Source organism: Psychrobacter sp. 1Y4 (assembly GCF_051847555.1).
In genome coordinates, this window is the sequence record NZ_JBPYDE010000012.1 from 57672 (window position 1) to 111087 (window position 53416).

General features: G+C 42.8%; 43 protein-coding genes (1 of these 43 running past the window's edge). 25 read left to right on the forward strand and 18 right to left on the reverse strand.

Annotated elements, in window-relative coordinates; translation table 11 throughout:
• On the reverse strand, positions 1 to 1434 hold the 5' portion of the coding sequence (locus ACS8FC_RS10975; RefSeq protein WP_439296799.1) for a hypothetical protein. The gene continues 465 nt to the left of window position 1, outside the view; 1434 of the gene's 1899 nt are visible here — the first part of the coding sequence; it begins with the start codon at positions 1432 to 1434; the stop codon falls past the left edge of the window.
• Positions 1435 to 1842: 408 nt separating this feature from the next.
• Between ACS8FC_RS10975 and ggt the strand changes: the two genes are divergently transcribed.
• From ggt to ACS8FC_RS11035, 12 genes are all read left to right on the forward strand, one after another.
• On the forward strand, positions 1843 to 3714 hold the full coding sequence (gene ggt, locus ACS8FC_RS10980; protein ID WP_439296835.1) for a gamma-glutamyltransferase: 1872 nt from the start codon (positions 1843 to 1845) through the stop codon (positions 3712 to 3714).
• Positions 3715 to 3779: 65 nt separating this feature from the next.
• Positions 3780 to 5261, forward strand: coding sequence for an FAD-linked oxidase C-terminal domain-containing protein (locus ACS8FC_RS10985; RefSeq protein WP_439296800.1), 1482 nt, complete (start codon positions 3780 to 3782; stop codon positions 5259 to 5261).
• Positions 5258 to 6316 (forward strand): glycolate oxidase subunit GlcE, encoded by a 1059-nt coding sequence (glcE, locus tag ACS8FC_RS10990; protein ID WP_439296801.1) that lies wholly within the window; start codon positions 5258 to 5260, stop codon positions 6314 to 6316. The genes ACS8FC_RS10985 and glcE overlap by 4 nt, the downstream gene beginning before the upstream one ends.
• Before the next feature lie 12 nt (positions 6317 to 6328).
• Positions 6329 to 7540 carry a glycolate oxidase subunit GlcF gene (gene glcF / locus ACS8FC_RS10995; RefSeq protein ID WP_439296803.1) on the forward strand — a complete coding sequence of 404 codons (1212 nt, stop codon included), beginning with the start codon at positions 6329 to 6331 and terminating at the stop codon, positions 7538 to 7540.
• A 179-nt stretch (positions 7541 to 7719) separates the two neighbouring features.
• Positions 7720 to 8967 (forward strand): NAD(P)/FAD-dependent oxidoreductase, encoded by a 1248-nt coding sequence (locus tag ACS8FC_RS11000; protein ID WP_439296804.1) that lies wholly within the window; start codon positions 7720 to 7722, stop codon positions 8965 to 8967.
• Between the two features lie 456 nt (positions 8968 to 9423).
• Positions 9424 to 13137 (forward strand): DNA polymerase III subunit alpha, encoded by a 3714-nt coding sequence (dnaE, locus tag ACS8FC_RS11005; protein ID WP_439296805.1) that lies wholly within the window; start codon positions 9424 to 9426, stop codon positions 13135 to 13137.
• 49 nt (positions 13138 to 13186) lie between these two features.
• On the forward strand, positions 13187 to 13570 hold the full coding sequence (locus ACS8FC_RS11010) for an Hpt domain-containing protein (RefSeq protein ID WP_439296806.1): 384 nt from the start codon (positions 13187 to 13189) through the stop codon (positions 13568 to 13570).
• Positions 13571 to 13572: 2 nt separating this feature from the next.
• Positions 13573 to 14445, forward strand: coding sequence for an RNA methyltransferase (locus ACS8FC_RS11015; RefSeq protein WP_439261430.1), 873 nt, complete (start codon positions 13573 to 13575; stop codon positions 14443 to 14445).
• A 102-nt stretch (positions 14446 to 14547) separates the two neighbouring features.
• A complete protein-coding gene (locus ACS8FC_RS11020; protein WP_299220519.1) occupies positions 14548 to 14991 on the forward strand; it encodes a YtoQ family protein in 444 nt (147 codons plus the stop codon).
• A 156-nt stretch (positions 14992 to 15147) separates the two neighbouring features.
• A complete protein-coding gene (cysE, locus tag ACS8FC_RS11025; RefSeq protein ID WP_439261431.1) occupies positions 15148 to 16044 on the forward strand; it encodes a serine O-acetyltransferase in 897 nt (298 codons plus the stop codon).
• 110 nt (positions 16045 to 16154) lie between these two features.
• Positions 16155 to 16355: a chlorhexidine efflux transporter gene (locus tag ACS8FC_RS11030; protein WP_439296807.1), complete on the forward strand. Its 201-nt coding sequence runs from the start codon at positions 16155 to 16157 to the stop codon at positions 16353 to 16355.
• 30 nt (positions 16356 to 16385) lie between these two features.
• Complete coding sequence (locus ACS8FC_RS11035; RefSeq protein WP_439296837.1) at positions 16386 to 16601, forward strand: chlorhexidine efflux transporter; 216 nt, start codon at positions 16386 to 16388, stop codon at positions 16599 to 16601.
• Between the two features lie 70 nt (positions 16602 to 16671).
• Here ACS8FC_RS11035 and ACS8FC_RS11040 read toward each other — a convergent pair whose 3' ends face one another.
• The 6 genes from ACS8FC_RS11040 to pheA all read right to left on the reverse strand — a co-directional run bounded on the left by ACS8FC_RS11040 (position 16672) and on the right by pheA (position 23910).
• Positions 16672 to 17232 carry a 2-amino-4-hydroxy-6-hydroxymethyldihydropteridine diphosphokinase gene (locus ACS8FC_RS11040; protein ID WP_439261433.1) on the reverse strand — a complete coding sequence of 187 codons (561 nt, stop codon included), beginning with the start codon at positions 17230 to 17232 and terminating at the stop codon, positions 16672 to 16674.
• Positions 17225 to 17635: a dihydroneopterin aldolase gene (gene folB, locus ACS8FC_RS11045; protein ID WP_439296809.1), complete on the reverse strand. Its 411-nt coding sequence runs from the start codon at positions 17633 to 17635 to the stop codon at positions 17225 to 17227. The genes ACS8FC_RS11040 and folB overlap by 8 nt, the downstream gene beginning before the upstream one ends.
• A gap of 62 nt (positions 17636 to 17697) precedes the next feature.
• The gene (gene rarD / locus ACS8FC_RS11050; protein WP_299220505.1) at positions 17698 to 18660 is read right to left on the reverse strand and encodes an EamA family transporter RarD; all 963 of its coding nucleotides are present in this window, start codon (positions 18658 to 18660) and stop codon (positions 17698 to 17700) included.
• A gap of 254 nt (positions 18661 to 18914) precedes the next feature.
• Positions 18915 to 21281, reverse strand: a complete 2367-nt coding sequence (locus ACS8FC_RS11055; protein ID WP_439296810.1) for a bifunctional prephenate dehydrogenase/3-phosphoshikimate 1-carboxyvinyltransferase — start codon at positions 21279 to 21281, stop codon at positions 18915 to 18917.
• 178 nt (positions 21282 to 21459) lie between these two features.
• Positions 21460 to 22611: a histidinol-phosphate transaminase gene (hisC, locus tag ACS8FC_RS11060; protein WP_439296811.1), complete on the reverse strand. Its 1152-nt coding sequence runs from the start codon at positions 22609 to 22611 to the stop codon at positions 21460 to 21462.
• 117 nt (positions 22612 to 22728) lie between these two features.
• Positions 22729 to 23910: a prephenate dehydratase gene (pheA, locus tag ACS8FC_RS11065; RefSeq protein ID WP_439296812.1), complete on the reverse strand. Its 1182-nt coding sequence runs from the start codon at positions 23908 to 23910 to the stop codon at positions 22729 to 22731.
• 432 nt (positions 23911 to 24342) lie between these two features.
• On the opposite strand from pheA, the gene ACS8FC_RS11070 reads away from it, so the two are divergent.
• A complete protein-coding gene (locus ACS8FC_RS11070; protein ID WP_439261438.1) occupies positions 24343 to 25281 on the forward strand; it encodes a transaldolase in 939 nt (312 codons plus the stop codon).
• A 94-nt stretch (positions 25282 to 25375) separates the two neighbouring features.
• Here the strand turns inward: ACS8FC_RS11070 and ACS8FC_RS11075 are convergent, their stop codons facing one another.
• Positions 25376 to 25945, reverse strand: a complete 570-nt coding sequence (locus ACS8FC_RS11075; protein WP_299220490.1) for an adenine phosphoribosyltransferase — start codon at positions 25943 to 25945, stop codon at positions 25376 to 25378.
• Between the two features lie 281 nt (positions 25946 to 26226).
• Here ACS8FC_RS11075 and ACS8FC_RS11080 point away from each other — a divergent pair, with 281 nt between their 5' ends.
• Positions 26227 to 26391 (forward strand): rubredoxin, encoded by a 165-nt coding sequence (locus ACS8FC_RS11080; protein ID WP_058368698.1) that lies wholly within the window; start codon positions 26227 to 26229, stop codon positions 26389 to 26391.
• A 253-nt stretch (positions 26392 to 26644) separates the two neighbouring features.
• A complete protein-coding gene (locus tag ACS8FC_RS11085; protein WP_420884186.1) occupies positions 26645 to 27535 on the forward strand; it encodes an alpha/beta fold hydrolase in 891 nt (296 codons plus the stop codon).
• 116 nt (positions 27536 to 27651) lie between these two features.
• On the opposite strand, the gene ACS8FC_RS11090 is transcribed toward ACS8FC_RS11085, so the two are convergent.
• Positions 27652 to 28755 (reverse strand): WG repeat-containing protein, encoded by a 1104-nt coding sequence (locus ACS8FC_RS11090; protein WP_439261439.1) that lies wholly within the window; start codon positions 28753 to 28755, stop codon positions 27652 to 27654.
• A gap of 511 nt (positions 28756 to 29266) precedes the next feature.
• Here ACS8FC_RS11090 and ACS8FC_RS11095 point away from each other — a divergent pair.
• Positions 29267 to 30196, forward strand: coding sequence for a DMT family transporter (locus ACS8FC_RS11095; protein WP_075103167.1), 930 nt, complete (start codon positions 29267 to 29269; stop codon positions 30194 to 30196).
• 61 nt (positions 30197 to 30257) lie between these two features.
• Here the strand turns inward: ACS8FC_RS11095 and ACS8FC_RS11100 are convergent, their stop codons facing one another.
• Entirely contained in the window at positions 30258 to 31577 is a 1320-nt protein-coding gene (locus ACS8FC_RS11100; protein WP_439296838.1) for a solute carrier family 23 protein, read from the reverse strand.
• A 656-nt stretch (positions 31578 to 32233) separates the two neighbouring features.
• Between ACS8FC_RS11100 and ACS8FC_RS11105 the strand changes: the two genes are divergently transcribed.
• Entirely contained in the window at positions 32234 to 33670 is a 1437-nt protein-coding gene (locus ACS8FC_RS11105) for an L-serine ammonia-lyase (protein ID WP_439296840.1), read from the forward strand.
• Positions 33671 to 33780: 110 nt separating this feature from the next.
• Here the strand turns inward: ACS8FC_RS11105 and ACS8FC_RS11110 are convergent, their stop codons facing one another.
• The 3 genes from ACS8FC_RS11110 to xthA all read right to left on the reverse strand — a co-directional run bounded on the left by ACS8FC_RS11110 (position 33781) and on the right by xthA (position 36679).
• Positions 33781 to 34179: a DUF4377 domain-containing protein gene (locus tag ACS8FC_RS11110; RefSeq protein WP_439261442.1), complete on the reverse strand. Its 399-nt coding sequence runs from the start codon at positions 34177 to 34179 to the stop codon at positions 33781 to 33783.
• A 361-nt stretch (positions 34180 to 34540) separates the two neighbouring features.
• Positions 34541 to 35764 carry a bifunctional glutamate N-acetyltransferase/amino-acid acetyltransferase ArgJ gene (gene argJ / locus ACS8FC_RS11115; RefSeq protein ID WP_439296814.1) on the reverse strand — a complete coding sequence of 408 codons (1224 nt, stop codon included), beginning with the start codon at positions 35762 to 35764 and terminating at the stop codon, positions 34541 to 34543.
• Positions 35765 to 35854: 90 nt separating this feature from the next.
• Positions 35855 to 36679, reverse strand: coding sequence for an exodeoxyribonuclease III (gene xthA, locus ACS8FC_RS11120; protein ID WP_439296816.1), 825 nt, complete (start codon positions 36677 to 36679; stop codon positions 35855 to 35857).
• 286 nt (positions 36680 to 36965) lie between these two features.
• Here xthA and ACS8FC_RS11125 point away from each other — a divergent pair, with 286 nt between their 5' ends.
• Positions 36966 to 37523 (forward strand): thioesterase family protein, encoded by a 558-nt coding sequence (locus ACS8FC_RS11125; protein ID WP_439296818.1) that lies wholly within the window; start codon positions 36966 to 36968, stop codon positions 37521 to 37523.
• A gap of 601 nt (positions 37524 to 38124) precedes the next feature.
• Positions 38125 to 39816 (forward strand): AMP-binding protein, encoded by a 1692-nt coding sequence (locus ACS8FC_RS11130; RefSeq protein ID WP_439296819.1) that lies wholly within the window; start codon positions 38125 to 38127, stop codon positions 39814 to 39816.
• A gap of 292 nt (positions 39817 to 40108) precedes the next feature.
• Here ACS8FC_RS11130 and ACS8FC_RS11135 read toward each other — a convergent pair whose 3' ends face one another.
• The 5 genes from ACS8FC_RS11135 to sohB all read right to left on the reverse strand — a co-directional run bounded on the left by ACS8FC_RS11135 (position 40109) and on the right by sohB (position 45801).
• Positions 40109 to 40978: an SDR family oxidoreductase gene (locus tag ACS8FC_RS11135; protein WP_439296820.1), complete on the reverse strand. Its 870-nt coding sequence runs from the start codon at positions 40976 to 40978 to the stop codon at positions 40109 to 40111.
• A 127-nt stretch (positions 40979 to 41105) separates the two neighbouring features.
• Entirely contained in the window at positions 41106 to 41858 is a 753-nt protein-coding gene (locus ACS8FC_RS11140; RefSeq protein ID WP_439296821.1) for a histidine phosphatase family protein, read from the reverse strand.
• Positions 41859 to 41890: 32 nt separating this feature from the next.
• The gene (locus tag ACS8FC_RS11145; protein WP_439296822.1) at positions 41891 to 43156 is read right to left on the reverse strand and encodes a phosphotransferase family protein; all 1266 of its coding nucleotides are present in this window, start codon (positions 43154 to 43156) and stop codon (positions 41891 to 41893) included.
• Between the two features lie 180 nt (positions 43157 to 43336).
• Positions 43337 to 44572: an acyl-CoA dehydrogenase family protein gene (locus ACS8FC_RS11150; protein WP_439261634.1), complete on the reverse strand. Its 1236-nt coding sequence runs from the start codon at positions 44570 to 44572 to the stop codon at positions 43337 to 43339.
• Positions 44573 to 44832: 260 nt separating this feature from the next.
• Positions 44833 to 45801 carry a protease SohB gene (gene sohB, locus ACS8FC_RS11155; protein ID WP_439296823.1) on the reverse strand — a complete coding sequence of 323 codons (969 nt, stop codon included), beginning with the start codon at positions 45799 to 45801 and terminating at the stop codon, positions 44833 to 44835.
• A gap of 536 nt (positions 45802 to 46337) precedes the next feature.
• Here sohB and aspS point away from each other — a divergent pair.
• The 6 genes from aspS (at position 46338) to ACS8FC_RS11185 (ending at position 53294) form a co-directional block, all read left to right on the forward strand.
• Complete coding sequence (aspS, locus tag ACS8FC_RS11160; RefSeq protein ID WP_439296842.1) at positions 46338 to 48167, forward strand: aspartate--tRNA ligase; 1830 nt, start codon at positions 46338 to 46340, stop codon at positions 48165 to 48167.
• Between the two features lie 67 nt (positions 48168 to 48234).
• The gene (locus tag ACS8FC_RS11165; protein WP_439296825.1) at positions 48235 to 49173 is read left to right on the forward strand and encodes a lysophospholipid acyltransferase family protein; all 939 of its coding nucleotides are present in this window, start codon (positions 48235 to 48237) and stop codon (positions 49171 to 49173) included.
• Between the two features lie 180 nt (positions 49174 to 49353).
• Positions 49354 to 50070, forward strand: coding sequence for a glycosyltransferase (locus tag ACS8FC_RS11170; RefSeq protein WP_439296844.1), 717 nt, complete (start codon positions 49354 to 49356; stop codon positions 50068 to 50070).
• Positions 50071 to 50086: 16 nt separating this feature from the next.
• The gene (locus ACS8FC_RS11175) at positions 50087 to 51100 is read left to right on the forward strand and encodes a capsular polysaccharide biosynthesis protein (RefSeq protein WP_439296826.1); all 1014 of its coding nucleotides are present in this window, start codon (positions 50087 to 50089) and stop codon (positions 51098 to 51100) included.
• A 32-nt stretch (positions 51101 to 51132) separates the two neighbouring features.
• Positions 51133 to 52299: a nucleotide sugar dehydrogenase gene (locus ACS8FC_RS11180; RefSeq protein WP_439296828.1), complete on the forward strand. Its 1167-nt coding sequence runs from the start codon at positions 51133 to 51135 to the stop codon at positions 52297 to 52299.
• On the forward strand, positions 52299 to 53294 hold the full coding sequence (locus ACS8FC_RS11185; protein ID WP_439296829.1) for an NAD-dependent epimerase: 996 nt from the start codon (positions 52299 to 52301) through the stop codon (positions 53292 to 53294). The genes ACS8FC_RS11180 and ACS8FC_RS11185 overlap by 1 nt, the downstream gene beginning before the upstream one ends.
• The last annotated feature ends 122 nt before the right edge of the window (positions 53295 to 53416 follow it).

Consider the following 53416-nt stretch of genomic DNA (forward strand, 5'->3'; position numbering starts at 1 on the left):
CTGCAACTTAGCAAGCACCGCTTTTAGCATGGCACCATCAGGATATTTCTGCGGGTTGGCATCGACATGATCTTGTAGTGATTGGGTCATATATTTTAGGGTTTTTCCGATCATTTCACCGCTTTGCTTGCTGCCAAAATATACCTTTACCGCTCGACTCGCACCGACTTCTTTGGCAAATGTATCGTTTCGAATATCTACTGCACTGAAATACTCAGGCGCGAGCTCTGCCATGCTATTTTGTACAGCATCAATCGCCGCATCATAAAGGACTGACGGTGGCAACTGTGCTGTAATACTCTCTGGCAACCCAAAGCTTACGGTATGCGATGCCATCTCGTTAGGTAGTGGTGTTTTCTCAGGATTGACAAGCGCCATAATAGGCATGATTGCTGATGGATCTACCGAAATGCGACTGTTATTAAAATCGAATGCGAGCGGTATTTGTACGGATGAGCTAATCGTTGGTGTGATGTACTCGTAGCTATAAACACTTTGCAGCTGTCGTTGTTTGGGCTTGTATCGACTGACACTATTGAACGTTAAGTTTTGATATTGATAAGCATTCGATGCCGCTATCTGCTCAGGCGTACGATGAATCATACTTAGAACTTGGCCAATCATACCTTTTGACGACAAAGGATGGCTTTCGTCGTTCGTACTCTCTTTTTGCTGTTTTGCCTTTTGTACAGCCTCATAGCTCTTAGCTAGCTCTTTAGGGTTAAACTCTGCCATCTTTGATAGCACACCATTACTTACCTCATTGTCATCATCACTGTCTATACTTTCTCCATATCGATCATAGCCATACTCATCATAGCCGTCTTGATTGTAGCCATCATTATCGTAAGCTTCTTCTACAGCTTCGGCTTCAATATACTCGTCATAATCTGAATCGTAATCTGAGTCATAATCGTCTGAGGCTGTATTTTTGTAAGCATAAGCTTCTATAATTGTTTTAAGAAGACTACTAGAGCCTGCATCAATGCTATCTGGATCAATAAAAGGTGCCATATGATAATTGGCTTGTGCGACTGCTACATGCTCAGTGGCTAAATGCTTCCGAATGGCAACAAGTAAATGTGACTTGGCTTGATTCTCCGTATTTGGAAATTTGGGCTGATTGAATAATTGCTCGTAACGCTCAGATTTGGCATTTAAGCTGGTATTAAACGCTTGACCTTGTGATTGGATAAGTGCGTTGTCTGAGTTTTCAAAGTTAATAAGCGTTGCTGATGCAGTAGCAGACGTTGATACAGTTGGACTTGATTGACAACCTGAAAGCACAAAAGATGCACTGCCGAACAGCATACAACCTGTCATGGATAACAATCTAGGTAAATGATAGTTGCCTTGAGCATTATGAGATGAGTTATGTGGCACTGATTCAGATAGACACTGTCGATCGCCATTATTAGAGTGATTTGATGACATAAGAATCCTTTTATCCAGGGGACGATAGCAACGCCATTAAGAGCGTTATTATTTATAGCACAAAAGATTACAAATTAGTGACTTATGCGTAAAATAACAATTGGTATATTAAGATTGATTTTCCAAAAAGCTCAAATTCTTTGATGATTGAAGCAGCTAGTTCGCAGAAATTTTCTTAGCAATGTCATTTGCGACTAATTAGTAATATTAAAAACAAAAGCTAACATTTGGTTTGTGCTAGCTGCTATATTCATTATTATCTACTTATTTTTACTTCCGCCTAATTGCTCACCTACTCGTAAAAAGGACTTTGCGATGCCAAAATTATCTTTTCACTCTCACAACGATACCGCTTCTTCTCAAAACCGTCATAATAAAGCACTGGTAAAAACAACCCTAAAATCTGCGATGCTATTGGTTAGCAGTACACTATTACTGTCTGTATCTGCTCATGCGCTTGAACCCGTTGCACCAAATGATGGTAATACAATAAATAACACCTCAATCAATACCAGTGCAATCAATCTTGCCATCATGGCGGACAACCCAACGGTCGTACTTGAGACTCAGCGCATCACCCGAGCGAAAACCAATACGCTTACCTCAACGACTAGCAATGCCAAAGCCGATCAAGCCATCTACTCTGAAGATGCTATCCATCATCCGGTCTGGGCAAAGAACGGCATGGTAGCCACTCAAGAAGCATTGGCCTCTGACATTGGCTTAAAGATTTTGAAAGACGGTGGCAATGCCGTTGATGCTGGCGTCGCTGTTGGTTTTGCATTAGCCGTTACCTTACCGCGCGCTGGGAACATCGGCGGCGGCGGCTTTATGATGATTTATGATGCCGAGAAGGGCAAAACGGTGGCGCTCGATTACCGTGAAAAAGCACCGAGTAGTGCCTCGCGTGATATGTATCTCGATGAGGAAGGCAACGCTGTCAGTGATTTGTCTCGCTTTCATGGTTTAGCTATTGGTGTACCGGGGACAGTCGCAGGGCTTTTAAAAGCGTTAGAAGATCATGGCACGATGAGTCGCGGGCAAGTAATGGCGCCTGCCATTGCACTTGCTGAAGACGGTATAGAAGTCACTGCTGGCTTGTCGGAATCGCTAGAAGCCTTGAGCGATCGTTTGCAAAAATGGCCGAGTACTAAAAAGGTGTTTTTTAGAGCGGATGGCAGCGCGTATCAACCAGGTGAACGCTTAAAGCAGCCAGAACTTGCTCGCTCTCTGAAATTAATTGCCGCACAAGGTGCTGATGGTTTTTATAAAGGTGAGACAGCACGCAAAATCGTCAAAGCCATTAATGACGCTGGCGGCAGTATGAGCTTGCAGGATTTGGCTAATTACGAAGCCATCGCTCGCGAGCCAGTCAAAGGCGACTACCGAGGCTATGAGATCGTCTCGATGCCGCCGCCTTCTTCTGGTGGTATTCATATCGTGCAGATTTTAAACATATTAGAAGGCTATCCGCTTAAAGACTATGGACAAAATAGCGCACAAACCATTCATTTGATGGCGGAAGCGATGCAGTTGGCTTATGCCGATCGAGCTGAGTATTTAGGGGATTCGGACTTCATCGATGTCCCTGCCAGTGGTCTTACCTCTCAAGCGTATGCAGATAATCTCCGTACATCGATTAATCCAAATCAAGCTACGCCAGCAGCAACGATTAAAGCCAACAATCCACTACCCTACGAGAGCGATCAAACCACGCATTTCTCTATCGTTGATAAAGACGGCAATGCGATAGCAAATACCTATACGCTGAACTTCTCATACGGTACGGGCCTTGTCGCTGAAGGTACCGGCATATTACTTAACAACGAGATGGATGACTTTTCTGCTAAGCCAGGCACGCCTAATGGCTATGGCTTACTTGGTGGTGACGCCAACGCCGTTGAAGCCAATAAACGTCCGCTATCTTCTATGAGTCCAACCTTAGTATTTAAGGACAGTAAACCATATATCGTGACAGGCAGCCCCGGTGGTAGCCGTATCATTACTACCGTCACCCAAATCATCTCCAACGTCATCGATCACGATATGAATATCGCCGAAGCCACTCATGCACCGCGTATTCATGATCAATGGCTGCCTGATGAGATTCGCACTGAAAAGGCACTAAATATTGACACGGTTAAAAAACTTGAATCCATGGGCCATACGGTCAGTCCAAAAGCAGCTATGGGCTCAACACAATCAATTATGTTGACGCCAAATGGTGTCTATGGTTCTTCTGATCCGCGTATTGTCGATGCGGCAGTGGTAGGATATTAAATCGGGTAACAAATTGGGTGTTAAATGAGATAATAAAGTTCATTCATTTAGCTAAGGAAAGCCTTATGATTGAGAGCAAAAGACCTGATAAAACCACGTTAGCGACTATGTTTCGCGCTTTTATTGAGCCCGAATACGTAATCAGTGATGAGGAAACCCAAAAGCCTTTTGAGTGTGATGGTCTGTCTGTTTATTGTGATATGCCACTGTTAGTCGTCTTGCCAGATACGGTCGAGCAGATACAAGAAGTCATGCGTATTTGCCATCGTTATGAGATTCCAGTAGTAGCTCGCGGAGCAGGTACCGGACTTTGTGCCGGAGCCATGCCCAATCCCGATGGCGTGCTGTTAGTACTGTCGCGTTTTAAGCACATTCTTGATATAGACCCTTTGGCTCGCACAGCACGCTTACAACCCGGCGTACGTAACTTAGCCATCAGTGAGGCGGCCTCCGTACATGGCTTATATTATGGTCCAGATCCCTCCTCCCAAATTGCTTGTACGATAGGCGGCAACGTCGCTGAAAACTCTGGCGGTGTACATTGTTTAAAATACGGGCTGACGACTCACAACTTATTAAAAGTAGAAATGGTCACCGTTGAAGGCGATTTGATCAGCATTGGTAGTGAAGGACTTGACAGTAACGGCATTGATCTTATGGCCTTAATAACGGGCTCTGAGGGTTTGCTTGGTGTAGTTACCGAAGTGACAGTTAAATTATTACCTAGTCCCGAAAAGGCGCAGGTCGTTATGGCCTGTTTCGATAACGTACAGACGGCAGGTGATGCGGTAGGCGCTATTATTGCTAAAGGCATTATTCCAGCAGGGCTTGAAATGATGGACAGCTACGCCATCATAGCAGCTGAAGCCTTTGCTCAAGCAGGCTACCCTACCGATGCAAAGGCGCTGCTACTATGCGAATTAGATGGTACAGCGGCGGAAGTTCAAGAGCAAATCATCGAAGTTGAACAGCTCTTTAGCCAGCTAGGAGCTACCTCGACTCGAGTGTCTCAGAGCGAGGCGGAACGCGCTTTGTTATGGAAAGGACGTAAGTCTGCCTTCCCAGCGGTAGGCCGAATCTCACCCGACTACTATTGCATGGATGGCACTATTCCTCGTGGCCAACTGGCGCATGTATTGACTGAAATGCAAAAACTCTCAGAGCACTATAATTTGCGTGTGGCCAATGTCTTTCATGCCGGTGATGGTAACTTGCATCCACTGATATTATTCGATGCCAATATGCCGGGTCAGCTTGAAAAAACTGAGGAATTTGGCGCTAGTATCTTAGAGCTTTGTGTCAAGGTAGGCGGTTGTATCACTGGTGAGCATGGCGTCGGTATAGAAAAAATCCGCCAAATGCGTGTGCAATTTAATGAGCAGGAATTACGCCAATTTCATGCTATTAAATCCGCTTTCGACCCTGATGGTACACTTAATCCAGGTAAAGGCATTCCTGTCCTAAAAAATTGTCAGGAATATCGGGCGCTTGATAAGATAATGGACGATTCTGTGCGTCAGCCGCCACAACATGGAGTACCGACATGAAGGATATCAGTGCTGAGCTGATTGAGCGAATTAAACAGGCCAGTAGTGATGGTAGCAAATTACAAATAGTTGGCGGTGGCAGCAAGGAATTTATGGGTCGCACGCCCGAGGGCGTCCCGCTTAACATTGCTGAGCACAGTGGTATCGTTAGTTACGAGCCGATTGAGCTGGTATTGACTGCACGCGCTGGCACGCCGTTGACCGAGATTAATAACGCTTTGAGTGAACATAATCAGAGATTGGCGTTTGAGCCACCGCTATTTAATGGGCAGGCGACTTTAGGAGGCACGCTAGCATGTCATCTATCGGGACCCGGACGTCCTTGGAATGGCTCGGTCCGGGATCATGTCCTCGGTATTCGCCTGATTAATGGTCGAGGTGAAGCGCTGCGCTTTGGTGGTCAAGTGATGAAAAACGTAGCTGGCTACGATGTCTCAAGAATGCAAGCCGGAGCGATGGGGACTTTAGGTGTCATTAGCGAGGTCAGCCTAAAGGTCATGCCCAAACCTGCTACTACTATTACCCTCAAACGCGAGATGGATGCAAAGCAAGCTATCAAAGAGATGAATCGTTTAGCAGGACTGCCTAATCCTTTGACCGCTGCTTGTTGGTTTGAGAATCATCTTTATTTACGTCTAGGGGGCGCGCGTAGTGCAGTCGACAGCACGGTTAAGCAGTGGCAAGGGGTAACATTAGAAGACGGTGATAACCTATGGACACAGCTACGTGAGCAGCAGTTGGGTTACTTTTCAGGTCAAGCACCTTTATGGCGGTTCTCAGTCAATAGTAATGCTGAGCATGTATTGCCAGATAAAGAGTGGCTGCTAGATTGGGGTGGCAGTCAACGCTGGCTGCGCGGTGATTTCGATACTGAATCATTGGAAGCACTTGCCAAGAGTATGGGTGGTCAAGTGAGCCTTTACCGTGGTGGTAATCGGTTACAAGAGGTGTTTCATACTCAGCCTGAGGCACTGCGCGGACTCCATCAACGGCTCAAACAAGCTTTTGATCCAATGAGTATTTTTAATCCAGGTCGTCTCTATAGTTGGATGTAATAGGAAAACGTTATGCGTACCCAAATTAATGTGAAGTATATAGATCATCCAGAAATCGAAGAGGCCGACTCTATTTTACGTAGCTGCGTACACTGCGGGTTTTGTAATGCCACTTGCCCTACTTATCAGGAATTGGGCGACGAGAGAGATGGCCCACGTGGACGTATTTATTTAGTAAAACAGCTACTTGAGACCGGAGAAGTTAGCGAAAAATCACAAACGCATCTAGACCGTTGTCTAACCTGTCGTAGTTGCGAAACCACTTGTCCTTCTGGCGTAAAATATGGGCGCTTGGCTGAGATAGGCCGCGGCATCATGGAAGAGCAATTAGAGAGACCACTACAACAGAAAATGTTGCGCTGGTTGATACGCCAAATCTTGCCCTATCCGAAGCGCTTCGGGCTTTTATTACGCTTAGGACAACTGTTTCGATCCTTTTTACCTCATGACTTAAAGCAACAAGTACCCATCAAACAAATCAAGCGCGCTTTGCCGACCCAGCAGCATACACGCCGGATGTTGGTATTAGCAGGATGCGCGCAACCATCAGCAACTCCAAATACCAATATTGTGACCGCTCGCGTGCTCGACAAATTAGGTATTAGCTTATTTACTGCGCCCGAAGCCGGTTGCTGCGGTGCCGTCAGTTATCACATGCCAGCCCATGAAGAAGGATTGGCTTTCATGCGGCGCAATATCGATGCTTGGTGGCCTTATATTGAAGACGGCGTAGAAGCTATTGTTATTAGCGCCTCAGGCTGCGGCTCGATGGTCAAAGACTACGGCGAAAAACTACAGTATGACCCAGCTTATGCGGCCAAAGCGAAACGAGTAAGCGAGCTGACTCGTGATCTTGGAGAAATATTAGTTAAGGAAGATCTGAGTCAGCTGCAATTGCAAGATAAGGGGCGCAAAATAGCCGTACACTGTCCTTGCTCTTTGCAACATGCCCAGCAGCTTAGCGGCTCAGTTGAACGGATATTGCAGCAGGCAGGCGTTGAGCTCACGCCTACTAAAGACAAGCATTTATGCTGCGGCTCTGCTGGGACTTACTCAATACTGCAGCCTAAGCTGAGTCAACAATTACTAACCAACAAGCTTGCGGACTTGACGATTGGTTATCCAGAGCAGATAGTAACCGCTAATATAGGTTGCCAACTCCATTTAAGTAGCCGATCAAGCATACCAGTGAAGCACTGGATCGAACTGTTGGATCCGCAGTAGTTAGATTTACGATAATAGGTAATTAAGTTGAATCTCCTTATTTAAAAATGAAGATAAAGGTAGTTAAATTCTCTAGATATTTTCTGAACTTAGTATATGGGTTTTAGTCAGTTAATATTTACGACATCAACCAATCAGGCTTCTTTAAACTCAGCACATGAGCACTATCGAGAGTCCTTATGATTACTTCAAATTTCGACTTACACATTATTGGTGGCGGTATTATTGGGCTTGCGACTGCAGTGATATTACAAGCACGAGGTGTAAAGGTAGCATTGCTAGAGGCAAATAAAGTTGGACAAGGCGCGTCATTTGGCAATGCCGGACATATCGCGCCAGAGCATGTGTTTCCGATAGCTGATGCCAGCATGCTCCGTCATATTCCAGCCATGTTATTGAATCCAACAGGACCGCTACGCATAGACTGGCGTTACTTACCTCGTTTGATGCCTTGGGCCATTCAGTTACTACTGAATATGCGTCCTGAACCATTTGAGCGCATTCATCAAGCGTTATTAAGCTTAAATACTAACTGCCTTCAAGCATGGCTAGACTTTGCCAACCAGTGGCAACTAGACGATTGGATAGAGGTAAAAGGTTCGTTATTGACCACTGAAAAAACAAGTGGCATTGATCTGCTCATGACCCAAGGCAAGCGTCTTAACGATGTTGGCGTGACCAATGAACTACTGACCAAAGAGATGCTATTAGAACATGAACCCGCCTTACAAGATAATCAATTAGCGGCGTTGTTTTTCCCAAACACAGGACATATCACCAATTTAACAGCGGTAATCAATCAGCTTAGCAGTACTTTTAGACACCTTGGTGGTGAGATTATTGAACATTGCCGGGTCCTTGAAGCGCACACTGATGTAGACGGCATTCGCTTGAAGACCAATCAAGGTGATATCATCGCCTCCAAAGTGATGTTATCGGCAGGTGCTCATTCAAAAGCCTTGGCTAAACAATTAACGGGGGTCAATGTTCCTTTAGATACCGAACGTGGTTATCATTTGATGTTACCTCATGAAAGCAAACGCATACAGACTCCCGTAACCAGTCTAGATCGGCGCATTGTGATGACACCGATGCAGGAGGGTTTACGTTTGGCGGGCACAGTAGAATATGCAGGACTTGAAGCTCCTGCTAATATGCAACGAGCGCACATATTCTTACAGCATGCACAGCCCATGCTAAAGACTCCCTTAAATTCCAACGATAATGTGCCATGGATGGGCTTTCGTCCATCAACCTCTGACTCTCTCCCTGTTATAGATAAGATTGAGCGTGTGTTTTTAAACTTTGGCCATCAGCATTTAGGCTTAACACAAGCTGTTGTCAGTGCAAAAATGATTGCCGAATACTATTTTGATGAAAGTCATACTATCGACCCCAAACCTTATCAGCTTGCCCGGTTCAGATAAGTAGGTTGTCAAAACATTGTTAATTGGGCAAAGACTAGGGCGTGTTGAACATTCGATCATGGCACTAACAGAGACTATTTTTTAGGCGATTCAAAGATAAAAATAGTAAGTTTAGTCATTCTAAGCGTCTCTTTTTATCAAATGAGCAGCAAAAAATAGTCCTGTCCTCTCAGGCTGATGCTAAAAAACGCCTTTATATCAAGATTATATCAAAGATCTTTCGCAAATCTGGAAACCGATTTCATTCTTTCTCGTATAACACCTAGTAGCTGAATCAGTGGTTGTCTGTGCCAAATAATGCTATTATTAGCAGCTAAATTTAAAATGAATAAATTTGGCTATCGACGTCTTATTTACTCCTAATTACTTTTAAAAAATCCACTCAAAGCATTGATAATAATAAATTTATTTTCTTAGCAGCTCACCTCCTTTCGATTGTATTAGTAAGAGTCCTCTATGGCATTTGTACACCTTGGCATTCACAGCGAATATTCAATTACCGATTCTATCGTGCGCATCAAGCCGCTTATCAAAGCTGCTGCTGCCGATAATCAATGTGCGCTGGCGTTAACTGATTTATCCAACCTTTATGCTACGGTGAAGTTCTATCGTGCCTGCCTTGGTGCTGGTATCAAGCCGATTATCGGTAGCGAAGTCATCATGGATAATGAAGATACACGGCTAACCCTGCTAGCGATGGATAACGAGGGCTACCAAAACATCACCCGCATCGTATCGCTTGGCTTTACCGAAGGTCGCGCTGATCCTGATAATCACGGCGTACCCATCGTCAAGCGCAGTCATATCTTAGAGCACGCAGCGGGCGTTATCGTATTGCTTACGGAAAAGTCAGATGTCGGTCAAGCGCTGGTCGGATCTATGCCAGAAAAAGCCGATGAGCTGCTGACAGAATGGCAAGCGCAGTTTGATGATCGCTTATACTTTGCTATCAAGCGTACCAACCGTCCAGGGGAAGATGCTTTTATTAAAGCCGCTATCCACTCAGGCGCCAAACACAACATTCCTCTCATTGCGCATAACGATGTGCGCTTCTTAGAACAAGACGATTTTGATGCTCATGAAGCACGCGTCTGTATCGCAGGATCTTATGTACTAGCTGATCCAAATCGTCCAAGACTGTATTCAGATGAGCAATACCTTAAGACTCAAGAACAGATGGAGCAGTTGTTTGATGATATTCCACAGGTTATTAATAATACCTTACGTTTAGCAACCCGCTGTAATGTGACCTTGACCCTTGGTATTAACGTCCTGCCCGACTTTCCTGTGCCTGAAGGTGAGACGATTGAATCGTTTTTTCGCGCGGAGTCAATACGTGGCCTTAATAATCGATTGGACAAGCTATTTCCGATTGAGGAGCGCGATGATAGTTGGGACGACTTTCGCAAACAGTATGATGAGCGTCTAGAGTATGAACTTGAAGTTATCTTATCGATGGGTTTCCCCGGTTACTTCTTAATCGTCATGGACTTTATCCGCTGGGCGAAAGCCAATGGCGTACCGGTAGGACCAGGGCGTGGTTCTGGTGCTGGCTCACTAGTCGCTTATGCACTGAATATTACCGACCTTGACCCCATTCATTATGACCTATTATTCGAGCGTTTCTTAAACCCTGAACGTGTCTCCATGCCCGATTTCGATATTGACTTTTGTATTGAAGGTCGCGATAGAGTTATTGATTATGTCGCACAAACTTATGGGCGTGAAGCAGTCTCGCAGATTATTACCTTTGGTACCATGGCAGCTAAAGCGGTGGTGCGCGATGTGGCACGAGCACAAAGTAAATCTTACTTTCTTGCCAGCAAACTATCTAAACTTATTCCAAAAACCCCAGGCATCACGCTCAGCCAAGCGCTTGAGCAAGAGCCGCAGCTCAAAGACTTAATCTCCAACCCTGATAATATGGATTATGAAGATGCCATTGAGATTTGGGAGATGGCGATTAAGCTTGAAGGCGTATGCCGCAACGTTGGTAAACATGCCGGTGGCGTCCTAATTGCCCCGCATAGAATTACTGATTTTAGCGCCATTTACTGCGATGATGACGGACATCGTGTTAGCCAATTTGACAAAGATGATGTCGAAGATGTGGGCTTGGTAAAGTTTGACTTTTTGGGTCTGCGTAATTTAACCGTTATCAATGCTGCGGTAGAAAACATCAATCTACGCCGCGCAAAAGAAGGTCTCGATGCGCTAGTATTAGAAGACTTGCCACTAGATGACAAAAAAGCTTATAAGCTGTTACAAGATGCTAAGACCACGGCCGTCTTTCAGCTAGAAAGTATGGGCATGAAAAAATACTTAGCCAAGCTACAACCAACCAATATCGAAGACGTCATCGCTATGTGTGCGCTCTATCGTCCAGGACCACTCGATGCAGGTATGGTTGAGATGTATATCGACCGTAAACATGGCCGCGAGGAGGTCATCTATGACCATCCAAACCTTGAGCCGATCCTCGAGAACACCAACGGCGTTATTGTCTATCAAGAACAGGTCATGCAGATATCCCAAGTCATGGCAGGCTATAGCTTGGGCGGTGCGGATATGCTACGCCGAGCCATGGGTAAAAAGAAACCTGAAGAGATGGCCAAACAGCGCGATATCTTTGTCACTGGTGCGACCGCGCAAGGGATCGATGAAGCGACCTCAGGTGGCGTATTTGACTTGATGGAGAAGTTTGCCGGTTATGGCTTTAACCGCTCGCACTCCGCCGCTTACGGTGTGCTCGCTTATCAAACCGCTTATCTCAAGCAGTACTACCCTGCCGAATTTATGGCTGCGGTACTTACCTCTGATATGAACAACACTGACAACGTCGTGTTCTTTATTAATGATTGCCGCGAAAACTTTGGCCTCACGGTTGTCAATCCATCAGTGAACCGTAGCGAGTGGCACTTTGTTGCCGATACGCCGACCAACATTATCTACGGCTTAGGAGCGATCAAAGGCGTGGGTGAAGGTGCGGTTGAGTCTATCGTCGATGCGCGTCGCCGCGGAGGCCCTTTTAAAGACCTCTATGATTTTTGCCGCCGAGTAGATATCAAAAAAGTCAATAAGCGTACTTTAGAGGCCTTGGTAAGCGCCGGCTGTTTTGATGACTTTGCCGCGACGTTGCGACCAGACTTGCCAAGCGATGAAGCTTACGAGATTCGCGGTGCACTCATGAGTCAGTTGCCAAGCGCGGTACAAGCCGCTGAGCAAGACCGCCAAAACAACGAACTTGGCATGATGGATTTGTTTGGTGAAATGGACGGCGTGGTCGCAGCACCGCCTCTAAAAATGACGCCAGAGCTGATTTGGGGTGATAAACACCGCCTCAAAGCAGAAAAAAACACGCTAGGGCTATATCTTACCGGCCACCCTATTAATGAGTACTTAGATGAATTAAAGCGCTACACCTCCGGTGCTCGTCTCGATAAGCTCACAGACACAGGTTACAACGGCAGCTGCTACTTTGCAGGCCTTATTATCGATATCGCCAACTTCGGTAACCGAAATGTGATTACCTTAGATGACGGTACCTCACGATTAGAAGTCAGCTGCTATGCCGAGCGTTTTAATCGCGTTAAAGACCAGCTAAAGGTAGATGAAGTGGTCATTATTAAAGGCAGTATCCGTGAGCGTGATGGCCGTCTGTTTGCACGACTTGATAATGCCATGACCATGGTGGATGCACGCTTGCGTTGGCTCAAAAAAATTAGTATTAAAATACATGGTAGTGATATTCAATTACTCACGCGTTTGCAGCCACTGCTCAAATCAGCACAAGCTGACATCATCCCAGCACCGCGCTTGACTTATAATAATGATCAGGACGAACAAGACAGTAATAACACTGGTGTCTATGATCCTGTTATGGGTGGTAGCTTATATGATGAAGATGGTAACGACTTGTTGGCGCTAGAAAATGATATGAATCAAAATACACTTCAACAAAATGGCAGCAGCTATGCCAACAACGCTTTGAGCAATACCGACGACTCAATCAATGATAATTGCTTACCACTTGGCTTGAGCATCTATGAAAGTTATGGTATCGCTAATGTAGGGTTATCTGAGCATTGGCGCGTCTATCCTAATGACGACAATTTGCAGCAGTTAAAGAGCATGGTGACTGAAGACAACCTGCATTTTCATTATAGTTGATACTATAAATATAGAAGTTTAAAAATATTTTGACACTGGATAGGTATTAATGACCAAAGAACACTTCAAAAAAGACCATATAAACAAAAACTTAGATGATGGTATTATCAATCATGAACAATTCGAAGATTTGCGTGAGTTGTTTGAAGAAGATTTTGAAAAATTGATACGTGCTTACATAGTTGATAGCCAGCATCGTATCGAAACACTACGTGCAGCGCGAACAGCGAATGACAATGTCAACGGTTTCGAGATCGCCCATGCGCTAAAAGGCGCTAGTGCCAACCTAGGAGCAACTCAGTTGGTAGCGCTTAGTCACCAGCTACAAGAGCACTGCCGCGAACGTAAAATTAACCAGCAAGCAAGTCTGATAGAAGACATTGCATTAGCATTACAACATGTCGAACAAGAAATCAATAAAAGACTGAGTTAATAATGAGCACTTCTGACTTACCCGTATCTCCCAACGTTTCAACATTTACCGCTGCTGATTATCTGTCTTGCTTACAAGTTGTCATGGTCAATACCACTTTACCTGCCAACATTGGTTCAGCAGCGCGGGCCATGCATACTATGGGCCTGTCACGTCTGACAGTCGTCGATCCTAAGCTACCGATTGATGAAACCAGTATTTCTCATGCGGCAGGAGGCAGTGAGCTACTATCATCGGCTTTGATAACACCAACACTAGAGTCTGCAATAGAAGATTGTCAGTTGGTGTTTGCAGCCAGCAGTCGTAGTCGTCATTTACCGCGCCCTGTGGTCACACCCACACAAGCCGCCAAAATCATGTGTGATTTTATTGATACTCAATCTACTTTTGATATAACAAATAATAACGGCAACGCTTCTGGTACTGGTAAACCAAATATCGCTATCTTATTTGGCCGCGAAGATAGAGGTTTAACCAACGAGGAATTGGCTTATGCCGATTATCATATTCAGATTGATGCCAATCCTGCCTATCCCGTGCTTAACGTCGCATCAGCCGTCCAAGTGATTGCCAGCTTTATATTTGCTTATACGCGAGCGCATATAAAAGCTGATAACGATATGTTAGAGTTGACGGAACAAACGACGTTGAACACCTATGCACGTCAGCAATGGGACGAGCCAGCGATTACTCAGCAACAACTACAACAGCTTACTGAGCGTACCACTGCCTTGATGGTTCAACGCAAACTGGCTGATAGTGAAAACTTAAAATCATTGCCCTCACGTTTGTCTCGACTTGGCTCACGCATTCAGCTTGATCAAAAAGAGTATCAGTTGCTAAGCGCACTTATCGCTAAGCTTTTAAAAGATTAAACTCTGTGACGTACAAGGTTTAAGGTATTGATTTTTTGACATTATTCACGGTAGTGTTACTATCTACAAGCAATATAATTTAATCATAAAAAGGAATTTAAAATGAATTGGAACGTTTATTTGTCCGGAGAAATACATACCGACTGGCGACAGAAGATTATGCAAGGGGCAAAAGATTATGGTCTTGCTATCACCTTCACATCAGCAGTGACTGAGCACGAAGCCAGTGACGCAGCCGGTGATGTGCTTGGCAAAGAGGAAAATGGTTTTTGGCGCGATCATAAGTCGTCAAAGGTTAATGCGATTCGCACCAAAAATATGATTCAAAAATGCGACATTGCTATTATTCGCTTTGGCGACAAATATAAGCAATGGAACGCAGCATTCGATGCTGGCTACTGTGCTGCACTGGGTAAGCCTTATATCACCTTGCACGCTGAAGATATTATCCATCCATTAAAAGAGGTTGATGCTGCGGCCATGGCATGGGCACAAACGCCCGAACAAATTGTCGAGATATTAAAATACGTTATTAGTGACAGCTAAACGATAAAAGATTGCCTATAGACAAAGCGCCACTGGTTAGTGGTTGATAGGTTGTTTACTGGCAATCTGTTTTTACTTACGACTCATCGCTATGTTTTATGCTCTGAAAATGCTATAACTAAAGAGATTGTAATCAAAAATACGATAGGATGATTTATGTCATTGCCAACCGCCTTATTCAAATCAATTGCCAGCATCAAGCACGACCTAAAAGAAGATATTGATGCGGTATTTAATCGCGATCCGGCTGCTCGCAACAGCCTGGAAGTCATCCTAACCTACCCTGGCATTCATGCACTTATTTTGCATCGCGGGGCGCACTGCTTATGGCAAAACGAGCAAAAGCTTGCTGCCCGCGTGGTGTCTTATGGTTCACGTATTATGACTGGTATTGAAATTCATCCTGCAGCCAAAATCGGCAAGCGCTTTTTTATTGACCATGGTGTCGGTGTCGTTATCGGTGAGACGGCTGAGATTGGTAACGATGTTACTTTGTATCATGGCGTTACCTTGGGCGGCGTATCATGGAATAATGGTAAGCGCCATCCAACATTAGAAGATGGTGTCATCGTTGGTGCTGGGGCAAAAGTTTTGGGGCCATTCACCGTTGGCAAAAATGCTAAGATTGGCTCAAATGCAGTAGTTGTAAAGCCTGTGCCAGCGGGTGCAACGATGGTTGGTAGTGCAGCTCGCATGATTTCAGAACATCATGATGAAAAAGGCAACCCAATCATAGCCAAAGTCGACGATGCAAAACAGCAGGAAAAAGCAGCGCAGGCGGCTCAATCTAAGACCACTACACAAAGCACAGCACGCGCTACTGCCTTTCAAGCTTATGGTATTGACCCTACTTCACAAGACCCAGTCGCTGAAGCATTTGCCAAAATGCTCAATCATATCCAGCAGTCTGAAAAACGCTTAGATCAGCTGCAAAAAGCGATGTGTAAGATTGATCCAAATTTTTGCCAAAAAGAATACGACAAATTATGCCTAGAAGATCTAGATGTTATTGATAGAGAAGATATGAGTGAAACAGATGCTAAGCAACACTAGTTTAATTTATAGCTTGGCTATACAACTTATGTAACTAAAAATATGATAAGCCTATTATATACAGCATTCTATCAAATCTAAAAGCTTAAAAAAGCACACTGGAGTTTGCATTGATTACATTAAGCCCTATCAAACGCCGGGTGCTGTATGTCACCCTTTTTGAGATATTTGCTGTCATGTTGACCACATTTATCCTAGTGGTATTAAGTGGCAGTGATACAGAACAGTCGTTGAAACTTGCTGTTATCATAGCTATTACCGCTGTTATCTTGAACTTTGTTTATAGCACTTTCTTTGAGTACTGGGAATGACGCAATCAAATAAAAACCCGTACTTTTAAGATACGTAGTGTCCATGCAATATGCTTTGAAGGAGGACTTACGTTAGTGTGTTTGCCAGTTTATATGTTTTGGTATGGCGTTGGCATATGGACCGCTCTTACCATGGAAGTCTCTCTTACTATTAGCTTTGTAGTGTATATCTTTATTTTTACTTTACTTTTTGACAAAGTATTTACGCCTCCCTATCAAGCTGCTATGACCACAAAATCTCCATAGAGCCTACTAACGAAGATTAAGGTGCTATCAGCGCTAACCGTTCTCTACATCAAACAATACTTCAAGCGATTTATCCAACTTTAAAAATATCACTTGTAATTAACTCTTTAACCCCCGCTCTTTCATGTGCTCTAAATGGATAACGATCTGCCATTATTATCCATTCTTTCAACCATTTGTATTTTTTTTCTTGGCTTAGGCTATTCTTAACGAAGGATGGTTTGACCATCAATATATCGATGTCCATGGTGACTTTTTTTATCTGATTGGCCACTGTTGGCTCGGTTAAACGTTGTCTGTTACAGTCACGTTCAAACTGCTTAAAAGTCTGCTGCAGCTGCTGTAGAGTGAGTGCAGATCTGAGAGAAAGATAAACACATTGGTTGGTATAATCAGGCTTTGGTTGCGCTTTGGTCGATGTAAAATCAGGATTTTGAAATGCAGTAGACAACTGCATGTCTCCTAACACGGCTAGACTTTTTCGAACGCGCGGCAAATAGTACTCGGCTTGATAATTACTACCCAAAGCCAATAATACTGCTGTCACGGACTGCGCTTGCAACGCCTCAGGTGTACAAACCTCTAACGTTTCCAAATCAAAATCAGCCAGATCATTATGTACCTTATGCATCGTTGCCCTTGCTTACAACTGGCTTATCTTCAATGGCTTTTGCATAACGAGTGATTTGCACCCCAACTGCATCGGCCTGCTTAATAGCAGTTGGCTTGGCAACGCTTAAAGTGACTTTATGACAGTGATATTTTGTGAGCAGCTGATCTGCGATTTGGCTAGCCAGATACTCAAGCAATTGCGCCTTGATATCTTGACACCACTCTCTGACATCATCGCAGACCGCTTTATAATTTAGCGCATCATTCACATCATCAGAGAATGCGGCAGCGTTTATATCCGTCTCAAGCGCTATATCAATCAATAATGGCTGCGTAATGGCGCGCTCCCATTCATAAACCCCGATAACTGCCTCTACTGTTAAGCCTTTTACAAATACCACATCAGATTCGGTATGAAACATGATTTCATCCTTGTTTGCTAAGTTTTTGTTTAGGTGATCAATTCTTACTTTACATCCAGTTTTTATTTGGCTTGTTGCAAAGCTTCTTCACGTAGACGCTCAGCTTTTAGCGCTTTACTAGGGCGATGACGCCATAAGTCAATGCTAAATAATAACAGACCAAGCCAAATCAAGCCAAAGACCACTAGACGATGCAAATCAAAAGGTTCTTTATAATAAAATACGGCTAAAAAGAAAATAAAAGTCGGGGTCAAATAATTCATAAAGCTTAAAATGCTATAAGCGACCAGTTTTGTCGACCTATTGAATAGTAATAGCGGTATCAAAGTGATCGGACCTGCCAACATTAATAGCCAAATGTTTGACGTAAACCAAAAGCCAAGCTGGCTACTGACCACATCAGCTTGCCAAAACCACCAAATAAAGATGGGGACGAGCATGGTGGTCTCAACGAACATTGCATCGACAGGAGTCAAAGGCGTTTGGCGTTGAATAGTACCATAAGTACTAAAACTAAAGGCTAAAATGAGCGATAGCCATGGTAAGCTACCCAGCATCACCACCTGAATGACTACAGATAACAATGCAAAACCAATCGCTACCCATTGTAAGGATCGCAGGCGCTCTTTAAATAAAATCATCGATAAAGCAACGCCAACTAGCGGACCAATGAAATACCCCAAACTCGCCTCAAGAATACGATCATGATTGACTGCCCATACGTAGGTGAGCCAGTTGGTCGCAATAATAATACCTGATAAAAAAGTCAACGCTATCCATCTTGGATTTTGTTTTAAGGTATCTATCCACTGCCAACGCTTGGTCACAACTACGACGATTAACAAACAGGCAAACGTCCAAACGATGCGATGACCGATGATTTCTGTCGCATTATAAGCCGCTAGCTGTTTAAAATATAAAGGGAATGCGCCCCATATACAAAAAGCGATCAGCGCAGTGATGATGCCACTTCTCGTAGTTTTGATCGGGACTACTGGTTTTTTGACGACATTTTGGGTAGTCATAAGGCAAGACAACTTATCAGAGCAAAGCACGACCTTACCTATCTTTATAAACAATAAAAGTTTATTGGTAAGAGCGCAGGGTTACTACATATAGGATAAAAAGTAAAAAGCAATGCGTTATACCCATTTAGGTATCAACACATTGCTAACGATGACTGCATTTTCAAAATAAAATATAAGGGTTAGAAATCTCTCAAATTAACCCTCATTTTGGTTTACTCTTAACACGTTTACTCTCTTGGTGTTTTTAATATCTATGCCTTGCTATGATCGACTTGGATAGACATACCGATTTGATTGGCAAGCTCTGCAAAACCTGGGAAACTGGTATTGACCGTTTCAACGCCTTCAATGATAATCTGTTCAGACGCACGTAAACTAGCAACAGAGAAACTCATAGCAATGCGATGATCATGATGCGAGGTGATATGTCCGCCACCAAATACAGGTTGGTTGTTATTCACTTCACCATTTTGACTTTGAATACCTTGCCCTTCAATGATTAAGCCATCGTCCGTAACTGTACAATCAACACCAAGGGTTTTTAACCCATCGGCCATGACGGCGATACGATCGGACTCCTTAACACGCAACTCTTTCGCACCAGTTAATACCGTACGACCTTGCGCACAGCTAGCGGCAACGAATAATACAGGAAATTCGTCAATCGCTAATGGGACTAAATACTCTGGAATTTCAATACCGACTAGGCTTGAACTACGAATGGTGATATCAGCCACTGGTTCGCCACCAACGTGAGTCTCATTACTTAAGCTAATATCTGCCTGCATCAGCTTTAAAATATCGATGACACCAGTACGCGTAGGATTAATACCGACTTGTGTTAAGGTCAATTCACTATCTTGACTGATAGCAGCAGCTACCATAAAAAAGGCCGCAGAAGAGATGTCAGCAGGGACGGCGATATCACCACCTGTCAGCGTACCACCACCTTCAACGCTAATGCGATTGCCATCGACGGTCACAGGATAACCAAAGGCTGACAGCATACGCTCGGTATGGTCACGACTAACCTCAGGTTGAATAACGGTTGTTGTACCCTCGCTCCATAACCCCGCCAACAATAAGCAAGACTTGACCTGTGCTGATGCGACCGGCATATCATAATCAACACCTTGGAGCGGCTTACCGACGTTATCACGGCCAGTAATACTTAATGGCGCTGTGCCACTATGCCCAGTGCTTTGAATGACTGCACCCATCTGGCGAAGTGGTGCTGCGACACGCTCCATTGGACGCTTATTTAAGCTAGTATCACCTGTCAATACGCTATCAAATGATTGTGCCGCCAAGATACCAGCTAGCAGACGCATACTGGTGCCAGAATTACCCATGTATAAAGGGGTTTTGCTAGGTTTTAGACCGTTCATTCCGACACCATGAATAGTCAGTTTACCATTGTCAGGGCCTTCTATCGTCACGCCCATATCACGGAATGCTTGCAGCGTCGCTAACGCATCCTCTCCTTCCAAAAAACCTGTGACGTTGGTCACTCCTGTTGCGAGGCTACCAAGCATAATACTGCGATGGGAGATAGACTTATCACCAGGAATAGCAATAGTACCAGTGACAGTGTTGCTGTTATTGTTGTTGGGAGAAATAAGGTAAGAAGCTGACATAGCAGGGGTATCCGTATAAGGGGTGCTGGCTAACATATGACCAAAATGTCGCCGTGCGGCTTGCGCGCGGCCCAAAAGGCCCATCAGGGCGGTTGAATCTTTATCAATGATAAGTTGGCGTATGTCCTGTAGATAGACGCTGTACTCATCAAGAGCGCTCACAATCGCGCTTTGATTGGCAAAAAATATATCATGCCACATCTTGGGGTCGCTGGCAGCAATACGAGTAAAGTCCCGAAACCCGCCTGCTGCATAGCGAAACATATCTAAATTGTCATCATGACTTGCCAGCTGCTCAACAAGGTTAAACGCAAGCAGATGCGGCAAATGACTGGTATGCGCCAATATGGCATCGTGATGGTCAGCCTCCATTGTCATGACCATGGCTCCTACTGCTTCCCATAGCTGACGTAGATTAGCAATTGCAGAAAAACTGGTCGTTGGTAGGTTACAAATAATGACACTATGATTGACAAATAATGAGGCACGCCTAGCGTGATATCCTGAATTTTCAGCACCAGCAATCGGATGTGCTGGCACAAGCCCTATAGGTAGCGAGGTAAATACAGTTCTGGCAGCCTCAATGATATTGACTTTGGTACTACAGACATCGGTAATGATACAGTCTGTGGCCAGCTGTCCACTGTCCATTGCGTTTTTGATATCCACAAACACGGCTTGTACAGCTTGTACTGGTACCGCAATGACTATCAAATCACTACCACTAACCACGTCATCAAGTACAGAACTACCGGCATCAAGCAATCCATCTTGAATGGCTTCCTCTAAACTTGGCACATGCCTATCTACCGCTACCAAACGCTCGCTTACACCATTGTCTTTAATTGCTTGAGCAAGACTGGCGCCAATTAGCCCTAAGCCAATCACGCAAACCTGTTTAAATAGAGGTGGCTTAACGTTTAAAGACGGTCGTTTATTATTTTTCTGCTTGTTTTGCTGGCTACTCACGGCATTACTCATTGAACAAACCAATCCATACCGCTACGTAAGCTTAAGCATAGATTCAGATTGGCATTATAAAAATTAAATGACAAAAACAGTACTTTTTATTGATCGTCAAAGTATATTAAATATTTCATCCCGAAACTATAAACACTGCCTATTAAATTTCAAAACGTATTACGTAAACTGTATTTACCTAGTCATTGGTTAAGATGGAGCGTAACGTATCAATGAGACGTAAATTGTCTTCTGCAATACCAACAGTAATACGTAACCAATTAGGCAAACCATAACCTGCTAATGGACGCACTATAACCCCCTGCTCTAGCAACGCCTGATAAATAGAAATAGCGGTTATATCTTCCATCTCAACTTTTATTTCCACCATAATGAAGTTAGCATGCGACTTGATAAATGCCAGTCCCAACGCATCAAATTGCTTTTCCAACCAATGCATTTGCTCTTGGTTAGTATTGCGCGTCTCTTCAATAAAATCTTGGTCGCCAAGTGCCGCAACTGCTCCAGCGAGTCCGACGCGGCTGACATTAAACGGCTGGCGAATACGATTGAGCAGCTCTGCCACAGCAGTTGAGCTCAGTGCGTAACCAATACGTAAACCTGCTAACCCATAAGCTTTAGAAAAAGTGCGGACAATAACCACATTATCAAACTCATCTAGCAGCGCACGATTATTACTTTCAGGGCTATATTCAATATAAGCCTCGTCTAATACCACCAATACCGAACTTGGAATACTGGCAACAAACTTGTGCAATTCTTTATGCTGAAGCTGAGTGCCTGTTGGATTGTTTGGGTTTGCTATAAAAACCATTTTAGTATTAGGATTATCGTCTACTGCTTGACGCATAGCGTCCAAATTGTGACCAAATCGATGCGCAGGCACTTCTACACCTGTTGCGCCTTGCATTCTAGTCACCATCGGGTAGACGATAAAACAATACTGACTGTATACTACCACATCATCAGCACTTACAAAGGCACGTGCTAGGATATCCAGCAGATCATTAGAGCCATTGCCTAAAGTAATACACTCTATATTGATATCAGTAAAATCAGAAAGCGCTTGCTTTAAATAGTGTCCGTTCCCATCTGGATAACGTGCCAGCTTTCCTAATTGCTCGGTAATCGCTAATGTTACTTGCGGCGAGCAGCCTATGGGGTTTTCGTTACTTGCAAGCTTCACTACATCGAAAACCCCATATTCTCGACTCAACTCTTCGACAGGCTTGCCAGTCTGATACGGTGTTAGCTCCAAAATACTATCATAGGCTGGTGTCAACGGTGACAACGCTAGCTTTGTCGATTCTGTCGATTTAGTAGGCTGCATAATTTACCCTAAGATGTTATAACCTATTTATTATGAATGACTTATTATTAGTGGTTACTGTTAAAACGCATTCGATGACCGCTTTATTCATACAACATCCATTGCATAACAAGCGCTCTATAGCACAGCTTTCGGATATGAGCCTAGTACACGTACATCTTTCACCAACGGCCGAATATCATCGATAGCTGCACTCACATTTACATCTTGAATATGACCATTCATATCAATAAAGAAGACATAAGCCCATTTATTAGGGCGTTCAGGTCGAGTCTCAATGCTGGTCATCGACACACCATGATATGACAATGGCTTGAGGATTTCGATTAGGGCACCTGCTTTGTCATGAGCTGAGACCACAATAGAAGTCTTGTCTTGTCCTGATGGCGCAATGGCCTCATGACCAACAATTAAAAAACGCGTGGTATTACTAGGATTGTCTTCAATATTTGAATATAGCTTATGTAGATCATACTCTGCAGCGGCGACATCACCTGCGATAGCTGCTGAATGCCACTCGTTTTTAAGACGACGGGCCGCTTCACCATTACTCGATACTGCCACACGCTCAACATTAGGAAAATTAACATCAAGCCAATGACGGCACTGGGCAAGGGACTGCTGGTGTGAATAAATACGGCTTAAGCTATCAACCTTAGTATGTTCAGCAACAAGAAAGTTTTGATGAATGGGTAACTCAACTTCCCCAATAATCTTCAACGTTGAAGATAAGAATCCATCCAAAGTATGGTTGACCACCCCTTCTGAAGAATTCTCAACGGGTACAACACCATACATAGCAGTACCAGCTTCAACTTCACGGAATACATCAGTGATGGTCGTCATCGGTACTGTGTCAGCAGCTTTACCAAAATGCTTTAAGGCGGCAGCGTGAGTAAAGGTACCAACTGGACCTAAAAATGCAATACGCTGCGGCGCTTCTAAATCCAAGCAAACCGACATGATCTCACGGAACAAACGTGCCATTTTTTCATCAGCGATTGGACCAGTATTACGCTCCATGACTGCTTTTAACACTTGTGCTTCGCGTTCTGGACGATAAAAAATAGGATTTTGCTCAGCAGCAAAACCACTTTTTGCTACATGCTCCTTTTTGACAGTTGCCACTTGTTGAGCAAGCTTGGCACGGTCGTTTATTAGCGTATGTATTTCAGTGTCGACCGCATCAATACTGTGGCGCAGTTGGTTCAAAAACTCTTGATCGGTCGCGGTATCGCTTGTACTTGCGGCAGTTGGATTTAGATGATTTGTGTTTTGTTTTGAAGACTGCTCACTCATTACCGCTTATCCTTTTTATTCCTGTTAGGTGTCACTACAGCCTTAAATACTAACGTATCTAGCATGTCACCAATATATTTAAGGTGTTTTATCTTTATCTTATTTATGGCTCAGTTTTTATAATTCGGTTCGTATTATTTAACCTTTACAACTTATTTTTTATAAGTTAACGGTTGGAAAACTTGACAGCCAATCGAACAACCGCCTCTACTATAGCAAAAACCTTGCACAGTGCCCATGCGTAAATAAACTAAATGACACAAAATCATGATAAAGGGCCATCTTTTTTATGATTGCCGAATATATACTTGGGAAAACAGTACCAGCCAAACTATCATGCAAATTTACATAGCAAATTGTGCTACAGTTTCATATGAGTCATACCGCTATTAGGCGAATGGCTACCGTTAACTGTTTTTATAAGGATATATGATGAGCGCATTACAACAACTTAGCACCATGACCACTATTGTTGCAGATACAGGCGACCTTGCCGCTATTGCGCGACTAAAACCTATCGATGCGACCACCAATCCAAGCTTAATCACCAAAGCACTTATGAACTCTGACAATCAAACGCTGCTGCTAGAAACCATGAGCCAACATCAAGGCAATGTGGACGCAGTCATCGACGCGCTTACCATTCAAATTGGCTGCGATATTTTAGAGTTGATCGAAGGTCGCGTATCTACAGAGGTTGATGCTCGCTTATCTTATGACACACAAGCGACTATTGATAAAGCTTTAGAGTTTATGGACGCTTACCAAAAAGCAGGCATCAACTCTGAGCGTATCTTGATTAAAATGGCCGCTACTTGGCAAGGGATTGAAGCGGCGCGCTACCTTGAGACTCAAGGCATCCATTGCAACTTAACGTTATTATTTGGACAACATCAAGCCGTCGCTTGCGCTGATGCAGGGGTCACCCTGATTTCACCTTTTGTCGGTCGTATTTTAGATTGGCAAAAACGCCAACAAAACCGTCAAAACGTCCCCGTCTCTGACGATATGGGCGTACAATCAGTAAAGCTTATTTATCAATACTATAAGCAGCATGGCTATGACACACAAGTGATGGGAGCAAGTTTTCGCTCAGTTGAGCAAATACTTGCATTGGCAGGTTGTGACTTGCTAACCATTGCGCCAAACCTTATTGATGAATTGGCTGCAATGGATACAAGCGTTACGCCTCAACTCTCATCTGCTATGGCTACAGATGCGGATGCTATGAAAAAGGTCAGCTTGACTCATGAGGCTTTTATTCATGAGTATCAACAGGATAAAATCACACAAGATTTGTTGCCTAAAGGCATTGATGGTTTTATTGGTGCACGCGACGAGCTGGCTCAGACGTTGGCAGCATTACGCTAATAATTCATACAAAATGATATAGCTGCCCTTATTTAATAAAAAAGCGCCCTAACAATTAAGTTGGTGCGCTTTTTTCGTATTTTAACAGCGATATTTAAGCCTTCAAAACTGTGTAAACAGGCACTGCAAACTCACCATGTAAGTCGACTAGATCAAGCAATACTAAAGCCCCTACTACCGTATGTTCAGCTGATCTACATAGCTCATAAGCAGTCGTAAGCGTGCCACCGGTCGCCAAAATATCATCAACCAATAGTACGCGCTCAGGTGGCAAGTTATTTTGCATCTCTAGAGTATCTTTGCCGTACTCTAGCGCATAAGCCTTATTAGCAACTGGTGGTGGCAATTTGCCTGGTTTGCGTAGCAGTATCATCCCTTTACCCAATCGACCTGCCAGTAAGCTTGCAAACACAAAACCGCGTGCTTCCACTGCCCCCAAACAATCCACTTCATCGATCAATCCATCAGGTAATGCTGCCAAAAGTGCATCGATAACCTCATCAATATGACTACGCAGTAACGGCGTAATATCATAAAAATCAATGCCGACTTTTGGAAAGTCAGGTACAGTACGTATAATTTGCCAAAATGGATGGTCAGTATTCAGCACATGAGATGGCTTGGATTTGTTATCAACTGGTATAGCGGCGGTAGTAACGCTCATAATCACCCTTCATTTAAAATCATGTACAGTAGTAAAAATGCATGTAATGCCTAAATTGGCGGCGCTCATCATAACACAATGACTGTTATTTTGATGAGCCAACACAGATAGATAAGGTCAATTACATCAAGTAAAATGTAATCTATAACTTGATAAATGCTTACTTATCTCAATATACAAGTGTAAACTTAACCACGTAAAGTGTCGTTATATGATAAACTACGGGCGCTTTTGCAGGCTGCTAATAAAGATAGAACCAGTAACAATTGATAGGATTATGTATGAAACGTTATGAATGTATTGTGTGTGGTTGGATTTATGATGAGGAGCTCGGCTGCCCTGAAGAAGGTATCGCTCCTGGTACTAAATGGGATGATATCCCTGATGACTGGACATGTCCTGAATGCGGTGTTGGTAAGTTAGATTTTGAGATGATGGAAGTCTAGATTTACAGAACGCTAACTAGGATATCCCATGACGAATTCGAATTATTCTGATGACACCACCCCTTATTTTGGCTCAAACAAGCCTATAGACACACAAATTAGGGACAAATCTGAGGTAACAGGCTTACCTGATGTTTCTGATAGTTTTCCAATGCCTGTTGATTCAGCATACAGCTACCCTACACCAGCTTGGGAAACGCTTGGTGAGCATAACTGGCGAGCGTCAGATCTGAGCGATCATCTTTATCAAGCCATGATTGATATCGGTGATGGTATTAACCTATGTGTCGAAGCTGGTGGGAATCCTACTCATCCGCCCCTACTTATGGTAATGGGTCTTGGCTCGCAAATGGTGTTTTGGCCAGATGACTTTATAAAACGTCTGATTGATGCTGGTTTTTTTGTGATTCGTTTTGACAATCGTGATATTGGTCTGTCTTCTAAAGTTCAGATTGAGGGTTTGCCACGTGTAAGCCAGCTTAAGATGATGCTGCGTTTGCAAACGGGGCTGTCCAACAAGAGCCAACAGGTTGCTTACAACCTAACCGATATGGCAGAAGATACTGTACGCCTAATCAAGGCCTTGAATCTTGGTAGTACACATCTGCTCGGCGCTTCTATGGGCGGTATGATTGCACAGATCGTTGCTGCGCGCTATCCAAGTTTAGTAGAGCGTCTAGCGCTGATGTTTACCACGACCAATCGTGCTTTTTTAAAGCCACCCAAACCCAAGCAGTTATATACCTTGATCAATCGTCCTGAGAGTCATTCTGAGCGTGATATCGTACGCCATAGTGTCTGGTTTATGAAAACAGTAGGGACGCCCGGTCATGTTAACGTACGAACGGTACGCGAAATTGCCAAACTTCGCTATCAACGTAACTTCCACCCGCTAGGTACGGTGCAGCAGTTAAATGCTATTTTAGCATCAGGCTCTATTAGTCGCTTTAGTAAGCAAGTCAAAGCGCCAACCATTGTTATTCATGGTAGTGCAGATGGTTTACTGCCAGCTTCGCAAGGTCGCGTAGTGGCTAAGACCATTCCAAATGCGAAATTCCATTTAATTGAGGGCATGGCACATGATATTCCAGCGTACTATCAACCTTATCTTGTTGATTTAATACGCAATCATCTATTAAATTAAACAGCTTAGATTGAATGGTTTTTAACACGCTACTCTATTAATCCTAAAAAAGGCTAGAAAGCACAAATAGTATGTGTTTTCTAGCCTTTTTTTAGCAGTGTTTCATCCATATATGACTACTCACAGCTGACGTTATCACCTTTTTTATCAATACAAATCTTACTACCATCTTTTAGATTGCCTACCCACGCTTTGTTATCTTTAAATATAAACGCAGTCGGTTTTTTAGCACTTGTATCTTCAGCGCTGCTTTCATCTTCGACATTGCTTGTATCTTTATTACTGTTATTCTCATTATCAGCAATCAAGCCACTATCCTCGAATCGAAATGGTATAACCAGCTCACCCCCTAGATTTACAAACCCCCATTTATCATTCAGACGCACGGCAGCCAATCCTTCAGAAAATGAGCGTACTTCGTCAAATGAATAAGTAATCATAGTGACGTTTTTATCATCAACGAAACCCCAACGACCATCTTGCTGATGAGGCTGCAAAGTCGTGAAAGGTGTGGGTCTTGGTTGCTGCGTTTGAGCAGTAGCAGACATTGCCCCACTGTTACCCTCTTTAGCATTGGGGTCGCTGGTGGTTTTGCCATTTTTGTCCAGCCAGCTTGTAGACTGGTTTCTACGTATGCGAGCAACTCCGCCTCGATAATCGTCGATGTCAGTAATCGTCGATGAAAAAGGTACGATTGTCTGGTTGCCAGTGCCGATAACGCCATAATCACCGTTTCTTTTGACAACGATACGGCCCTCAGACACTGGACGCGCCCAGCCTCCATTGCCCTTGAACATCTCGTATATGGTAGGAACCACTTCACGACCTTGCATATTGATATAACCGACGCGGCCATGACGCAATACAGGCAATAATCCGCCTGCCATATTATTGGCATCCACCTTTTGGTAGCGTGACAGATCAACGACCCTTTTACCTTTGCTATTAATCAATGCAACTGGTGCGCCAAAGTCTGTTATCGCTAAGTAATGGCCACTAGCGGACGTACAAGAGACGTTTTTATAGTAGCTTTTGGGTATTTTGCAGCTAGCAGCGTTGGCTGTCGGCATTGAAAATACGGTAGTTAACAATATACCAGCCATCAAAGATAGTCGCGAGCCTTGTAATAGTGATAAAGTGGGCGCTGATAATGGTACAGATTGTCGCTTTGATAACATTTGCGCAACTGTTGACCATTTTAGTATGGAGTGTTGAGACATAGTCAAACCTAATTTAAAAGTATCAATGCCTACCGTAATCGTTGTTAAAGGCATTAATAACAATAAAAAGTACAAAAAGAAGTGCAAAAAAGACGTGCAGAACTGACTAGAATAGTAAGCGATTAAGACTTACGATTATAAGTAATCACAGTAGCAAATAGTAGCAATTTAACCAACACTAGTCTTGTAAGAATGTGACCCTGATATGCATAATGTGTCAAAAATTTGTCATGTATTAAGACAAGCGATGCATTTATAAAAAAATATCGCCGTTGTTCTCAAGAGATATTAATGCCCCTTGTATAATAAAGTGAAGCGTTTGTCATTGTACATTTTTAGCTACTTTTAAGCCGCCAGAAACGTATAAGCCGCTTATAACATCACTATAAGCTCAATGTTTTAACCTTGTTTTTTGCCTTGTAGATTCAAAATTCTTTGCGACAGTCACTATAGTCTGAGCGTTATTTTTATTTGCCTATCTGATCACATGATTGTGGTATAAGGATAATTTATGGCGGTTGCCTCTTCATATTCTGCAACGATTGGTTTAACGATTGGTTGTATTATTTTTGGCTTAGGAAGCCTAATTGTCGCCCATGTCGATATTGGCGGTTGGGCAATGGCCTTTTGGCGCCTTGCTATTTCAGGCGTTATATTTGCAATATTGGCAAAGTTGACTGGACAAAGGATGCCGCATTCAAGGCGTGCCATCATCTACGGTTTATTATCGGGCGTATTTTTAGGATTGGATTTAGCGCTTTGGCATGAGAGTATCTATGCCGTTGGCCCTGGCATCTCAACCTTACTCAACAGTTTACAGATTTTCTTTTTGGCGGCTATCGGGTTTTTATACTTTAATGAGCGTCAGTCTGCCTTACAGCTACTCAGTCTGTGCCTAGCGATGTTGGGCGTGGCAATGATTGGTAGCCCTGAGTTTGCGCATAACACTAACGCGACTTGGGGTTTTATTGCTGGCATTGTGTCAGGAGGGATGTTGGCTGCGTCTATGACTTTTATTCGTAAGACTCATGATACAGAACCGACCCCGATCTTTGTATTGATGCAACTGATTAGTATTGGCGGGGTGCTCGCTATGATCGTGCCAATGCTCGTTTTAGATACGGGCAATATAATGCCTAATACGTTGTCTGAGGTTGGTTGGGTGCTGGTCTATGGCGCGGTGATGCAATGTGTGGCATGGGGGTTAATTGCCTATTCTATACCTAAATTATCATTGGCACTAACAGGACTGCTTTTATTAACTGAGCCAGTTGCAGCGCTAATTATCGATTATAGCTGGCTGGACAAACCTATCAATACTTTACAATGGAGCGGCGCGCTACTGACTATGTTTGCCATATATTTAGGCTCAATCAAACCCAAGCCAGGCGCGCTGCGTCGTTATCGATTTTTTTCAAGGTTTTATAGACGTAAATACTAGTAAAGGCTGTTCATCATTACAATAACTATTGTTAGGTATAAGAATACCTAAATATAATACTCTACTCTTTTTGACTATTAAACAAAGCGTTTAGTATGATAGCGGTCAGAGTTGCTGTACCGATACCACCTAAGTCAAAACCTCCTAGATGTAAGCTAAAGTTCCCCGTACCCATAATCACCGTAACGGCAGCAATGATAAGATTGCTGTTTTTGCTAAAATCAATGTGACTGTCTATCCATATCTTCACCCCAGCAATAGCAATCAAGCCAAAAACGACAATAGAGGCACCGCCCAATAATGCTGGAGGAATCGTCTGAATAATAGCGCCAAACTTTGGCGACAATCCTAGTAAAATAGCAACCAAACCTGCTATGACAAAGATAGTTGTACTATAGACCTTGGTTACCGCCATCACACCGATGTTTTCAGCATAAGTCGTCACCCCAGTACCACCAAACCCCGCTGAAAACGTCGTCGCCACACCGTCAGCTAAAAATGCACGGCCCATATAAGGCGTAACGCGTGATTTGGTCATTCCTTCTACTGCTTTAAAGTGTCCAAGATTTTCGGCAACGAGAATAAAAGCCACAGGCGCTATCAAGATAATAGCACTCATCTCAAAACGCGGCGCATGTATACCTGGTAGCCCAAACCATGAGGCAGCAGCCACACTTGTAAAATCAATCGCTGTGCCAAAACCCAATAAGTTAGTCATAACATAGTAGGCGATGTAGGATAATATCAAACCCACTAATAACAGCAAACGTCTTAGCATACCGCGAGTAAACACTGCCACACTACTGATTAGTAGCACAGTTAATGCTGCCATCCATGCGTCAAACTGATTGGCCGACACCCCTTGAATAGTAACTGGTGCTAGATTAAGACCGATAATCATGACAATAGCACCAGTCACAATAGGCGGCATTAAACGCTCAATCCAGCCTGTGCCAGTTTTCATTACTAACAAGCCTATTAGCGCATAAATAATCCCGCAGGCCATAATGCCGCCTAAAGCGACATCTAAATTGGTATTAAAGCCTACGCCAGCATAAGCTGTCACAGCAATGACAGGGCCAATAAAGGCAAAGCTTGAGCCAAGATAGCTGGGCATACGACCGCCGGTAATCATAAAAAACATCACCGTACAGATACCTGACATCAAAATAGCCAAGTTAGGATCAAAACCCATTAATAGCGGTGCAAGGACGGTGGCACCAAACATAGCAAAGGTATGCTGAACACCAAGTAAAATACTTTTAGAAGCGGGTAGATATTCATTGATACCGACAGGATTGTGGTCAAGATCCCCACGATAAGGTCGCCATGTGGGGAACCAGCGTCCATTTTCAAAGTCTGGGTTATTGGCAAGTTGCATTGTAGCTAGACTGATACCTGCTGCTTCTAATGCCGTTGGAGGGGTTTGAGTTTTGGCGCTATTTTCTGAGTGAGATGAATGCTGTGTCTTGGCGGGGTCTTCTGGAGGAGTTACCATGCGCGTGTCCTATGTGGCCGAAAATAATAGCTAAAAAGGATAAATAAAGAGTTAATGACGCAAGCACCATCCTATTTAGTATATCTCACCATATTGCTGACTTCATCTAACAATATTTATTTAGCTTAACCTGCAACACTGGTATACTTAACAAATGGTGGTTGTTTATACAAATTTGGTACATTTTACTAGATGTCTGATGCAAGATATGTTCTACTAAATCCGTCGCTTTGGCGGATTTTGACCCAGTATGCCTTACAACAGCAACAGCTTACAGGATGTTACATAGGCATCAACGCCAAGCATCATAACGGAAATCTATAATAAACAAAAGCTATTATTCTTCCATCATCCGTACTACCGAGTTTAAGCGCTTATATAGATGATGCTACAAATTCATTGTTTAGCAATGGCTACTCTTTACTGTAATTAGGCACGCTCGTGATGTTTGCGATATTGATTAAGCGATAAAGTCGTTTTTATTAATAAGTTAGCTACGATAACAACCCTATTTACTCACTTTTATTTTTTGGTAATTTATTATGATTAGTGTATTTGATCTATTTAAAATTGGTATTGGTCCTTCAAGCTCACATACTGTAGGGCCTATGGTAGCCGCTAACTTATTTTTGACTTCTTTGAGTAAACAATTCGAGCTAACAGACATCACAAAATTAGAGATTGAACTATACGGCTCACTCGCTGCAACGGGTGAAGGGCATGCAACTGATACAGCTATTCTATTAGGTTTACTTGGTCATACGCCAAGTACCATCGACACACGACTGACCAGCCAATACCTCACACCTATCTTTTCAGATAAAAAAATGAATGTATCAGGTCATCATGTTATCGACTTTGATACAGAGCATGATATCTACTGGTATGACGATACTGTTCTCCCTTATCATCCTAATGCGCTGACCATTCGTGCCCTATTGGCAGACGACACTCATTATCAGCAAACTTATTACTCAGTCGGTGGTGGCTTCGTTATTAATGACGATGATGCACATAATCCAGATGAAGATCATGGTACGCCAACGATCGATATAGTCCCTTATCCTTTCAATACTGCAGCTGAGCTACTTGAGCAGTGTCGTCAGCACAAGTTAAGTGTGAGCGAGTTGGTATTGGCAAACGAATGCCATTATCGTGATAAAGAAGAGATTTTTGCCTATCTAGATTCTATTTGGGGGGTAATGCAAAACTGTGTCGAACAAGGTTGTCAGAACAGTGGCATTTTACCAGGTGGTCTGGACGTCAAACGCCGTGCTCAAGCGTTGTATCTGCAGCTATGTGCTGAAAAAGACAAACCTATTGCAAAAACCGATAAGCTTGCTGCAATGGATTGGGTTGATTTATATGCCCTTGCCGTCAATGAAGAAAATGCAAATGGGGGTAATGTCGTCACTGCTCCAACCAATGGTGCTGCTGGTATTATCCCTGCAGTTATGTGCTATTATCGCGACTTTTTATCGAACTACAGTCAAGCAGGTGCTCACAAATTCTTGTTAAATGCCACGGCAATCGGTAGCTTAATCAAACAAAATGCGTCAATCTCTGGTGCTGAAGTTGGCTGCCAAGGTGAAGTCGGCTCTGCTTGTGCGATGGCTGCATCTGCATTAGCAGAGATTATGGGCGGCGATCCTGCCAAATGTCTCAACGCAGCTGAGATCGGCATTGAGCATAATCTAGGTCTTACCTGTGATCCTGTTGGCGGCCTCGTACAAGTACCTTGTATTGAACGTAATGCTATGGGCGCAGTAAAAGCAATCAACGCCGCTCGTCTTGCCTGCCGAGGCAATGGTCAGCATTTTGTTTCATTAGATAAGGCAATTGAGACCATGAAACAAACTGGTGCTGATATGTCGGACAAATATAAAGAGACCGCACGTGGTGGTCTTGCCGTTTATGCAGATAATCGCATACCTACCGCTACCCATGGTGTTAGCGTCAACTATAGCCAGTGCTAAAACTATGATTTAAGAATATAAAGTTAATAACTACCATAAAAAAGCCTCTAATAACTTAGAGGCTTTTTTTGGCGTTCTTACTAACTACTTAGTAATTGTAATAAAAAATATTATTCAGCAGTTTTTGAGATAACGTCGTTTAAGATCCAAACAGGCTTAACCACACCAGTTTCAGTATCAGCAATTGCTTCTTGACGCACATCTAACATGTAGCGATAGTTTGGCTCATAGGTAAAGCCTTGGATGCTACCGTTCAACGTGTTGTAATTCTTTTGATAGCTTTGGCGGTATTGTAAACACTGTGTTTCAACTGTATTTCCAGTAGTATCCATACGCTCACAAAGTGCTTTGCGCGGGGCAACTTCTACTTCAAAGCTTGGAATATTCACAACTTTAACGTTTACTGCTTGACCCTCTACTACCATGGTACGCTCATCGTCTAGACCCATCGTAGAACAACCTGCTAATGCAAAAGTGGCTGCAAATGCTGCAATTGCTAATTTTTTCATTTTTATACCCTCAATCAATTATCGTTAAATAGCTCATATCTTATTCATTAAATATTGTTAGTCTATTTATGGCTCTTGTAGAGCCTTATAAATAACACATCACTTCAAGATATAAACATTAATAATAAGTACACTTCTATAAGGACTAGATATAATGCCCAAACAAAAGCAGTACTACTTATTGTTGTACTGCAATTAGTATAGGTCTTGAATAAGCTTTGTCTCTATAACTGGTTTGTAACGTAACGTCAGTATTTGCAACTGGTGTTATTCAAACGTACTCACACCTTATCGAATTTTTATATTATAAGCCAAAAACTATTAATCATAGGGATTGAATAGAAATTAATACAACGCCTATTTAGCTACGATAATCTGCATTAATTTTGACATAATCATAAGATAGATCACAGGTATAAACAGTGTCGCTGGCATCACCTCGCGCTAAGTCAATATGAATAGTAATTTCAGGGCGACTCATAACGGTCTTGCCAGCCTCTTCGGTATAATTTGGTGCTACCCCTCCGTTTTGACAGATCATAACATCATCTAAATACACATCTACTTGCTCAGTGTCTAAGTCTTCGATACCAGCATAACCAACTGCTGCTAAGATGCGGCCCCAATTAGCATCGCTTGCAAAAAACGCTGTCTTTACCAATGGTGAATGCGCAACTGCATAAGCCACATCGCAGCATTCTTGAGTGGTTTTACCACCGGTGACTTTTACGGTCATAAACTTTGTTGCACCCTCACCGTCGCGTACAATTAATTGGGCCAGACGCACGAACACATCAGTTAGGGCAGTAAGTAGCGACTGATAATGTGGATGCTCAGGACTATCGATTACATCGGTACTGGCAGCCCCTGTCGCTATCAATACGCAGCAGTCATTGGTTGAGGTATCGCCATCGACGGTAATACGGTTAAAAGACTGCTCATTAATAGCAACCAGCATCTCTTGCAATAGGTCAGCTGCAATATTGGCATCAGTCGCCACATAACCCAGCATGGTCGCCATATTAGGGCGGATCATGCCTGAGCCTTTAGATATACCAGTGATATGATAGCTCGTATCTGCAATATCCACTTTTTGGCTTGCAAGCTTAGGAATAGTATCAGTCGTCCGAATCCCATTAGCCGCTGCCAACCAGTTATCTGCTTTTAAGCTGTCTAAAGCCTTATCTAACCCCGCTATGACCGCTTCACTATTTAGCGGCTCACCTATCACACCAGTAGAGAACGGCAGCACCGCACTGGTGTCTACGCCAGCCTTACTCGCTAAAGCCACGCAAATCTCTTCTGCGCGGCGCTTACCATCAGCACCTGTACCCGCATTGGCATTACCTGTATTGGTCACTAAATAACGTGGACTGGCCTTAGCAAAGTGCTCTCGCAATACACGTACAGGTGCGGCACAAAATGTATTTTTAGTAGTTACAACTGCGCTAGTCGCAGTCTCAGCAATTTCGATGACCACTAAATCGTCGCGGTCTTTATAGCGCACGCCTGCTGCGGTAGCACTTAATTTGATACCGTCAATAGGATAAATAGTATTGGGTACTGCAACGTTTCCGACAGCCATAGCTCAATCCTTACCAATTAATTTTTAGAGTTGTTTACTAAATATACATTTAGTTGAGATTCATTCATCAATATTACTTTTACGCACCCTCTAATCTTGACTCAAGTCAAACGCTGACCAAATAGGCGCGTGATCAGAGGGTTTTTCCATGGCACGTAGCTCATAGCTAATACCAGCACCCACACAACGATCAGTCAAATCAGTGGTACATAAAATATGATCGATACGTAGGCCACGCTTTGGATCATCATTGAAGCCGCGACTGCGATAGTCAAACCAGCTATATAATTCAGTGCTTTCTGGATAATGAAGACGATAGGTATCAATCAACTCTCGTGACATTAAGTCTGCATACCACTCGCGCTCTTCTGGCAAAAACGAAGTTTTTCTATTTTTAAGCCAGCGTTTAGCATTGGCTTCACCAATTCCGATATCGATATCTTCTGGCGCAATATTCATATCACCCATTATAATAAGCGAACGACCTTCTGCTTTTAACGTATCAATATAAGCCATTAAATCTGCATAGTAAGCGCGCTTCATTGGAAACTTAGTCGGATGATCTTCACTCTCCCCTTGTGGGAAATAGCCATTAAGCACATCAATTTCATGGCCTTGCAGCTCATAACGTGCGTGAATAAAGCGTTTTTGCGCTTCCTCATCTTCATCAGGAAAACCTTTTTGTACAAATATTGGTGCAACCTTGGATAATAGCGCTACCCCATAATGTCCTTTTTGTCCAAAATACTCAACGTGATAACCAAGGCTCTCTACATTTTCAAGGGGGAACTGGTCATCATGAACCTTCGTTTCTTGTAACCCCATGACATCAGGGTCGATTACTTCTCGCACCGCCTCAAGCTGATGTTGACGAGCGCGAATACCATTGATATTAAAACTAACAAAACGGGTCATGCGATATCCTATATTAACGGGTTCAAGTTTGTTCATGATTTATAAATTATTCTGCTAAATTCTGGAATGTAAAAGGACGATAAATAGCAATAAAAAGCGCTAAGTCGACCTTTTTATTGCGTGTCTTCAAATCTTAAGATACAGTAGAAAACTTACTTTACTGACCGTTATGACACAACAAGTAGCGGCATATTTTTCTTCTAATCATGTTTATCTTATATATATTTATAAACATTGACATAATTTTACTGAGCTACTTTTTTAGCCAAACGATGTGAGCCAAATTATGACGACAACGCCATCAAATCCTACAATATCACCTTTATTCTCTACCGATTACCGCGTATATATCAACCATACTGATGCTGGCGGTATAGTCTACCACGCCAACCATCTGGTGTTTTTTGAAAATTGTCGCCGCGACTGGTTTAGTCAGCTTGGTCTAAACGGCTATTTTATGCATGCTGATGATGGTCAAATCCAGCACTTTGTAGTGAGTCAAGCACAGCTACAGTACAAAAAAGCAATATTTTTAGATGAAGTCATTAAGGTACATATCGATCGAGTTGAACTAAAACCTGCTAGCATTGTATTCTATCAAAGTATTCATCGCCATGCGCCACAGGACGCAAATGAAAACCACTACCCTTCGGCTAAAACCTTATTAAGTAGCGCCAAGATTGTGATTGCTTGCGTGCAAAATCAGACAACACCAGAGCCAGCCGATAGTGCTGATACATCAGACATAGTGGCTAGTGCTGCACCAATACGGCCGATACGAGTGCCAAAAAACCTTCACGACAGTATTCAACAAGCCATAGCACACCATACTACTGACCAATAACATTTGTACATGGTTATTGACAAAAACTCTTGCTGATCTTTAAGAATATTTGGGTATAGAGTAAGCGCTCTACAGTAGTGAATCCGAGCAGTGAAAAACTACCTAATAGAGTTAATAAGCCTGTAACGTCTCAAACATGACTTACGAAGGTCAAAACCAAACTTACAATAGACTCGGACCTTCCTTTATCCTGCACCATATATTAGTACATTTGTCTACTATTTTTATATACCCTTCAGTATTAATACCCCAATATAAATATCAATTACAGCTATGTTACTCTAAGGTTAAATTATACAACTATATTATTTCATTGCTCAAATTGGTAATGGAATAAGTCTTGGTTGTATTTTTCTTTAGAGACCAAGTTTATTTTATAGTCGAATCTACTTAGCGAATCTTTACAGGACAAATTTTCCAAATTAAGCCTAGGTTATATAACGACTAAAGTATCTTAGCAGCCTGTCAATTAATAAGGATATTATCGCATTCAGCGCCATATTGGTCGCGATGGCGTTAATTTGTATTGTTGATGGAGATAGAACTGCTCTCTTCTAAGCCCTCTCCCTATAGCAATCAATACACTTTAAGGACGCTAACAATGACAGAGAACAAACCTTGGCTAGATCATTACCCTAGTACCGTACCCAAAACGATTGATCCTGATAAATATGGCAACTTAATAGAGCTGTATGAGGAGTGCTTTAATCGGTATCGCATGCATCCTATGAGCATTTGCATGGGCGTCACTCATACTTATGATGATGTCGATAAAGCATCATTGGCCGTTGCTGCATGGTTGCAAGCGCAAGGACTACCAAAAGGTAGTCTTGTGGCGCTAATGATGCCAAACGTGCCACAGTATTTGCCAATTATGATCGGTATTTTGCGCGCAGGCTATGTTTGCACCCCTATCAATCCCTTATATACTGGACGCGAATTACGCCATCAACTAAATGATTCAGGCGCTAAAATCATATTTATCGTTGATAACTTTGCTCAAGCGCTTGAACAAGTAGTTGATGAGACTTCTATAAATCGTATTGTCCTATCAAAGATGGGCGATATGATGGGTCTAAAAGGAATGTTGGTCAACACCGTTATTCGACAAGTCAAACGCTTAGTCCCCAAATATAAGCTTAACGATCCTAAGCATGAAGTAACCAAATTCCCTGATGTCCTCAAAAAAGGTAAAGCGTTACCATTTCAAGCCCCAACAATGGCATCAGAGCAAAAAGCCATTTTACAATATACTGGTGGTACGACAGGCCTATCAAAAGGAGCAGTATTGACTCAGCGCAACATCATCGCAGCTGCCCTACAGTCAGAAGCTTGGTACCGACCTGTCACCTCAAATATGAATGAGGCATATATCAATATGGTTATGGCTTTGCCGCTTTATCATATTTTTGCCTTTATGCTCAGCCTACTAGGTATGCGTTCAGGTTATACCTTTATCTTAATACCTAACCCACGCGATATGCCAGGGTTTATAAAAACCTTATCAAAGCAGCCCTTCCACATCTTTCCTGCAGTCAATACTTTATTTAAAGGATTGCTCGATCAGCCGAACTTTAAACAGTTAGATTTTAGCTCATTACGTATTACACAAGCAGGCGGGATGGCAGCGACTGAACAAACAGCAGCTCGCTGGCTGGAAACCACAGGCTGTGCAATGATCGAAGGTTGGGGCATGACAGAAGGCGTCGCTGTAGGTACAGCTAACGTAGTGACAGATCGTAAATTTAATGGGACGATTGGCGTTCCAGGTCCTGGTGTTGACATTATTGTGATCAACGACCAAGATCGACGTGTTGGTGTGCATCAGGTAGGTGAGATGTGTATCAAAGGCCCTAATGTGACCTCTGGTTATTTCAATCACGATAATCATGAAAGTTTTACTAAGGACGGCTACTTTCGTACTGGTGATATCGTCAGTATGGACGAAAAAGGCTATTTTACTTTGCTCGATCGCAAAAAAGACATGATTTTGGTCTCAGGTTTCAATGTGTTCCCCAATGAAATTGAGTCGGTTATGCTTGATTGTGATGGTATTGTCGACTGTGCGGTAATTGGTATCGATGATGAACGCCAAGGCGAAGCTGTCAAAATTTATATCGTACCAGCAGACAGCAACGTCACCGCAGATGTGGTTAAAGATTTTGCGTTAGATAACTTGACTGGTTATAAATGCCCGCGCCATATTGAGTTTGTTAGTGAACTACCAAAAAGTAACGTTGGCAAAGTATTACGTCAGAAATTACGTGAAAAGCATTTATTAGATAATGCTTAGGCTATTCCAAACAACGTAAGTAATGTTGCATATTTTTCAAGGTTAGACTAAAAATCTGTAAAATAGTATAAAATGCAAAACTAATAAAAAACCCTCTATACGTTAATATAGAGGGTTTTTTGCTATATATAGTGAGTTCAGCATAAAAACGACACAGTGGGACTGAGATGAATTTTACGCAGCATCGAGCGGCGCAGGCACAGCAAGCCAGAAAATTTATACCAGTTCCAAGTTTACATATAATGTATCTGTTTTATTTAGAATCGACTATAGATAAGGGTTGGTTCATTGATTAGCTGATTTTATTGACTACATTAAGTGGCAAATGTTTCATCGCTTGTCCTACAATTGACCATGGCATGCTTGGTACACACGCTTCTGCAACCCCTGATTCAATGGCAGCAACCATAGCTTTAGTACCAGTATCTGAATCGACTTCAAATGGTAAAGGCTTGGCGTTAGTATTAATCTCAGTACGGATATAACCTGGATAAATAGTAGACACTTTGATTGGTAGTTTCTCTAATAGCATATCGGCTCGAATACCTTCTGCTAAGTAAGCTAAGCCCGCCTTACTCGCCCCATAAGTAGTCATATGCTTGGGTAAACCGCGCATCGCCGACATACTTGATATTACTACTAGATGACCACTATTTTGCGCACGAAATATTTTCATTGCCGCTTCACACTGTGCCAATGCAGAAACAAAGTTTATCTCAGCAGTACGGCGATTGGTCTCAAAACGACCTTTACCAATACGGCGACTTTCACCTACCCCAGCGTTGACGACTACCCGATCGATATGACCAAAGTCTTCAGCGAAAGCATCAAATACTTCAAATATCGCATCATAATCGGTGACGTCTAAAACACGATACGCAATACTTATCTCAGGATATAGTTTCGTCAGTTCAGTCTTTAGCTGGTCTAGACGATCAGTGCGGCGCGCACAAATGGCTAAATTGTAGCCCAGCTTTGCAAACAACCGCGCCATGCCTTCGCCAAGACCTGAGCTGGCCCCTGTAATCAAGACAGTTTTGCCTTTTCCAACTTGAGACTTGGTCAAACCTTTTAGGTAGCGTGCCGGTTGAAGGGCACTTAATGCCTGATTCTTGCCTTGCTTAGCCGTTTGCGTTACTAGGCTCATTAATTTATTTTGCATAAGCAGTCCTTTATCTATCAGTGCATTAATATAAATCTAAAAGCATGTTTTCAAAACCCACCTATTATAGTAGATATGTCTGAGCAGATGGGTGTCGGTTGTGTATCAAAAGCAATAACAAAGACTACTAGCGCCAAGTGACGTAGCGCTTACCATCAGTAAATAAATGACTGTATTCGTTCAAAGACAATAAACGCGGCACTTGCTCTTTTACCGTAATGGAAGTCACGCCTGTATTAACAAGACTTCTGTTTAATTGATAGGCCGTCTGGCTACCTTGCTGCAATAAATGCGCGGTAATAGCAGCGATGACGCCGCCTGAGGTAAACACTAATATAGTACTATTACGCCCCAAATGACTCAATTGCGCAGCTTGTGTGTGTACATGCTCAAGCGCTTGCTGCGCACGTAAATTAAATTGCGGCCAACTTTCCAGATAGTCTGAGTCATTATCGCCTGCATGCCAGCGCTGCATTGCAAGATTAAACAATTCAGCTAAATAAGCCTTTGGTGTGTCGGACTTGGCAAGCTCTTCGGCGATCGCCTCTTGAGTCGTAAAAGCTGGGTCAGACTTAATAAAGACGTCCTTATGGTTAAACTCATTAAACGTATCGATCACATAGCTATCAGGCGCGGACAGATCTAGTGCAGGTGTCACATTGCTAGCAGCTATAGAAGGTTGATAGGCCTCCCAAAAATAGCGTGCAGAATCCTGTTGCCGCGATAGGCTGCCTGTAAATATCGCATCAATACGGCGCTGTGTGGTCGCATAATGCTGACCAAGCAAGCGCGCCTGCGTACTACCCAACTCTGAGAGCTGATCGTAATTTTCTTGTCCGAACGATGCTTGACCATGACGTGCCAAGAGAATAGTTGTCATAACCCTATTACCTTTTATTATATTCTAAAGTTTTATTTTTCAGATGAGTTAGTTTTTTGATCAAAATAGCCTTTTGGCAATATACCTTTGATGACGTTTTGTACGGGACTTGGTAGCTGCTCAACCATTCCAGCATCGACGCCCATATCTTGCAGATGCGGCTGTACCCGAGTCGTAAATAACGCATCACCTTCATACTTTGCAATCAGCTTTAGGCATTTGGCATGCAGGACATGGACGATAATCCAAAAGTTTTTAAAAGCAGGATTGGTAGTTTGTTTATTATAATAGCGATAATAGATTTGTTGTACGATACCCGCCAAGCGAAATAGCCCAAATACTTCATAAAACGTCCAGTTATCTATCTGTAGACCCGTACGCTCAAGATAATACTCCACCACTTCATCACGTGTCATCATGCCTTTTAAATGAGTCGGCTGACGGCGTGATTGCTGCATAATAATATTGTCATCTGCCTCAATCCAATAGGCCAATGCGCTGCCTAAATCCATCAATGGATCCCCTAAAGTAGCCATCTCCCAATCTAATACCCCAATAACCTTGGTAGGATCAGCGGCATCTAAGATAACATTGTCAAAACGCCAATCATTATGAATGACACAAGTAGTGCTGTCGGCAGGCGTATGTTTTCCGAGCCATTGACGTACGAGCGCAAAACTTGGCACATTTGGCGTTTTAGCTTTTACATAACGCTTATCCCAGCCACTGACTTGCCGCTCACAATAGCCTGCACCGCGACCTAGTGCCACTAAATCAGGATGGTCTTGATAATCAACTTGATGCAGCTCAATCAGTGCATCAATCACATTGGTACATAATTCACGTGTCTGCGCCTCATCTAAATCAATCTCTTTTGGTAAGTTGGCGCGCGGAATAATGCCTTCCATGCGCTCCATGACATAAAAGTCGGCACCGATGACAGACTCATCAGTACATAACGCTACCATCTTTGGTACATACGGATAAGCATCCATTAGCGCATTTTGTACCGTATATTCACGCACCATATCATGGGCTGATTTGGCTTTGGTGCCTTTGGGCGGACGGCGTAAGATGAGATCTTGACCTTTGTCCTCATCGCCGTATTGTAAACGGTAGGTCCAGTTTGACGCACCGCCTGAGAACTGCGTGACCGTAGGCTCACCACTTATGTCAACATTCTGTTCACGCAGCCACGCGCTGACAGCTTGAGCATCTAGCTCTTCGCCTGTTCGAACGTCGCCGCCCTTGTCTAACACCTTATTATTAACTGCCATATTATTGTTATCTGTAGCCATGTGATATTCCTTATCCTGTGGTCGCTTAACCACTTGTTAATACTGATATTTTCATATTTTTAAAAAGACCGACATTTAAGCTTAAATCTTTCCAAGAAAATGTCTCAGAATCAGTCATTCATTGTTCTTAAATTGAAATTATTTCTGCTTAGGCTATTTTAATGACTCACAAACTACTATTTAGTGTTTGAGTCGAAACCCATGACGCTTTAATTCTAATTTGGCAATCATGGTTTTATGCACTTCATCAGGACCATCAGCTAAGCGCAGCGCGCGAGCTTGCGCAAAAAAGCTGGGCAACATCGTATCTTGGCAAACGCCCATACCACCATGAATCTGAATCGCCATATCGACTACTTCTTGCAATACCGTTGGCGCCACAACTTTGATGGCTGATATCTCTGTCAATGCAGCTTTAGTCCCCTGCGCGTCCATCTTTTGGGCAGCATATAAGGTAAGCAGACGTGCTTGATCGATTTTGATACGTGCCTCGCTAACACGTTCGAGGTTACCACCTAGTTGCAATAGTGGCTGACCAAAGGCAGTACGTTCCATACCGCGTTTCACTGCCAATTCTAAAGACTTCTCCGCTGCACCAATACAGCGCATACAGTGATGAATGCGACCTGGTCCTAAGCGACCTTGAGCAATCTCAAAACCCATACCTGGGCCACCAATAAAGTGACTGACCGGCACGCGCACATTATCGAAGCTAACTTCTCCGTGACCATGAGGCGCATCATAATCACCGAACACTTTTAGCATACGCTCAATATTGACGCCAGCGGTTTTCGCTGGTACTAGTACCATAGAGTGTTGATGATGACGGTCTTTAGTCTCATCAGGGGTATAAGCCATTACGATTAATACATCAACTGCAGGATCACCCAGACCTGACGACCACCATTTGCTACCATTAATGACAATTTCGTCACCTTCTACCACTGCCGTCGCTTGCATATTGGTCGCATCACTTGACGCCACGTCAGGCTCGGTCATACAAAATACCGAGCGGGTTTTACCTTCTAACAATGGTGTGAGCCACTCGTCTTGCTGCTCCTCAGAACCATAACGCCATAGCAGCTCCATATTGCCACTATCTGGCGCATTGCAGTTGAAAACATAAGGAGCCAATAAGCTGCGTCCTGTCAACTCTGCAATTGGAGCATAGTCAGTGACAGATAATCCAGCGCCTAAGGTATCATCAGGTAGAAACAAATTCCATAATCCAGCTTCACGTGCCTGCTTACGTAGACTTTCGTATTTTTCCGGCCATTGCCAGTTTTTCCAATTACCATCGGGGTTTTGCTCGTGGCAATCTTGCCAAAACTGCGCTTCTATCGGCTCAATTTGAGTGGTAATAAACTCTTTAACCTGCTCATACATAGCTTGACCCTGTGATGTAGCAGTGAACATAACGGTAGCGGTGTCTGTAGACATGATTATTATCCTCTTCCTTGTTGGGTTTCTTAATAAAACTCGATTTCACTCGTACAGTGTACGTACGTTTACTATTTTTCGTCTGCTACATTTATAACATAGCCATTATCAATAAACAGTAAAAAAGGCGCGACCGACTAGGCCACACCTTTATATTTACTAAATGAATTTGCTAGATCAATAGATGATTTTAGCAGTAATTTTATGCTTTATACTTTCATAAAACCGCTAATATTTTATTTTAAAATATTTAAACGACTATTGAAATCAAAGCGCATCAAGGCATCAGGAAGCTTGTCAGCAGCCATGCTCAAAGTCGCTTCTGCCGCCTGCGACAGTCCTAACTTTTCTGCCAAAGTTGGCTTTTGGCGTGAATGCAGTGCATAGACTTCATTATTAGCCATCAGCTCTAAAAGATAGCTATCTGAGGTTTGCAGCTTGTCAACCAGATTGAGATGTAGCGCGTCTTCGCCATACCAATGCTCACCAGTCGCCACTTTATCTAAATCTAGTACTGAACGGTAACGATTGACAAAATGCTTAAACAGCTCATGCGTTTGCTCAAGCTCTTCTTGGTATTTGGCACGGTCTTTAGCATCGTTTTCACCAAAGACTGTTACGGTACGTTTGTAATCACCAGCGGTAAACATCTCATAATCAACATCGTGGTTTTTGAGCCATTTATGAAAGTTTGGCAGTTGTGACACCACACCGATTGAGCCGATCACAGCGAACGGTGCTGCTACTATATTGTCAGCGACACAGGCCATCATATAACCACCACTGGCGGCAACTTTATCCACACATACAGTCAACTTAAGACCCGCATCTTTTAGCCGTGCTAGCTGCGCTGCGGCAAGCCCATACCCATGCACCAAGCCGCCAGGAGATTCAAGACGTACAACGACCTCATCGCCTTCGTTAGCCGTACTTATCAGCGTACTGATCTCCTCACGCAAATGCTTGACAGCAGACGCTTTGATATCGCCATCAAAGTCGATCACAAATACCTGTTGGCCTTTATTTTTACCTTTGGCTTTATCCTTTAGAGCTTGCTTGGCTTTTTTGGCCATACGCTTTTTAAGCTGTTTTAATGCAGCTTTGCCTTGTGTCGCTTCCATCAAATCTTGGCGACGTTGTTCTTGGTTTTTATTTAGATGAATAACTCTGAGTTCTACTGGGTTTTTGGAAGGATGAAATAACATGAAGCGTTTTCCTTAAATAAGAGGCTAGAGTATGAAGATAATAGGGTTAGCGTTAGCTTGATATGCGCACTTTATAGACGGTTTTCAAGCAGGGCGACGATTTTAATGGTTACTTTATAAGCTGCGAGTATAACAGTGCTTTATACATTGGTACGCTATGTTATTAGTAAAGACTGATTGCACTAGGATTGCGCAAGGACAGTTGTATAACAAAAGCACTTTAGGCATAATATGCGCTTATATCTATTTTATGCAGCCAACGCGATGAGGATTTGTCTTGATCGCGTTTTATTTGCTATTTTTTGATGACATGAATCCAACATGTATTGAGATAGCAGCGCCTGAACCAATAATTTTAATCGATAAACCATGACAGTCTTACTATGTGGCTATAACAGTCATCATAGTTTGTGCTGGGCTAAGCAAGAATAGTGATGGTTGAAATCATATAGCGATGGCTGCATTATTGTACTTTGAATTGGGCTGATAACTGGATAACTAATATTATGACGCAGAGCATTACAACAGAGAGCGAAATGGCGGTGCATAGCAAATACCGAGACGAATATTGTGGCGCTGTCACTGAGAGCCTGTTAGAACAAACTATCAGCATCGTAGGCTGGGTACATCGTCGTCGCGATCATGGTGGCGTGATTTTTTTAGACATGCGTGACCGCGCGGGTATCTTACAGGTGGTGGTCGATCCTGACACCCCAGAAGCGTTCGCTACTGCCGATGCAGTACGTCCTGAATACGTGCTAAAAATCACTGGCCGCGTACGCCGCCGTTATGAAGGTACAGAAAACAACAATATGACCAGTGGTCAGATTGAGCTATTGGGCAAAGAGATTGAAGTATTAGCAAAATCTGAAACCCCGCCATTCCCATTGAATGACGAAAACACCACCGTATCAGAAGATTTACGTCTTAAGTATCGTTATCTTGATATGCGTCGCCCGCAAATGCAAGAGCGTATGGTATTTCGCGCTAAAGCCACCTCAGCGATTCGCCGCTACCTTGACGATCATGGTTTCTTGGACGTTGAAACCCCTATCTTGACTCGTGCAACCCCTGAAGGTGCACGTGACTATCTGGTGCCTTCACGTACCCGTCCTGGTAACTTCTTTGCCCTACCGCAGTCGCCACAGTTATTTAAGCAATTGCTCATGGTGTCAGGCTTTGACCGCTATTATCAAATCGCCAAATGCTTTCGTGATGAAGACTTACGTGCTGACCGTCAGCCTGAATTTACCCAAGTAGATATCGAGACTTCTTTCTTAAACGAAGAAGAGATCATGAACATCAACGAAGGTCTAATTAAGCATTTATTTAAGACCATGCTTGATGTCGAGTTTGAAGACTTCCCACGCATGACTTATGCCGAAGCAATGCGTGATTATGCCTCAGACAAGCCTGACTTGCGTATTCCATTAAAGCTGGTTGACGTTGCAGACCTAATGAAAGACGTTGATTTTAAAGTATTTGCCGGGCCTGCGAACGACTCTAAAGGCCGCGTTGCAGCGCTACGTATCCCAGGCGGCGCTTCACTCAGCCGTAAACAAATCGATGCTTATACTAAGTTTGTTGGTATTTATGGCGCGCGCGGTTTGGCATACATCAAAGTCAATGATGCTAGCAACATCAACAACGGCGTCGACAAAGAATCTGGCTTACAGTCACCCATTATTAAAAATATGACTGATGACGTCTTGGTAAGCCTTATCGAGCGTACTGGTGCAGAAGATGGCGACATTATCTTCTTTGGTGCGGATAAAGCCAGCGTGGTAAACGATGCCATGGGTGCACTACGTCAAAAAATCGGTCTAGATTTAGACATGACTACGTGTGAGTGGGCACCGCTTTGGGTGACTGACTTCCCGATGTTTGAAGAAACTGACGATGGTAAATGGACATCAATGCACCATCCGTTTACTAAGCCTAAGGGATCAGTACAGGAGCTAAAAGATAGTCCAGAAACTGCGTTATCTATCGCTTATGATATGGTACTAAACGGTACAGAAGTTGGTGGTGGTAGCTTACGTATCAATACCTATGATATGCAGCAAGCCGTACTCGAAGCGCTTGGTATCGGTGAGCAAGAGGCTGAAGACAAGTTTGGTTTCTTACTTGATGCCCTAAAATTTGGTGCACCGCCGCATGGTGGTTTGGCTTTCGGTTTAGATCGTCTGATTATGCTAATGGTAGGTGCAGACTCTATTCGTGATGTCATCGCTTTCCCAAAAACTAAAACTGCTGAATGTCCACTAACGCAAGCACCTGCTGAAGTCGATAGCAAGCAGCTACGTGACCTTGGTATTCGTGTGCGAGAAAAAGCACAGGCCGACAGTAATAAACCTGCGCAGTAGGCCATCAAATTATGTTTAGCTATTTTTTAGCTGATAGATTACATGATTTATCACCTTGTGAGTGGTCATGAATCCATATCATATTTTTAAGTACGTGCCATTATCTGTATTGCAGATACTGGCACGTTTTGTTGCTTGGATAATCGTCAAGATACCCAGTCTGAGCATCATGCGCACTGTCAATATCAATATGGCGCTGATTGCTAATGATTTATCAAATCAGCAAAAAAAAGCCCTAACCAAAGACATTATCTATCATCAATGTTTGACTAGTATTGAGTCGATCAAAAGCTGGGCGATGCCGCCTCAATGGAGTATCAAGCAGATACGTGATGTGCATGATAAAGATATTTTACTAGAAGGGTTGGCAAGCCCTAACGGTATGCTAGCCATCGTTCCACACCTTGGTACGTGGGAGATGATGAACGCTTGGCTCAATCAGTTTGGCGCCCCAACTATCATGTATAAGCCTGTCAAAGGCGATATCACCAACGACTTTGTCCTGCAAGGCCGTTCGCGGTTAAATGCAACGCTAGTACCTACCGATGGTAGGGGCGTCAAAGCCATCTTTAAAACCCTAAAACAAGGCGGATTTAGCATTGTACTGCCCGATCATGTCCCCGATCCGTCAGGCGGCGTGGTTGTGCCTTTTTTTGGTGTTGAGACTTTGACCAGTACGCTGGCCTCAAAGCTTGCTAGCAAAACCAAATGTTCACTGGTCGGCCTATCTTGTATTCGCCGTGACGATGGGCGCGGATTTGATATTTATTGTTATAAGCTTGATGACCCATCGCTGTATGATCGCGATGCAAAAACAGCAGCTCATGCGCTCAATCTGGCCATGCAGCATATGATTGAGGATAAATGCAGCCATTATATGTGGGGCTATCGGCGCTTTAAGCATATTCCTCAACTGGGCAATCCTTATAATGCTGACGAAAAAGCCTTGACTGACTTTATTCGTACTAACCAATCTAAGCACTCTATCAATAGTAGAGATAACTAGTTCGTACGCCTACAGTTGCTAAGCTACAGACAATCATATTTATGCTAAGATTAGTAGCGACACTCAACCCTTCTTCAATACCCATACGAGTCTATTATGGCAACTGACAAAACTGAAACCTCTTCTCTTAGTCAAGTTCATACAAACGATAGTCAGCCTGAGCAGCGTTATGTCATCTGTATGAAATGGGGTGATAAGTATGGTCCAGAATACGTCAATCGATTGTACAATATGGTCAGTAGACATTTGACTTTAGACTTTCAAATGGTTTGCTTAACTGATGATAGCACAGGTATTGATCCTGCCGTAAACTGCTATCCAATACCTGAGCTGGATCTACCTGCTGGCCCAGAGCGCGGCTGGAAAAAACTGACCACCTTTAAGCCTGAGCTTTATGATTTAAAGGGAGTTGCACTGTTTTTAGATATCGATATCGTGATCGTCGATAATATTGATGGGTTCTTTACCTATCAAGCCGATCATGAAGACAGTGTCGTCATCATTCGTGATTGGAAAAAACCGTGGCGTATGATTGGTAATAGCTCAGTTTATCGCTTCAATATCGGTATGGGTACTTATCCTGACTTACTGGCAAACTTTGAGCGGAACTTTGAGACCATTCGCACACAGGTTCGCCACGAGCAAGCCTATCTTTCTAACTATCTGCGAGAACACCATCACTTAGAGTACTGGGATAAAGACTGGTGTGTCAGCTTCAAATATCAATGCATTGCCCCTATTCCATTCAATCTAGTACGTACCCCGACGCTACCTGATGGCGCAAAAATCGTCATCTTCCACGGTGAAATCAATCCACCCGATGCTATCAAAGGTGGTGGCGGTAAATGGTACCGTCATGTCAAACCAAGTCCGTGGTTAAAAGAGCATTGGCAATAAACAGATAGGACAAACCATGCAGACAGGTGACAACAGTCAAATAGATATTGTAATTGCTTGGGTAGATGGTGATGATCCATTACTTAAGCAAAAAAGAGCCTGTTATCAAAAAACAGTCAATGCCGCCTCTGAGGCCACCACTTCAACGCGCTTTGCCAGCAATGATGAGATATATTACAATATTGCTTCTATTATAAAATATGTGCCTTTTTGCCGTCATATCTATGTAGTGACTGACCAGCAGCACCCTAAGCTTATTCAAGAATTTGTGAACCAAGGCATCTGTGCGCCCGATAAAATACGTATTGTCGATCATACAGAGCTCTTTGCTGGCTATGAGCAATTTTTGCCTACCTTTAACACTCGTTCTATCGAAACCATGCTGTGGAATATCTCAGAGCTGTCTGATTACTTCATTTATATGAATGACGACTTTTTCTTCAATCAGTCTGCAAGCATTGAGGACTTTTTAGACGAAGATCATATTATTATTCATGGACATTGGAAAAATAGCGCTATTTTACAAGCCAAACTTAGGTATCGACAATCTCTCCAAAAACTAACAGGCAAGCCTGTTCAACCCAAACATACAATGGCGCAAATGCTAAGTGCCAAAACCCTTGGTATGGATCAGTTTTTTGAGATCCATCACTATCCACATATCGTCGACAAAGATATATTAAAGACGTACCTACTCAGCAACCCTAAGCTATTAACCGAGCAAATTAAATATAAATTTAGAGATGTGGCTCAATTGAACCCGATTACGCTCATGAACCATTTAAAGATACAAAAGAACGAGACTTATTTAAAATCCCCCACTTCTATAAATTATTTGAAAAATGAAAGCGGGATTGAGGACTTTGTAATCAACTTACAAAATACAGCGATTCGATACGGTTGTATTCAAAGTCTTGATTTACTAGAACAGCGTTCATATCAAACCATTACTGATGCTATGATGCACAAGTTTTCAGCCTACTTACCTTCGTCATTATTATCAAGCGACAATAAAGATAAACAAATTTAGAATAATAAATCGAATACACATTTGGAATTTTTATGAATATAACAGTAGTAGGTACAGGCTACGTAGGATTATCAAATGCTATGTTGCTCGCTCAGCATAACAAAGTGACAGCAGTTGATGTTATTCCAGAAAAAGTTGAATTGCTCAATTCAAAGAAGTCACCTATCGAAGATAAGGATATTGAAGACTTCTTATCTAACGAAAATATTGATTTTAAAGCTACGTTAGATGCCAAAAGTGCTTACAAAGATGCTGATTTTATTATTATTGCGACGCCTACTGATTACGATTCAAAAACCAATTATTTTAATACTCAAAGCGTAGAAAAAGTTATTGAACAAATACTTCTAGTAAATAAAACTGCTTTAATTATCATTAAATCAACGGTACCAGTCGGATATACTATTGAAGCAAGAAAACAATACTCTACCAATAATATTATTTTTTCTCCTGAATTTTTGAGAGAAGGAAAAGCTTTATACGATAATCTTTATCCTTCTAGAATTGTCATTGGAGAACAATCAGAACGTGCTCAGCTATTTGCAGACTTATTACTAGAAGGCGCTATAAAAAAAGAGGTGCCAATCCTTTTTACGAAATCAACTGAAGCAGAAGCTATAAAACTGTTCTCAAACACTTATTTAGCTATGAGAGTTGCGTATTTTAATGAATTGGACACTTATGCGCAGATGTTTGGACTTGAAACCAAACAAATAATTGAAGGCGTCGGCTTAGACCCTCGTATTGGTGATCACTACAATAATCCATCTTTTGGTTATGGTGGTTATTGCCTGCCTAAAGACACTAAGCAACTCTTAGCAAATTATCATGAAGTACCAAGCAACCTTATTAGAGCCATCGTTGACTCTAATAGAACTCGTAAAGATTTCATCGCGGATAAAATTATCGAGAGAAAACCACAAGTCGTTGGTGTGCATCGACTGGTCATGAAAAGTGGTTCAGATAATTTTAGAGCGTCTGCTATTCAAGGAATCATGAAACGTATTAAAGCAAAAGGCATCGAGGTAGTCGTCTATGAGCCTGTCCTAAAAGAAAAAGATTTCTTTAATTCACGTGTGATAGAGGATTTGGCAGAATTTAAAGCAATAAGCGATGTAATTATCGCAAACCGATTGTCAACTGATATACAAGATGTCTCGCACAAGGTGTTTACTCGCGATTTATTTGGGAGCGATTAATGAACATCTTAGTAACTGGTGCGGCAGGCTTTATCGGATTTCATATCATTAAAAAGCTATTAGAAAAAAACTGCTTTATTGTTGGTATTGATAACATCAATGACTACTATGATGTGGACTTGAAAAATGATCGCATAAAAGTACTAGTAGAAAACTCATCAACAGAGACTTTTAAATTTATTAAGCTTGATCTAGCTGATCGAGAAGCCATGTCTACTCTCTTTAGTCGTTACAAATTCGATATTGTTATTAACCTTGGTGCTCAAGCTGGTGTGCGTTACTCTATCGAAAACCCGCACGCTTATATGGATTCAAACATGGTAGGGTTTTTGAATGTACTTGAAGGTTGCCGACAAAGCAAGGTCAAGCACTTACTCTATGCCAGCTCAAGCTCTGTTTATGGTATGAATGTTAAGCAGCCGTTTAGCACTGGAGATCGGGTTGATTACCCTATTAGTTTATATGCTGCTACCAAAAAATCTAATGAGTTAATGGCGCATACTTATAGTCATTTATATAACATTCCAACAACTGGCTTGCGCTTTTTCACAGTTTACGGCCCTTATGGCCGACCTGATATGGCTTACTTTTCTTTTACCAAAAAAATACTTTCAGGGCAGCAGATCGATGTGTATAACAATGGTGTGATGCAACGGGACTTCACCTATATTGATGATATCGTTGAAGGCATCATTCGCCTTATTGATAAAATTCCTGTACCTCAAAAATCCTCCATTACTACAGCCCTAGCACCTTACAAGATATATAACATCGGTAATAATCAACCAGTAACGTTGCGCCGCTTCATTAGCGCTATTGAGCAAGCATGCGGTAAAAAAGCTAGAGAGAACTTGCTTCCAATGCAGCCAGGTGATGTACCGATCACTTATGCAGATATCGATGAGCTAACAACTGATATTGGCTTTAAACCTTCGATTAGTATTGAAGATGGTATTGCTAAGTTTGTAGAGTGGTATCGCTCGTATTATTCGTAAATCTTATTTGTATATCACTTTGGAATAGACTCATTGTTTCGCTAATACCAACTACCAACTACCAACTACCAACTACCAACTACCAACTACCAACTACCAACTACCAACTACCAACTACCAAC

What these genes read in the sequence shown, in the direction of transcription:
- glcF (WP_439296803.1), top strand. Translation starts at nt 6,329, where the DNA reads ATGCGTACCCAAATTAATGTGAAGTATATAGATCATCCAGAAATCGAA.
- ACS8FC_RS11080 (WP_058368698.1), top strand. Translation starts at nt 26,227, where the DNA reads ATGAAACGTTATGAATGTATTGTGTGTGGTTGGATTTATGATGAGGAG.
- xthA (WP_439296816.1), bottom strand. Translation starts at nt 36,679, where the DNA reads ATGACCCGTTTTGTTAGTTTTAATATCAATGGTATTCGCGCTCGTCAA.
- ACS8FC_RS11180 (WP_439296828.1), top strand. Translation starts at nt 51,133, where the DNA reads ATGAATATAACAGTAGTAGGTACAGGCTACGTAGGATTATCAAATGCT.
- dnaE (WP_439296805.1), top strand. Translation starts at nt 9,424, where the DNA reads ATGGCATTTGTACACCTTGGCATTCACAGCGAATATTCAATTACCGAT.
- ACS8FC_RS11185 (WP_439296829.1), top strand. Translation starts at nt 52,299, where the DNA reads ATGAACATCTTAGTAACTGGTGCGGCAGGCTTTATCGGATTTCATATC.
- ACS8FC_RS11055 (WP_439296810.1), bottom strand. Translation starts at nt 21,281, where the DNA reads ATGAGTAATGCCGTGAGTAGCCAGCAAAACAAGCAGAAAAATAATAAA.
- ACS8FC_RS11100 (WP_439296838.1), bottom strand. Translation starts at nt 31,577, where the DNA reads ATGCAACTTGCCAATAACCCAGACTTTGAAAATGGACGCTGGTTCCCC.
- ACS8FC_RS11130 (WP_439296819.1), top strand. Translation starts at nt 38,125, where the DNA reads ATGACAGAGAACAAACCTTGGCTAGATCATTACCCTAGTACCGTACCC.
- rarD (WP_299220505.1), bottom strand. Translation starts at nt 18,660, where the DNA reads ATGACTACCCAAAATGTCGTCAAAAAACCAGTAGTCCCGATCAAAACT.
- ACS8FC_RS11110 (WP_439261442.1), bottom strand. Translation starts at nt 34,179, where the DNA reads ATGAAAAAATTAGCAATTGCAGCATTTGCAGCCACTTTTGCATTAGCA.
- aspS (WP_439296842.1), top strand. Translation starts at nt 46,338, where the DNA reads ATGGCGGTGCATAGCAAATACCGAGACGAATATTGTGGCGCTGTCACT.
- pheA (WP_439296812.1), bottom strand. Translation starts at nt 23,910, where the DNA reads ATGAGTGAGCAGTCTTCAAAACAAAACACAAATCATCTAAATCCAACT.
- ACS8FC_RS11000 (WP_439296804.1), top strand. Translation starts at nt 7,720, where the DNA reads ATGATTACTTCAAATTTCGACTTACACATTATTGGTGGCGGTATTATT.
- argJ (WP_439296814.1), bottom strand. Translation starts at nt 35,764, where the DNA reads ATGGCTGTCGGAAACGTTGCAGTACCCAATACTATTTATCCTATTGAC.
- hisC (WP_439296811.1), bottom strand. Translation starts at nt 22,611, where the DNA reads ATGCAGCCTACTAAATCGACAGAATCGACAAAGCTAGCGTTGTCACCG.
- ACS8FC_RS11040 (WP_439261433.1), bottom strand. Translation starts at nt 17,232, where the DNA reads ATGCATAAGGTACATAATGATCTGGCTGATTTTGATTTGGAAACGTTA.
- glcE (WP_439296801.1), top strand. Translation starts at nt 5,258, where the DNA reads ATGAAGGATATCAGTGCTGAGCTGATTGAGCGAATTAAACAGGCCAGT.
- sohB (WP_439296823.1), bottom strand. Translation starts at nt 45,801, where the DNA reads ATGTTATTTCATCCTTCCAAAAACCCAGTAGAACTCAGAGTTATTCAT.
- ACS8FC_RS11075 (WP_299220490.1), bottom strand. Translation starts at nt 25,945, where the DNA reads ATGAGCGTTACTACCGCCGCTATACCAGTTGATAACAAATCCAAGCCA.
- ggt (WP_439296835.1), top strand. Translation starts at nt 1,843, where the DNA reads ATGCTATTGGTTAGCAGTACACTATTACTGTCTGTATCTGCTCATGCG.
- ACS8FC_RS11095 (WP_075103167.1), top strand. Translation starts at nt 29,267, where the DNA reads ATGGCGGTTGCCTCTTCATATTCTGCAACGATTGGTTTAACGATTGGT.
- ACS8FC_RS11015 (WP_439261430.1), top strand. Translation starts at nt 13,573, where the DNA reads ATGAGCACTTCTGACTTACCCGTATCTCCCAACGTTTCAACATTTACC.
- ACS8FC_RS11125 (WP_439296818.1), top strand. Translation starts at nt 36,966, where the DNA reads ATGACGACAACGCCATCAAATCCTACAATATCACCTTTATTCTCTACC.
- ACS8FC_RS11070 (WP_439261438.1), top strand. Translation starts at nt 24,343, where the DNA reads ATGAGCGCATTACAACAACTTAGCACCATGACCACTATTGTTGCAGAT.
- ACS8FC_RS11010 (WP_439296806.1), top strand. Translation starts at nt 13,187, where the DNA reads ATGACCAAAGAACACTTCAAAAAAGACCATATAAACAAAAACTTAGAT.
- ACS8FC_RS11175 (WP_439296826.1), top strand. Translation starts at nt 50,087, where the DNA reads ATGCAGACAGGTGACAACAGTCAAATAGATATTGTAATTGCTTGGGTA.
- ACS8FC_RS10985 (WP_439296800.1), top strand. Translation starts at nt 3,780, where the DNA reads ATGATTGAGAGCAAAAGACCTGATAAAACCACGTTAGCGACTATGTTT.
- ACS8FC_RS11145 (WP_439296822.1), bottom strand. Translation starts at nt 43,156, where the DNA reads ATGGCTACAGATAACAATAATATGGCAGTTAATAATAAGGTGTTAGAC.
- ACS8FC_RS11090 (WP_439261439.1), bottom strand. Translation starts at nt 28,755, where the DNA reads ATGTCTCAACACTCCATACTAAAATGGTCAACAGTTGCGCAAATGTTA.
- ACS8FC_RS11020 (WP_299220519.1), top strand. Translation starts at nt 14,548, where the DNA reads ATGAATTGGAACGTTTATTTGTCCGGAGAAATACATACCGACTGGCGA.
- ACS8FC_RS11085 (WP_420884186.1), top strand. Translation starts at nt 26,645, where the DNA reads ATGATTGATATCGGTGATGGTATTAACCTATGTGTCGAAGCTGGTGGG.
- ACS8FC_RS11140 (WP_439296821.1), bottom strand. Translation starts at nt 41,858, where the DNA reads ATGACAACTATTCTCTTGGCACGTCATGGTCAAGCATCGTTCGGACAA.
- ACS8FC_RS11150 (WP_439261634.1), bottom strand. Translation starts at nt 44,572, where the DNA reads ATGTTCACTGCTACATCACAGGGTCAAGCTATGTATGAGCAGGTTAAA.
- ACS8FC_RS11170 (WP_439296844.1), top strand. Translation starts at nt 49,354, where the DNA reads ATGAAATGGGGTGATAAGTATGGTCCAGAATACGTCAATCGATTGTAC.
- cysE (WP_439261431.1), top strand. Translation starts at nt 15,148, where the DNA reads ATGTCATTGCCAACCGCCTTATTCAAATCAATTGCCAGCATCAAGCAC.
- folB (WP_439296809.1), bottom strand. Translation starts at nt 17,635, where the DNA reads ATGTTTCATACCGAATCTGATGTGGTATTTGTAAAAGGCTTAACAGTA.
- ACS8FC_RS11135 (WP_439296820.1), bottom strand. Translation starts at nt 40,978, where the DNA reads ATGCAAAATAAATTAATGAGCCTAGTAACGCAAACGGCTAAGCAAGGC.
- ACS8FC_RS11165 (WP_439296825.1), top strand. Translation starts at nt 48,235, where the DNA reads ATGAATCCATATCATATTTTTAAGTACGTGCCATTATCTGTATTGCAG.